Annotated in this window: 56 protein-coding genes, 2 tRNA genes and 1 pseudogene (1 of these 59 running past the window's edge); 28 read left to right on the top strand and 31 right to left on the bottom strand. The window is 61.0% G+C overall.

What is annotated here, in order from left to right:
• The 4 genes from QZ190_RS01555 to QZ190_RS01540 all read right to left on the bottom strand — a co-directional run.
• On the bottom strand, positions 1-782 hold the beginning of the coding sequence (locus QZ190_RS01555) for an IPTL-CTERM sorting domain-containing protein (protein WP_291912768.1). 1,336 nt of this gene lie to the left of the window's left edge; only the first 782 of its 2,118 coding nucleotides appear in the window; the start codon lies at positions 780-782; the stop codon falls past the left edge of the window.
• 154 nt (positions 783-936) lie between these two features.
• The gene (locus QZ190_RS01550) at positions 937-1,572 is read right to left on the bottom strand and encodes an exosortase H-associated membrane protein (RefSeq protein WP_291912766.1); all 636 of its coding nucleotides are present in this window, start codon (positions 1,570-1,572) and stop codon (positions 937-939) included.
• Positions 1,562-2,062 carry an exosortase H gene (gene xrtH / locus QZ190_RS01545; RefSeq protein ID WP_291912764.1) on the bottom strand — a complete coding sequence of 167 codons (501 nt, stop codon included), beginning with the start codon at positions 2,060-2,062 and terminating at the stop codon, positions 1,562-1,564. The genes QZ190_RS01550 and xrtH overlap by 11 nt, the downstream gene beginning before the upstream one ends.
• A gap of 107 nt (positions 2,063-2,169) precedes the next feature.
• The gene (locus QZ190_RS01540; RefSeq protein ID WP_291912762.1) at positions 2,170-2,802 is read right to left on the bottom strand and encodes an IPTL-CTERM sorting domain-containing protein; all 633 of its coding nucleotides are present in this window, start codon (positions 2,800-2,802) and stop codon (positions 2,170-2,172) included.
• 197 nt (positions 2,803-2,999) lie between these two features.
• On the opposite strand from QZ190_RS01540, the gene QZ190_RS01535 reads away from it, so the two are divergent.
• Positions 3,000-3,191 carry a hypothetical protein gene (locus tag QZ190_RS01535; RefSeq protein WP_291912761.1) on the top strand — a complete coding sequence of 64 codons (192 nt, stop codon included), beginning with the start codon at positions 3,000-3,002 and terminating at the stop codon, positions 3,189-3,191.
• Between the two features lie 249 nt (positions 3,192-3,440).
• Here QZ190_RS01535 and glmU read toward each other — a convergent pair whose 3' ends face one another.
• Positions 3,441-4,847, bottom strand: a complete 1,407-nt coding sequence (gene glmU / locus QZ190_RS01530; RefSeq protein ID WP_291912759.1) for a bifunctional UDP-N-acetylglucosamine diphosphorylase/glucosamine-1-phosphate N-acetyltransferase GlmU — start codon at positions 4,845-4,847, stop codon at positions 3,441-3,443.
• 110 nt (positions 4,848-4,957) lie between these two features.
• Here glmU and QZ190_RS01525 point away from each other — a divergent pair, with 110 nt between their 5' ends.
• The gene (locus tag QZ190_RS01525; RefSeq protein WP_291912757.1) at positions 4,958-5,467 is read left to right on the top strand and encodes a hypothetical protein; all 510 of its coding nucleotides are present in this window, start codon (positions 4,958-4,960) and stop codon (positions 5,465-5,467) included.
• Entirely contained in the window at positions 5,464-6,315 is an 852-nt protein-coding gene (locus QZ190_RS01520; RefSeq protein ID WP_291912755.1) for a DUF6279 family lipoprotein, read from the top strand. Before QZ190_RS01525 ends, QZ190_RS01520 begins: the two co-directional genes overlap by 4 nt.
• Positions 6,316-6,406: 91 nt before the next feature.
• On the opposite strand, the gene QZ190_RS01515 is transcribed toward QZ190_RS01520, so the two are convergent.
• The 3 genes from QZ190_RS01515 to mutM all read right to left on the bottom strand — a co-directional run bounded on the left by QZ190_RS01515 (position 6,407) and on the right by mutM (position 9,354).
• Positions 6,407-7,420: an MBL fold metallo-hydrolase gene (locus QZ190_RS01515; RefSeq protein ID WP_291912753.1), complete on the bottom strand. Its 1,014-nt coding sequence runs from the start codon at positions 7,418-7,420 to the stop codon at positions 6,407-6,409.
• Between the two features lie 93 nt (positions 7,421-7,513).
• Positions 7,514-8,554, bottom strand: a complete 1,041-nt coding sequence (gene mutY, locus QZ190_RS01510) for an A/G-specific adenine glycosylase (protein ID WP_291912750.1) — start codon at positions 8,552-8,554, stop codon at positions 7,514-7,516.
• Entirely contained in the window at positions 8,539-9,354 is an 816-nt protein-coding gene (gene mutM / locus QZ190_RS01505; RefSeq protein ID WP_291912747.1) for a bifunctional DNA-formamidopyrimidine glycosylase/DNA-(apurinic or apyrimidinic site) lyase, read from the bottom strand. The genes mutY and mutM overlap by 16 nt, the downstream gene beginning before the upstream one ends.
• A gap of 70 nt (positions 9,355-9,424) precedes the next feature.
• Between mutM and QZ190_RS01500 the strand changes: the two genes are divergently transcribed.
• The 7 genes from QZ190_RS01500 to pth all read left to right on the top strand — a co-directional run bounded on the left by QZ190_RS01500 (position 9,425) and on the right by pth (position 15,200).
• On the top strand, positions 9,425-11,170 hold the full coding sequence (locus tag QZ190_RS01500) for a tetratricopeptide repeat protein (RefSeq protein ID WP_291912745.1): 1,746 nt from the start codon (positions 9,425-9,427) through the stop codon (positions 11,168-11,170).
• A complete protein-coding gene (locus tag QZ190_RS01495) occupies positions 11,167-11,700 on the top strand; it encodes a lipoprotein insertase outer membrane protein LolB (protein ID WP_291912743.1) in 534 nt (177 codons plus the stop codon). Before QZ190_RS01500 ends, QZ190_RS01495 begins: the two co-directional genes overlap by 4 nt.
• Before the next feature lie 45 nt (positions 11,701-11,745).
• The gene (ispE, locus tag QZ190_RS01490) at positions 11,746-12,591 is read left to right on the top strand and encodes a 4-(cytidine 5'-diphospho)-2-C-methyl-D-erythritol kinase (RefSeq protein ID WP_291912742.1); all 846 of its coding nucleotides are present in this window, start codon (positions 11,746-11,748) and stop codon (positions 12,589-12,591) included.
• Positions 12,592-12,625: 34 nt separating this feature from the next.
• Positions 12,626-12,702 (top strand) — tRNA-Gln (locus tag QZ190_RS01485).
• A gap of 48 nt (positions 12,703-12,750) precedes the next feature.
• A complete protein-coding gene (locus QZ190_RS01480) occupies positions 12,751-13,722 on the top strand; it encodes a ribose-phosphate pyrophosphokinase (protein ID WP_291912739.1) in 972 nt (323 codons plus the stop codon).
• 98 nt (positions 13,723-13,820) lie between these two features.
• Positions 13,821-14,447 (top strand): 50S ribosomal protein L25/general stress protein Ctc, encoded by a 627-nt coding sequence (locus tag QZ190_RS01475; RefSeq protein WP_291912737.1) that lies wholly within the window; start codon positions 13,821-13,823, stop codon positions 14,445-14,447.
• Between the two features lie 117 nt (positions 14,448-14,564).
• Entirely contained in the window at positions 14,565-15,200 is a 636-nt protein-coding gene (pth, locus tag QZ190_RS01470; RefSeq protein ID WP_291912735.1) for an aminoacyl-tRNA hydrolase, read from the top strand.
• Between the two features lie 15 nt (positions 15,201-15,215).
• Here the strand turns inward: pth and QZ190_RS01465 are convergent, their stop codons facing one another.
• Positions 15,216-15,464, bottom strand: a complete 249-nt coding sequence (locus tag QZ190_RS01465; protein WP_019430476.1) for a YfhL family 4Fe-4S dicluster ferredoxin — start codon at positions 15,462-15,464, stop codon at positions 15,216-15,218.
• A 151-nt stretch (positions 15,465-15,615) separates the two neighbouring features.
• Here QZ190_RS01465 and QZ190_RS01460 point away from each other — a divergent pair, with 151 nt between their 5' ends.
• The 3 genes from QZ190_RS01460 (at position 15,616) to QZ190_RS01450 (ending at position 18,068) form a co-directional block, all read left to right on the top strand.
• Positions 15,616-16,470, top strand: coding sequence for a 3',5'-nucleoside bisphosphate phosphatase (locus tag QZ190_RS01460; RefSeq protein WP_291912730.1), 855 nt, complete (start codon positions 15,616-15,618; stop codon positions 16,468-16,470).
• Positions 16,467-17,366 carry a DMT family transporter gene (locus tag QZ190_RS01455; RefSeq protein ID WP_291912729.1) on the top strand — a complete coding sequence of 300 codons (900 nt, stop codon included), beginning with the start codon at positions 16,467-16,469 and terminating at the stop codon, positions 17,364-17,366. The genes QZ190_RS01460 and QZ190_RS01455 overlap by 4 nt, the downstream gene beginning before the upstream one ends.
• A 78-nt stretch (positions 17,367-17,444) precedes the next feature.
• Complete coding sequence (locus QZ190_RS01450; RefSeq protein WP_291912727.1) at positions 17,445-18,068, top strand: L-threonylcarbamoyladenylate synthase; 624 nt, start codon at positions 17,445-17,447, stop codon at positions 18,066-18,068.
• A gap of 140 nt (positions 18,069-18,208) precedes the next feature.
• Here the strand turns inward: QZ190_RS01450 and QZ190_RS01445 are convergent, their stop codons facing one another.
• The 3 genes from QZ190_RS01445 to QZ190_RS01435 all read right to left on the bottom strand — a co-directional run bounded on the left by QZ190_RS01445 (position 18,209) and on the right by QZ190_RS01435 (position 20,692).
• Positions 18,209-18,799 (bottom strand): DUF3501 family protein, encoded by a 591-nt coding sequence (locus QZ190_RS01445; RefSeq protein ID WP_090138583.1) that lies wholly within the window; start codon positions 18,797-18,799, stop codon positions 18,209-18,211.
• An 11-nt stretch (positions 18,800-18,810) separates the two neighbouring features.
• A complete protein-coding gene (locus QZ190_RS01440; protein ID WP_291912724.1) occupies positions 18,811-20,160 on the bottom strand; it encodes a heterodisulfide reductase-related iron-sulfur binding cluster in 1,350 nt (449 codons plus the stop codon).
• A 109-nt stretch (positions 20,161-20,269) separates the two neighbouring features.
• Complete coding sequence (locus QZ190_RS01435; protein WP_062408037.1) at positions 20,270-20,692, bottom strand: rubrerythrin family protein; 423 nt, start codon at positions 20,690-20,692, stop codon at positions 20,270-20,272.
• A gap of 332 nt (positions 20,693-21,024) precedes the next feature.
• On the opposite strand from QZ190_RS01435, the gene QZ190_RS01430 reads away from it, so the two are divergent.
• Complete coding sequence (locus QZ190_RS01430; protein WP_291912720.1) at positions 21,025-24,048, top strand: valine--tRNA ligase; 3,024 nt, start codon at positions 21,025-21,027, stop codon at positions 24,046-24,048.
• 25 nt (positions 24,049-24,073) lie between these two features.
• On the top strand, positions 24,074-24,952 hold the full coding sequence (galU, locus tag QZ190_RS01425; protein WP_090138589.1) for a UTP--glucose-1-phosphate uridylyltransferase GalU: 879 nt from the start codon (positions 24,074-24,076) through the stop codon (positions 24,950-24,952).
• A gap of 17 nt (positions 24,953-24,969) precedes the next feature.
• Here the strand turns inward: galU and QZ190_RS01420 are convergent, their stop codons facing one another.
• Genes QZ190_RS01420 through cysM form a run of 3 tightly spaced genes read right to left on the bottom strand, consistent with a single transcriptional unit; the run spans position 24,970 to position 26,668 of the window.
• Entirely contained in the window at positions 24,970-25,197 is a 228-nt protein-coding gene (locus tag QZ190_RS01420) for a sulfurtransferase TusA family protein (RefSeq protein ID WP_194945191.1), read from the bottom strand.
• The gene (locus QZ190_RS01415) at positions 25,197-25,754 is read right to left on the bottom strand and encodes an NUDIX domain-containing protein (protein ID WP_291912713.1); all 558 of its coding nucleotides are present in this window, start codon (positions 25,752-25,754) and stop codon (positions 25,197-25,199) included. The genes QZ190_RS01420 and QZ190_RS01415 overlap by 1 nt, the downstream gene beginning before the upstream one ends.
• 11 nt (positions 25,755-25,765) lie before the next feature.
• On the bottom strand, positions 25,766-26,668 hold the full coding sequence (gene cysM, locus QZ190_RS01410) for a cysteine synthase CysM (protein ID WP_291912711.1): 903 nt from the start codon (positions 26,666-26,668) through the stop codon (positions 25,766-25,768).
• A 230-nt stretch (positions 26,669-26,898) separates the two neighbouring features.
• On the opposite strand from cysM, the gene QZ190_RS01405 reads away from it, so the two are divergent.
• A tRNA-Leu gene (locus QZ190_RS01405) sits at positions 26,899-26,983 on the top strand.
• Positions 26,984-27,050: 67 nt separating this feature from the next.
• Here QZ190_RS01405 and QZ190_RS01400 read toward each other — a convergent pair.
• Both QZ190_RS01400 and QZ190_RS01395 read right to left on the bottom strand, forming a co-directional pair.
• On the bottom strand, positions 27,051-27,452 hold the full coding sequence (locus QZ190_RS01400) for a S4 domain-containing protein (RefSeq protein ID WP_291912708.1): 402 nt from the start codon (positions 27,450-27,452) through the stop codon (positions 27,051-27,053).
• On the bottom strand, positions 27,449-28,411 hold the full coding sequence (locus tag QZ190_RS01395) for an SDR family oxidoreductase (protein WP_291912707.1): 963 nt from the start codon (positions 28,409-28,411) through the stop codon (positions 27,449-27,451). The genes QZ190_RS01400 and QZ190_RS01395 overlap by 4 nt, the downstream gene beginning before the upstream one ends.
• Before the next feature lie 47 nt (positions 28,412-28,458).
• On the opposite strand from QZ190_RS01395, the gene QZ190_RS01390 reads away from it, so the two are divergent.
• Positions 28,459-29,499: a CDP-6-deoxy-delta-3,4-glucoseen reductase gene (locus QZ190_RS01390; RefSeq protein ID WP_291912705.1), complete on the top strand. Its 1,041-nt coding sequence runs from the start codon at positions 28,459-28,461 to the stop codon at positions 29,497-29,499.
• Positions 29,500-29,525: 26 nt separating this feature from the next.
• Complete coding sequence (locus tag QZ190_RS01385) at positions 29,526-30,500, top strand: tripartite tricarboxylate transporter substrate binding protein (protein WP_291912702.1); 975 nt, start codon at positions 29,526-29,528, stop codon at positions 30,498-30,500.
• Positions 30,501-30,564: 64 nt separating this feature from the next.
• On the opposite strand, the gene QZ190_RS01380 is transcribed toward QZ190_RS01385, so the two are convergent.
• The 7 genes from QZ190_RS01380 to QZ190_RS01350 all read right to left on the bottom strand — a co-directional run bounded on the left by QZ190_RS01380 (position 30,565) and on the right by QZ190_RS01350 (position 38,700).
• A complete protein-coding gene (locus QZ190_RS01380) occupies positions 30,565-31,281 on the bottom strand; it encodes an ABC transporter ATP-binding protein (RefSeq protein WP_291912699.1) in 717 nt (238 codons plus the stop codon).
• A gap of 1 nt (position 31,282) precedes the next feature.
• Positions 31,283-32,083 carry an ABC transporter ATP-binding protein gene (locus tag QZ190_RS01375; RefSeq protein ID WP_291912697.1) on the bottom strand — a complete coding sequence of 267 codons (801 nt, stop codon included), beginning with the start codon at positions 32,081-32,083 and terminating at the stop codon, positions 31,283-31,285.
• Complete coding sequence (locus QZ190_RS01370) at positions 32,080-33,156, bottom strand: ABC transporter ATP-binding protein (RefSeq protein WP_291912695.1); 1,077 nt, start codon at positions 33,154-33,156, stop codon at positions 32,080-32,082. The genes QZ190_RS01375 and QZ190_RS01370 overlap by 4 nt, the downstream gene beginning before the upstream one ends.
• Before the next feature lie 11 nt (positions 33,157-33,167).
• Positions 33,168-34,097: a branched-chain amino acid ABC transporter permease gene (locus tag QZ190_RS01365; protein WP_291912694.1), complete on the bottom strand. Its 930-nt coding sequence runs from the start codon at positions 34,095-34,097 to the stop codon at positions 33,168-33,170.
• A gap of 187 nt (positions 34,098-34,284) precedes the next feature.
• Complete coding sequence (locus tag QZ190_RS01360; RefSeq protein WP_291912693.1) at positions 34,285-35,592, bottom strand: replication-associated recombination protein A; 1,308 nt, start codon at positions 35,590-35,592, stop codon at positions 34,285-34,287.
• A 16-nt stretch (positions 35,593-35,608) separates the two neighbouring features.
• On the bottom strand, positions 35,609-36,217 hold the full coding sequence (lolA, locus tag QZ190_RS01355; RefSeq protein ID WP_291912822.1) for an outer membrane lipoprotein chaperone LolA: 609 nt from the start codon (positions 36,215-36,217) through the stop codon (positions 35,609-35,611).
• 83 nt (positions 36,218-36,300) lie between these two features.
• Positions 36,301-38,700 carry a DNA translocase FtsK gene (locus QZ190_RS01350; RefSeq protein ID WP_291912691.1) on the bottom strand — a complete coding sequence of 800 codons (2,400 nt, stop codon included), beginning with the start codon at positions 38,698-38,700 and terminating at the stop codon, positions 36,301-36,303.
• Between the two features lie 212 nt (positions 38,701-38,912).
• On the opposite strand from QZ190_RS01350, the gene trxB reads away from it, so the two are divergent.
• The 3 genes from trxB (at position 38,913) to rpmG (ending at position 40,684) form a co-directional block, all read left to right on the top strand.
• Positions 38,913-39,872: a thioredoxin-disulfide reductase gene (trxB, locus tag QZ190_RS01345; RefSeq protein WP_291912688.1), complete on the top strand. Its 960-nt coding sequence runs from the start codon at positions 38,913-38,915 to the stop codon at positions 39,870-39,872.
• A gap of 381 nt (positions 39,873-40,253) precedes the next feature.
• A complete protein-coding gene (gene rpmB, locus QZ190_RS01340) occupies positions 40,254-40,487 on the top strand; it encodes a 50S ribosomal protein L28 (protein WP_026039317.1) in 234 nt (77 codons plus the stop codon).
• Positions 40,488-40,513: 26 nt separating this feature from the next.
• Positions 40,514-40,684: a 50S ribosomal protein L33 gene (gene rpmG / locus QZ190_RS01335; protein WP_006298735.1), complete on the top strand. Its 171-nt coding sequence runs from the start codon at positions 40,514-40,516 to the stop codon at positions 40,682-40,684.
• Between the two features lie 213 nt (positions 40,685-40,897).
• Here the strand turns inward: rpmG and QZ190_RS01330 are convergent, their stop codons facing one another.
• Both QZ190_RS01330 and QZ190_RS01325 read right to left on the bottom strand, forming a co-directional pair.
• Complete coding sequence (locus QZ190_RS01330) at positions 40,898-42,109, bottom strand: acyl-CoA desaturase (RefSeq protein WP_291912659.1); 1,212 nt, start codon at positions 42,107-42,109, stop codon at positions 40,898-40,900.
• A gap of 112 nt (positions 42,110-42,221) precedes the next feature.
• Positions 42,222-43,520 (bottom strand): RsmB/NOP family class I SAM-dependent RNA methyltransferase, encoded by a 1,299-nt coding sequence (locus QZ190_RS01325; protein WP_291912657.1) that lies wholly within the window; start codon positions 43,518-43,520, stop codon positions 42,222-42,224.
• Positions 43,521-43,575: 55 nt separating this feature from the next.
• On the opposite strand from QZ190_RS01325, the gene QZ190_RS01320 reads away from it, so the two are divergent.
• The gene (locus QZ190_RS01320; protein WP_291912655.1) at positions 43,576-43,812 is read left to right on the top strand and encodes a DUF1653 domain-containing protein; all 237 of its coding nucleotides are present in this window, start codon (positions 43,576-43,578) and stop codon (positions 43,810-43,812) included.
• Here the strand turns inward: QZ190_RS01320 and purN are convergent.
• The gene (gene purN, locus QZ190_RS01315; protein WP_291912653.1) at positions 43,782-44,384 is read right to left on the bottom strand and encodes a phosphoribosylglycinamide formyltransferase; all 603 of its coding nucleotides are present in this window, start codon (positions 44,382-44,384) and stop codon (positions 43,782-43,784) included. The two genes, QZ190_RS01320 and purN, sit on opposite strands and share 31 nt — an antisense overlap.
• 153 nt (positions 44,385-44,537) lie before the next feature.
• Here purN and QZ190_RS01310 point away from each other — a divergent pair, with 153 nt between their 5' ends.
• Together QZ190_RS01310 and QZ190_RS01305 are read left to right on the top strand one after the other, a co-directional pair.
• On the top strand, positions 44,538-45,719 hold the full coding sequence (locus tag QZ190_RS01310) for an acyl-CoA dehydrogenase family protein (RefSeq protein WP_291912651.1): 1,182 nt from the start codon (positions 44,538-44,540) through the stop codon (positions 45,717-45,719).
• Positions 45,720-45,729: 10 nt separating this feature from the next.
• Positions 45,730-46,845 (top strand): acyl-CoA dehydrogenase family protein, encoded by a 1,116-nt coding sequence (locus tag QZ190_RS01305; protein WP_291912648.1) that lies wholly within the window; start codon positions 45,730-45,732, stop codon positions 46,843-46,845.
• Between the two features lie 200 nt (positions 46,846-47,045).
• Here the strand turns inward: QZ190_RS01305 and QZ190_RS01300 are convergent, their stop codons facing one another.
• From QZ190_RS01300 to QZ190_RS01285, 4 genes are all read right to left on the bottom strand, one after another.
• On the bottom strand, positions 47,046-47,339 hold the full coding sequence (locus tag QZ190_RS01300; protein WP_291912646.1) for a BrnA antitoxin family protein: 294 nt from the start codon (positions 47,337-47,339) through the stop codon (positions 47,046-47,048).
• Positions 47,305-47,595, bottom strand: coding sequence for a BrnT family toxin (locus tag QZ190_RS01295; protein ID WP_291912644.1), 291 nt, complete (start codon positions 47,593-47,595; stop codon positions 47,305-47,307). Before QZ190_RS01295 ends, QZ190_RS01300 begins: the two co-directional genes overlap by 35 nt.
• A 64-nt stretch (positions 47,596-47,659) precedes the next feature.
• On the bottom strand, positions 47,660-48,619 hold the full coding sequence (locus tag QZ190_RS01290) for a DNA ligase (protein ID WP_291912642.1): 960 nt from the start codon (positions 48,617-48,619) through the stop codon (positions 47,660-47,662).
• 133 nt (positions 48,620-48,752) lie between these two features.
• Positions 48,753-49,310: an HNH endonuclease gene (locus QZ190_RS01285; protein WP_291912640.1), complete on the bottom strand. Its 558-nt coding sequence runs from the start codon at positions 49,308-49,310 to the stop codon at positions 48,753-48,755.
• A 181-nt stretch (positions 49,311-49,491) separates the two neighbouring features.
• Here QZ190_RS01285 and QZ190_RS01280 point away from each other — a divergent pair, with 181 nt between their 5' ends.
• From QZ190_RS01280 to QZ190_RS01265, 4 genes and pseudogenes are all read left to right on the top strand, one after another.
• Complete coding sequence (locus QZ190_RS01280; RefSeq protein ID WP_090138725.1) at positions 49,492-50,529, top strand: bifunctional riboflavin kinase/FAD synthetase; 1,038 nt, start codon at positions 49,492-49,494, stop codon at positions 50,527-50,529.
• Between the two features lie 131 nt (positions 50,530-50,660).
• Positions 50,661-53,552, top strand: coding sequence for an isoleucine--tRNA ligase (gene ileS, locus QZ190_RS01275; RefSeq protein WP_291912635.1), 2,892 nt, complete (start codon positions 50,661-50,663; stop codon positions 53,550-53,552).
• 31 nt (positions 53,553-53,583) lie between these two features.
• Complete coding sequence (gene lspA / locus QZ190_RS01270; protein ID WP_090138239.1) at positions 53,584-54,099, top strand: signal peptidase II; 516 nt, start codon at positions 53,584-53,586, stop codon at positions 54,097-54,099.
• Positions 54,100-54,272: 173 nt separating this feature from the next.
• Positions 54,273-54,536: pseudogene (locus QZ190_RS01265) on the top strand (alanine--glyoxylate aminotransferase family protein); the annotation flags it as partial.

The following is a 54,536-nucleotide window of genomic DNA, read 5'->3' as shown; positions in this document are numbered from 1 at the left end:
ACATCTGGCCAGGAGCTCACAAAGATTCGCCCTTCGTGCTCCGTCAACTCGGAGGCCATCGAGTCAATCACACCGACCTCAGAAAATGAGATCGGGGCCGCTTCGGTGCCAGTCCAGCGCAAGACGCGCCCCGTTTTTTCGCCTGACTGTGCAGGAGAGCTGGCATAGCGGCCAACCCCCGCGTACAACACACCATTGACCACCAACATCTTGCGAATGTTGGCGTACTGTGCGAAGCGCTGATACGCCAGAAATTGCCCGTCACTCACCCGAAATGCAAATACATTCATGCCGCCTTGCAATGAAGGACCGGCCAGCAATGCCACGTTGCCAAGAATGCCCGCTGCACGTAAACCCAGCGTGCTGTTGAGCGCCGCTTGGTAAGCGTTGGGCACACTGCGCTCCACCAATGACCGAGTGGTCAAGTTGTAGGTGTAAATTCTGGGGGGTCTGAAGTCACCAATCTTGGCCGGAATTTGCGCTGCCCTGGCGGCCTGACTGCTGCCGAATTCACAGACATAAGAGGTGGTTTCGCGCGGGCTCAACTGCCCCAAATAAGCGCCCTGCACCAGGCAATGCGTGTTGGACATGGTGCCAAACCACAGCTGATCACCACTTTGCGCCAGTCCCCAGACATAGGACTGGTTGACCTTGGAGCGCGATGTGAGACAAGGTGGACCGGATGGGTAATTGATGCCGATGCCGTCGTAACACTCGTCGATGGGTGCTTTGGCCAGCAGGTCCCCCGTCGTGGTGGGCAATCCGATCTGAGCGTGCGCCATCGTTGTAGATGATGACACTGCAAGAACTAAACAGAGGTAGCGCAAGCACTGAAGAACTTTGCCATTGTTCATAAATATGCGATTTGAATTAATAGTGTTATTTTTAACACTATAACCAATTTAAATCGCCAAACAAAGGCGTATTTACCGAATTTTAGTCTGGACCTTTGGGCTTCTTATGACCCTCCGCCTCAGCCGCACCCGCCATCACCATTTCCATCCACAGCTTGTTGATGAAAGCCCGATCCAGCAGCAGCCACAACAAGATGGGCATGAGGGGGGTGATGATTAAAAATCCGAGCTGGTCAAAGTAGGCAATGATCTCCAGCACCCAGCGGTGCACCCCAGCTTGGCGCACCACTTCGGCACCACTGGTCAGCAAGGCCTCGCGCAGCCACCGGAAACACATGCTGAAAACCTGCGAGGGCACCAAAATCAAGGTGCCCAGCGCCATCTTGAGCCACATGCCCTTGGGGCGCGACGCGATCAGCAAAGCCCAAAACAGCACCAAGCCATAGCCAAAAGTGCGGTAGTTCACCTCGGGGCTCAGCTGCCCCACCACCAAGCGCCCGTTCTGGTTCACCGCCACGTTCAACGTGGTGAGCAAGGTCCCCACCGTTTCGTGGCGCTCATAACCTTCTACCCACAAAAAACCATAATCCATCAACTGCCCCGCCACCGAAATCACGGGTGCAGCCAAGTAGGGCGACAGGAAATACCAAGGGATGATCAGCGCCACCAGTGCCAACACACTGGTCACCATGAAGACGAACAGGCGGCTATACGGCAAGGCTGGCTCCTTGCTGTTTGGCCACGGCACGAATCCAGAGCAACCAGACCAGCAGCACATCCAGCATGATCAGCGCTTGCCACAAGTACAGGTGCGCGAAGTCAAAAACCTCTTTGTCCCATTTGCCCAGGTAATACAAGCTGATCACCCGCAAGATGTTGACTCCCTGCACCGCCACCAAACCAATCAAAACCCCGATGACCTTGAGCCTGAGCGGGGCAGGAAATGCCACCATGCCCGCCATCAAAATGATCACCGCCTCCACACCGTTGCAACCGGCTTCAATGGACACCCCAAAGCCCGTGGCTTGGCTCTGGATGATGCGGCCATGGCTGATCACGTCAGCGTCGAACACCGTCATCAGCGCAGCGCTGAACCAGGCCAGAAAACTGGTCCAAGGGTAGATCACAGCGGCTTGCACTGGGTTGAGCTTTTCGATGCCGAACAGCACGGCCAGCACGACCACAAAAAGGGCAATGAAACGCCACATGGGGGAGAACTTTCCTGTGTGGTTAGATGAGGATGGACAGTATCAGGCCTGCACGGTACAAAAAAACCCACCGAAGTGGGTTTTTTTGGATCAGGATCAGCAAAACATCATTTGCTGCGGCGCATTCTGCGGATACCGAACATTGCCATCAGGCTGGCCATAAAGATCATGGCCCATTCGCCGAGGGTGGGGATGGGTGCAGGTGAAACTGCTACTGGGGCGTCATCAAAGCAAACGGCAATACCTGTGCCGCCTAGACCACCTGTTTGAGTGACCGTGAGGTTCGTAACGCCACCGCTTGGAGCTGATAAGAAATTAACCCTTCCGTTACCTGGGCTGCCGGTTGCAATGAGGTTACCACCGCTTTCTGCCAGGCCACCCGGTGTGGTAGGCGGTGTGGAAACAAGGTCGATCTCAGAACTTGTGATGGGGTATGCAGTACCGTTGAGAGAAAACGACAATGTTTCACCGACGTTTTGACCAACACCCACGAAATAGAAACCCGTAGCACTTGCTGCGGGGCTAAACCCGAAAGAACAAGATCCGGAGTCGACAAGCGCGTAAGGAATCCCGCCAAAAGTTCCGGCGTTTGGTGTGCAGCCACTGGCAGAAGGTACGGTGACTGTAACAGAACCATAGGTTCCGGAACTGTTGACACATTGAATCGCAGCACCTGCTTGAGTTGAAATTACAAAAATAGCAACAATGCTTGAAATACTGCGAATTTGCTTAAAAAACATATGCAATCCTTTTTTGACGAATTACAATTATATTGTAAAAATCTTCAAAATCAAAAAATCAGTTTAAACGCAGGTCATCTCACGATGCCTCAAACATACCAATTCCGATACCCACCTGCAAAACTGCTGCAAGGTAAACAACTTCGCCAAATACCAGGTTTTTCTACCAACATAGCTGTAACACAAGCTGTAGTGATATGCACTGCGACATCAATCACGGTGCGGTGTTTGTTGGCCCAGTAGTAGTAGTTGGCGGTGATGCTGCCCACTCAGCAGCTCTCCCGATCGCCCACGGCGATGTCGCTCAAATACGCCAATTGGTTGGCTTTGGCGCTTTTGGCTTTCATGGCGTTTTTGGCCTTAAAAAAAGTGCAAAATTGACAACTTGACCGGTGTTGTTGATCTCTAAATTCACCAAGGCATCCAGCTTCTGGTGAACCGACTCAATGCGCAACGCTGCAAGCGCGGGGGTCTCCAGCTGACGCCGACCACCTTGTTGCGACACATGAAGCGCACGGGCTCACGCTGCGCGACATCAATGAAGTGCCCGAACTGGGTCTTGGCTTAAATGGCAGTGAGGGCTTGCATGGTTTGGATGCAGAACCAAAGAATGAAGCCTTCGATTTGTTCGCTAGGTTTTACGCTTTCGGCTTTTTCTCCGGCCGCTTCCAATTGGCAATGCTCACTTGCTTGCCCCGCGCCACGCTCAAGCTGCCTGGCTCGGTGCTCTTGGTGATGGTCGATCCGCCACCCACCGTGCCACCCGCCCCAATCGTGACCGGAGCCACCAGCACGCAGTTGCTGCCGATGTGCACATCGGCCTCGATCACGGTGCGGTGTTTGTTGGCGCCGTCGTAGTTGGCTGTGATGCTGCCCGCGCCGTAGTTCACCCGCTCACCGACCGTGGCGTCGCCGAGGTAAGCCAAGTGGTTGGCTTTGGCGCCTTTGGCCATCGTGGAGTTTTTCACTTCCACAAAGTTGCCGATGTGTACCTCGGCAGCCAATTGTGCGCCGGGGCGCAGGCGGGCGAAGGGGCCGATGAGTGCGCCCTCGCCCACACTCACGCCGAGTTTTTCGCCGTCGATGTGAGTGAAGGGGTGGATGACCGCGCCCGCCGCGATGGTGCAGTTGGCGATGACGCAGTTCGCACCGATCTTCACGCCTTCGCCCAAGGACACACGGCCTTCAAAGATGCAGTTCACGTCGATCTCGACGTCTTGTGCGCAGTCGAGTTGGCCGCGCAAGTCAAAGCGGGCAGGATCTTTCAGGCGCACACCTTGCTCCATCAAGCGGTGGGCTTGGCGCAGTTGGTGTGCCCGCTCCAGCTCGGCCAGTTGCACCGGGCTGTTCACGCCGGCCACCTGCACCGGGTCGTTGATTTTGTGCGCCACCACCGGCACACCATCGGCCACGGCGAGCTTGACCACATCGGTCAGGTAGTACTCGCCTTGCACATTGTGGTTGTCAATGCGGCCCAGCCAGCCTTTGAGCTGCCGGGCGGGTACGGCCATGATGCCGCTGTAGACCTCGTGGATCTGGCGCTGCGCCTCGGTGGCGTCTTTGTGTTCGACGATGGCTTGCACCACATGGCCCTGTCGCACGATGCGGCCGTAGCCCGTCGGGTCGGCCATGTCGAGGGTCAGCAGCGCCAGCTGGTTGCCACCACATTGCGCGATCAGCGCTTGCAGGGTGTCCGCTTGGGTCAAGGGCACGTCGCCAGACAAGACCACCACGACGCCATCGTCGGCCAGCACAGGCACGGCTTGCTGCACAGCGTGGCCGGTGCCCAGCTGGGGCTCCTGGCGCACGCACTGCACCGCCAACGCCTGGCCTGGGGCCAGCAGCACGGGCTCCACCTGGTCGGCACCGTGCCCGGTGATGACCACGGCCGAGCGGGCATTCAGCTGCGCAGCCGTGTTCAGCACATGCTGCACCAGCGGCACACCCGCCAGGCGCTGCAACACCTTGGGCAAACGGCTTTTCATGCGGGTGCCTTTGCCGGCGGCCATGATGACAACGTCGATGGGGAAATGGGGGGTGGTCATGGGGTGCACACTTTCTGGTTTGGCCACAGGTTGGGGGCGGTCTTCGCGCGTGGTTAAATTATCGCTGCCCCACATCGGGCCTATGATTCGCCAAAAAGGGCATTTCCTCCATGTGTCAATTTCGATTTGGGCTTTTGTGTGCCGCCTTGGCTGGCAGTTTGTTCCTATCAGGCTGTGGCGGCTCTGATGCGGCGCGGCCTGCGGGCATGGCCAGCCAGTGCGCGCTGCCTCTCAAATATGCCGATGGGTTGAGCGGCGGCTACAGCATCAGTTCTGTGGCCCAGGCGGTCCCCAGACAGTTCAGCGCCTGCGCGATGGAGCAACCCCTCGCGGCCAGCGTGAGCCTGTGCATTGACCACCGTCAAATGGGTGAATTGAGCGCCCAACTGGTCTTGCCCAACCAAAGCGGCTTGGACCTGGACCTTCAGACTGCCAGCCAGGGTGGCAGCTGTCTGATCAGCGGTCGCTTGTTCACCGTGGCGCTGCCGGCCAGCCGTTTGCAGGGTTTCAGTGGGCTCAGGGGGGATTGGTCCGTGCGGGTGCGCGACAACAACATGGTCGCCAGCACCCCTACGGGTTTCCTGGTCGGATGGTCCATGCAAGCCGAAGGCCTGCAATGATCCGCCCCCTCCTTGCCATAGCGGCCTTGTTGCTTTTGCAGGCTTGCAGCGCCATCAAGCTCGGTTACCAGCAGTTGCCCACCCTGTCTTATTGGTGGCTCGACAGCACGGTCTCGTTCAGCGGCAACCAGACACCTGCGGCCAAGGAGGCGATTGACAAACTCTACCAATGGCACCGCCGCGAAGAGCTGCCCGGCTATGCCGCGCTGCTGCAACGCACCGCCGATCTGAGCGCAGGCTCCGTGCAGCCGGAGCAGCTGTGCCGTGTGGTCGATGAGGTGCAAGCCCGGCTCGACACCCTGATGCGCCAGGCCGTGGCGCAGGCCGCCCCCGTGGCCATGGCGCTGGGGCCGCGCCAACTCAGCCACATGGCACGCCACTGGGAAGAACAAAACGAAGAGTGGGAAAAAGAGTGGCTGCAAGGCGACGCCGATGCCCGCATGGCGCGTCGCTTGGACAAGGCCCTTGGTCGCTACAACTCGTTTTATGGCGAGTTGAGTGCGTCACAAACCGCCCTGATCAAGACGCAATTGGCGCAGTCCCCCTGGACGGCCGAATGGGGCCGGCGCGACCGCCAGCGCCGCCAGCAGGATTTGCTGTCGACACTGCAGCGCATCTCACAAAGCAACATGACGCAGGCGCAGGCCGAAGCGCAGTTGTGGGGCGTGTGGAAACGCTGGTTGCAGCCGCCCGATGCGGGGCAGCGCGCCGTGGTGCAAAGCCTGTCGCAACGCGCTTGCGAGAACTTGGCACAACTGCACAACACCGCCACGCCCGAGCAACGCGCGCGGGTGGCGCGGCGTTTGCGCGCCTACGAGCGGGACTTGCTGGACCTGAACCGGCCCTGAACACCGCCACTCAAAGCCCAATTGACCGGGCAGCGCCCACAAAAAACCCGCCGTGACAAGGCGGGTTTTTTGATGGATGCAGCAGCAGCGCTCAGCTTTGCAGCGCCTTCCACATTTCCATGTCGCGCTCAGCCGTCCAGATGCGCGGGTTCTTAATGCCGCTGGCTTCGTCATAAGCGCGGGTCACGTCAAAGGGCAGGCAGTGCTCGTAAATGAACACATGGCCAAACACCGGGTCCATGCTCTTGCGGGTGTGGGCCATGGCAGCTTTCAGGTCCATCTTGGCAGCCACGGCTTCCTTGCCAGCCTGGAACAAGGTTGTCACCCAGCGCTGGGTGTAGTCCAGGGCCTTGTTCACGTTGGCGTTGCCTTTCATGGCTTCGCCGCGACCAGGCACGATGAACTCGGCATTCAGGGCGCGCAGGGCTTCGAGCGTGGCGGGCCACTCTTCGAGCTGCGCGTCGCCCGTGTACACACCGGCTTCATACTCGACCAAGTCTCCGCTGAACAGCACTTTTTCTTCTTCCACCCAGGCGATGGTGTCGCCACGGGTGTGGCCCGGGCCCGGATGCCAGATTTGCACCACCACGCCGCCCAGGTTGATACTGAGCTTGCCGGGCACTTCGCCTTTTGTGGGGTTACCGCCGCCGACCACCATGGTCGGCCAAGTGAGGCCCGGGATGCTATCGGCACCACGGAACAGACGCGGAAAGCGCTCCATCTCGCTTTTCATGTCTTGCGCACCACGCTCCTTGATCAGGTCCAGCGTGCCTTCGCTGGCGATGATCTCGGTCGCGCCTTCGGCGGCGTAGGCGTAAGCGCCCAGCACGCGCACGGCGTGGTAATGGGTCAGCAGCACATATTTGATGGGCAGGTCGCTGACGGTGCGGATTTTTTTGATCAGGTCTTGCGCCATGGCCGGGGTGGCGGTGGCGTCGCTGACCATGATGAAACGGTCACCAATGATCACGCCCGAGTTGGGGTCGCCCTCGGCGGTGTAGGCCCAGCAGTGCTCGCTGAGTTGCTCGAAAGTGATCTTCTTTTCGGTCAGGTCGGCCTGGCTGGCGAAGGCTTTGACAGGGGCCTGGGTGGCTGCTTTGGACATGGAAATTTCTCCGGTCAGTGAAGGGTTGGATTTTACCTAAACGAAATGCGTTACGGATTGTTGAATTGCACCAGGCACTCGTTGGACTCGATTTCAGGCCGCGAGCAAGGCCCGGATGGGTGCGGGCAAGCCCAAATCCGGCCAAGCCTGGGCATCGACCCACTGCCCTTCGCAAGCCGGGAATGAAGGTGCAGACCCGAGCATGCGCACCGGGTGCAAATGCAGGTCGCGGTGCGTGAGCACATGCTTCCAGGGCGCAATGTAGTGAGGCTGCACGCCTTGAGACCAGGCGGCCAGCAAATCGGCTTCCGTGTCAAAAACGGGCAGGCTGAACAAGCCCGCCCAGATGCCCGTGTCCGGCCGTTTTTGCAGCCAAACCTGGCCTTTCGCATTGACCGCCCACAGCAACCACAGCGTGGCGCTGCTGCGTTTGAGCTTGCGGGTTTTGACGGGGTAGGCCAGCGGCTCGCCCTGCGCTTGAGCCTGGCACACGCTGCTGACCGGGCAGGCCTCACACTGCGCTTTGCGCGGCAAACACACGGTGGCCCCCAAATCCATCAGGGCCTGGGTGTAACGCGGCATGTCGGCCGCTTGCACGGGCAACAGGTCTTGCGCCAGCGCCCACAGGGCTTTTTCGTTTTTGGCTACTGCCAAGTCCGCGCCGTAGCCCAGCACACGGGTCAACACGCGCTTGACGTTGCCGTCCAAAATGGCGGCGCGCTCGCCAAAGCAAAACGCCGCGATGGCCGCAGCGGTCGATCGGCCAATACCGGGCAGGGTTTGCAGGTCTTCGGCACGGCGCGGAAAGGCACCGCCAAAACGCGCCATCACTTCTTGGGCGCATTTGTGCAGGTTGCGGGCGCGGCTGTAATAACCCAGGCCGCTCCACAGCGCCAGCACATCGTCTTGCTGTGCGGCGGCCAAAGCCGCCACGTCCGGAAAACGCCCCAAAAATCGGGGAAAGTAGTCCAGCACCGTACTCACCTGCGTTTGCTGCAGCATGATTTCGGACAACCAAACGCGGTACGGGTCCTGGGTGTTTTGCCAAGGCAGGCTTTGGCGGCCGTGCAGGCGCTGCCAGTCCACCATGCGGTGGGCAAACCCATCGGGCAAATTCATCACGGCTTCTGGCATGTGGGGCAGTAAAAAGTGGTTCGCTGGCCTTGCAGCATGGATTGGATGGGTGTGGCGCACACACGGCACGGCTCGCCAGCGCGGCCGTACACCGCCGCTTCGAGTTGAAAGTATCCGGTACGGCCTTCGGCATTCACAAAATCCTTGAGCGAGCTACCGCCCTGCTCTACCGCCCGGGTCAGCACCTGCACGATGGCCGCATGCAGCCGGGCCACACGGGGTTTGGACAGACGCGAGGCTTTGGTGGTGGGGCGTATGCCCGCCATGAACAAGGCTTCGGACGCATAGATATTGCCAACGCCCACGACCTCGTCGCCCGCCAGCAAAACCTGCTTGATGGCCGACTGACGTTTTTTGAGGGCCAGGGCAAAAGCTGCCACATCGAACTGGGCACTCAAGGGCTCCACACCCAAACGCCCCAGCAGCTTTTGCGCCTGTGGCGAATCTTCGCTCGGCGCCCAAACCACCGCCCCAAAGCGGCGCGGGTCGTGCAGGCGCAGCACGCCCCGGTCGGTCACCAGGTCCATGTGGTCGTGCGGACCGGCTTCGGGTTGTGTGGGCGCAAAGTTCAGGCTGCCCGACATGCCCAAATGCACCAACAGCAGGCCTTGGTCCAAGTCCAGCAGCAGGTATTTGCCGCGCCGCCGCACGCCCCAGATTTGCCGCCCCACCAGGCTGGCAGCGGGCACGCCCAGCGGCCAGCGCAGGGGCTTGCCCAGGTGCAGCGCCAGAATATGGGCCGAGGCAATGCGGTCGGCAAAACTGCGGCGGGTGACTTCAACTTCGGGGAGTTCGGGCATAGGCTCTGGGGCAAAAAGGGGCTTGGGCCGCACACCTCATGCGAGCGGGTGGCTGGATTATGATGAAGCCATGAAATTCTGGTTTCGACTCGCCCTCATCTCCTCTTGCGTCTGGAGCGCTTGGGCGCAACCGGCCACGCCAGCCCAAGCCACCCCACCTGCCACCACCGACAAAGCCACGGTGCCGCAATCGGCGCTCGATGCAGCGCTGTTTTACCAAGTGCTGTTGGGCGAATTGAACGTGCGCAGCGGCTCCCCGGGCAGTGGTTTTTCCATCCTCCTGGACGCGGCACGCAGAACCCGGGATCCGGCTCTTTTCCAGCGCGCCGTTGATCTGGCTTTGCAATCGCGCTCGGGCGAATCGGCCTTGCAAGCGGCACAGGCCTGGAAGAGCGCCATTCCCGGGGCCACAGAAGCCAACCGCTACATCTTGCAAATCTTGTTGGCCCTGAACCGGGTGGACGAGGCTGGCCAAGCCCTGAGCGTCTCGATCCGGGAGCTGCCCGAGGCCGAACAAAATGCAGCCATCGCATCGGTACCCCGCGTGTTTGCCCGGGTGCAAGACAAGAAAACTGCCGCCGATACGGTTGAAAAAGCCTTGGCGGCGGCCCTGAAACAAAGCAGCACCGCCGCCGCTGCCTGGACCACCGTGGGGCGCATGCGGCGCGAAGCCGGGCAATTGGCGCTGGCCGTTGAAGCCACACGCCAGGGCCGTGCAGCCGATTCATCGGCCCCCGGCCCCCTGATACTGGCGCTGAGCCTGGTCAGTGCGGCCCCGGCCGAGATGACGCCCTTGTTGAGCCAAGCCATGCAAGGCGAGGTGCAGCCCGAATTGCGACTGGGCTATGCCCGGCACCTGATCGGCCTGCCTCAACAGGATGAGGCCTTGCGCCAACTCGTCCGCCTGAACGCGGAGCACCCCGCCTTCGCCGATGGCTGGCTGGTGCATGGCCTGTTGTTGCAGGAAACCGGCCAGCTGACCCAGGCCGAGCAAAAACTGCGCAAACATGTGGAACTGGCCCAAGCCAGCCGTGACAAGGAAGCACAAACCGGACTGGCTGAAGCCTTGATGGCGCTGGCCCAGATGGCACAGCGCCAAGGCCAACTGCCTCAGGCTGAGCAATGGCTGGCCCAGGTGCCACCGGATGCCGACCCCATCAAGCTGGCCAGCCGCCGCGCCGGCCTGCTCTCGCAGCAAGGCCGTATGGAAGAAGCCCGCCAGGTGCTGACGCAAATCAAAACCACCAACGCCGAGCAGGCCACGCGCAAAACCCTGGCGCAATCCATGTGGATGCGCGATAACAAACGATGGGAAGAAGCTCACACCCTGCTCAAGCAAGCTTTGAATGCACAGCCGCAAAACACCGACTTGATGTCGGAGATGGCCATGGTCAGCGAAAAGCTCAAACGCTTTGACGAGATGGAAAGCGTGCTGCGCGAGCTGATGAAGCTCAAACCCGAAGACCCCCATGCCTTCAATGCACTGGGTTATTCCCTGGCCGATCGCAACCTGCGACTGGATGAAGCCCGGCAGCTGATCACGCAAGCCCTGAAGCTCGCCCCGGACGATGCCTACATTCAAGACAGCTTGGGCTGGGTGGCGTTTCGCCAAGGCCAACATGCCGAAGCCCTGAAAATTTTGCAGGCCGCCTACAAAGCCCGCCCCGACGCCGAAATTGCAGCCCATCTGGGTGAGGTGCTGTGGGTCATGGGCCAGCGCCAGCAAGCCGGTGCCGTCTGGCGCGAAGGTTTGCTGCTCAAGGCCGACAACGACACCTTGGTCGAAACCTTGAAACGCTTCCAATTCAAGCCATGAAGCCCAGCCCACACACCAAAAAGCCCGCCAAAGAGCCCACTCTAGAAGGCAGGCGACGGGTTTTGGCGCTGGCCTTGTCCAGCGCTTTGCTGGCTGCAGGCTGCGCCACCCCCCGAATGACCCCTTTGGACGCCAACGCTTATTGGTCAGGGCGAATGGCCATACAGGTGCTCAAGGACCCGCCTGAATCGCTGAGTGCCGGATTCGAGCTGCAAGGCTCGGCCCAGGCTGGCGAGATGGTCTTGCTCAGCCCCATCGGCACCACCTTGGCCCGCCTGGAATGGACACCCCAAGGCGCACGCCTGGCGCAAGGCCAGCAGCAGGTCGACAGCCCGAGCCTGCAAAGGCTGGGCGCTCGCCTGACTGGCACTGAACTGCCGATTGCGGCTTTGTTCGAATGGCTGGCGGGCCGCCAGGCCGATGCGCCCGGCTGGCAAGTCGATTTGTCAGCCCACGCTCAGGGCCGCATCAGTGCAGAGCGGCGCGAACCCAGTCCCGGTGCGTTGCTGCGCATCGCACTGGACCGCTGAACTGGCGTTTTTGGGCCAGTGCCAGCCTCTGGCGATAATCCAGCCATGAAATCGCTGCACGATGTGCCCGCCCCGGCCAAACTGAATTTGTTTTTGCACATCACGGGCCGTCGCCCCGATGGGTACCACGAACTGCAATCGGTCTTCATGCTGATCGACTGGTGCGACACACTGCATTTTGAAAAGCGCCCCGGTGGTGCCATCAGCCGGGAAGACCTCACGCTCGCCCTGCCCGCCCAGGACCTGATCACCCGCGCAGCGCATCTGCTTCAAAGCCACACAGGCTGCACCGATGGCGTGCACATTGCGGTTGAAAAACAAATCCCCGCGCAAGCGGGCATGGGCGGTGGCTCTTCTGACGCCGCCACCTGCCTGCTGGCACTCAACCGCTTGTGGGGCCTGAACCTGGGTCTGCCCACCCTGGAAAAGCTGGGACTTCAATTGGGGGCGGATGTGCCATTTTTCCTGCGTGGGCCCAATGCTTGGGTCGAGGGCGTCGGGGAGAAAATCACCCCCATCGAACTGCCCGCCGCCCAGTTTTGGGTGCTCAAGCCACCTCAAGGCATCGAAACATCTCAAATTTTTGCGCACCCCGACCTCAAACGCGACACAAACACTGCTACAATATCGGTCTTCGCTGCAGAGACATATGACTTTGGTCACAATGATCTGCAACCCGTTGCACAGGCACTGTGTCCCGGTGTTGAGCAAGCCGTTCAGGCCCTCAACCAAGCCGGTCTCAGTGCCAGAATGACGGGTTCCGGCAGTGCCGTGTTTGCCCATTGCATGGACAGCACCACGAAAGTCTCGGTCCCTGACCTCTTTCTGGCCCGGCTTTGCAGCAATTTGGAAGCTCACCCTTTGCAAGGTTGGGCCTCCAGCGATAGTTGATCGGTCGATCGCTGTTTCAGCGGTCAACCCGTGTAGGGGAGTCGCCAAGTTGGTTAAGGCACCGGATTTTGATTCCGGCATTCGAAGGTTCGAGTCCTTCTTCCCCTGCCAAATACGTTCACTCGTACAGGCCCATTTTTTCTGATCGCTGGAATGCTCATGCAGCCTGCTCCAAACACCCCCGACTTCATGCTGTTCACCGGCAACGCCAACCCCGTTTTGGCGGCCGAAATTGCCAAAAACCTGGGCACACAACTTGGCGCTGTCGATGTGGGCCGATTCTCCGACGGTGAAGTCACCGTAGAACTCAAGCAAAACGTGCGTGCCCGCGAAGTGTTCGTGGTGCAATCGACTTGCGCGCCCACCAATGAAAACCTGATGGAACTGTTGATCATGGTCGACGCGCTCAAGCGCGCCTCGGCCGAACGCATCAGCGCCGTCATTCCTTATTTTGGCTACGCCCGCCAGGACCGCCGCCCGCGCTCCACCCGTGTGCCCATCTCGGCCAAAGTGGTCGCCAACATGCTTCAGGCCGTGGGTGTGGATCGCGTGCTGACCATGGACTTGCACGCCGACCAGATCCAGGGTTTCTTCGACATCCCGGTCGACAACATCTATGCATCCCCTGTTTTGTTGGGTGACCTGCGCCAGCAAAATTACGATGACCTGATTGTCGTGTCGCCCGATGTGGGCGGCGTGGTGCGCGCCCGCGCCTTGGCCAAACAGCTCGGTTGCGACCTGGCCATCATCGACAAGCGCCGCCCCAAAGCCAACGTGAGCGAAGTGATGCACGTCATCGGCGAGATCGATGGCCGCAATTGCGTGATCATGGACGACATGATCGACACCGCAGGCACCTTGGTCAAAGCCGCCGAAGTGCTCAAAGAGCGCGGTGCGAAAAAAGTCTACGCCTATTGCACGCACCCGATTTTTTCGGGTCCGGCCATTGACCGCATTGCCAAGGGCGAAGCCCTGGACGAAGTGGTCGTTACCAACACCATCCCGCTGTCCGCGCAAGCAGCAGCATGTACCAAGATTCGCCAACTTTCCGTGGCTCCGCTGATCGCCGAAACGATCCACCGGATTGCCAAGGGTGAGTCGGTGATGAGCCTGTTCTCCGATCAAACCTGATCGGAAAGAGGCCAACGTGGCCAGCCGTCCTTGTGGACTGGCTGGCTTTTTTGAGTCAGGGCCGCACTGGTCGCGGTGGGCCCTAGAAGGAGAAATCTATGAAATTCGTCGCTTTTGAGCGCGCCAAGCAGGGCACGGGTGCGAGCCGCCGTCTCCGCAATTCCGGTCGTACACCTGGCATCGTTTACGGTTCCACATCGGCCCCCCAACTGATCGAGCTGGACCACAACGCTTTGTGGCACGCCCTGAAAAAGGAAGCTTTCCACGCTTCGATCCTGGACATGGAATTCAATGGTCAGTCCAGCAAAGTTTTGCTGCGTGACTACCAGATGCACCCCTACAAGCAGTTGGTGCAACACATCGACTTCCAGCGCGTTGACGCCAACACCACTTTGCACATGAAGGTGCCTTTGCACTACAGCGGTGAAGAAGAGTCCGAAGCGGTCAAGACCGACAAGTGCACGATCACCCACGTGGCGACCGAAATCGAAGTCGCTTGCTTGCCCGCCAATCTGCCCGAATTCATCGCGGTGGACCTGAAGGGCCTGACCATGGGCAAATCCCTGCACTTGAACGACATCACCTTGCCCGCTGGCTGCAAAGCCATCACCCACGGCAAGAAAAACCCGGTCCTCGTGTCCGTGGTGCCACCCGTCGTTGAAGTCGTCGCTGCCCCTGTGGCCGCGGCCCCAGCCGACGGCAAAAAAGGCAAAGGCAAGAAGTAATCTTCTGGCTTGGGGCTTCGGCCCAGCCCCTTCAAGGCCCGCGCAAGCGGGCCTTTTGCTTTGGAGAGATCCTGCCCAAGCTCGCTGGGCCACCTGCAACAAGGATAATCACGCCCCATGATCAAACTGCTAGTCGGCCTGGGCAACCCGGGCAACGAATACGAAGACACCCGCCACAACGCCGGGTTCTGGTGGATCGATGCCGTGGCCCGCGAACTCAAGGTGTCGCTGGTACCCGAGCGCAGCTACCACGGCCTGGTGGCCCGCACCACCGTCAACGGTCAAAACGTGTGGCTGCTCGAACCCCAGACCTTCATGAACCTGTCGGGCAAGTCGGTCAGCGCACTGGCCCGGTTCTTCAAAATCCAGCCGCAAGAAATCTTGGTCGCGCACGACGAACTTGACATCGTGCCGGGCGAAGCCAAGCTCAAATTAGGTGGTAGCCATGCGGGTCACAACGGTCTGCGCGACATCCATGCCCAACTGGGCACGGCCGATTATTGGCGGCTGCGCATTGGCGTGGGCCACCCGGGGGACAAGGCCGAAGTGGTCAGCTGGGTTTTGAAGAAGCCGATGCTCGAGCACCGCAAAGCCATCGACGACAGCCTGATGCGCGCTGTGAACGCCTTGCCCTTGCTCCTGGCGGGCGACATGGAAAAAGCCATGGTGCGCATTCACACCAGCAAGCCGCCGCGCCCCAAACCGCCCCGGCCGGTCAAAGCGCCTGCGCCAGACGCACCCACCGCCGAATGAGGCGGGCCGCCCGGCTCACTGCCCCTGCAGCCTGCGGTATTTGGCCCAGAGCGACTCCTGGTTTTCGACGTGCTGGGGGTTGACGGGAATGCAAGCCACGGGGCAGACCTGAACGCACTGAGGCTCGTCAAAATGGCCCACGCACTCGGTGCACTTGGACGGATCGATTTCGTAAATTTCTTCGCCCAGATAAATCGCCTGGTTCGGGCACTCGGGTTCACACACATCGCAGTTGATGCATTCGTCGGTGATCATCAGTGCCATGGCTGGGGCTCCGCAAAAGTCTGCATCGTGGTCATGCCCGAATTATCGGCCACAGGCATCAGCCCGAAGGACTGCAGGGCTGTTGCCCTTTGCTGGGCTGGGGCAAGACAAGACCCTACAAGCTGCTGTGGCCCAGCGGCATGCGCCTAAAATGGACCGCATGATGAACGCCGACCTGCACTGCCACTCCGTCATCTCCGACGGCACCCTCACCCCCGAAGCCCTGGCCGAACGCGCCAAAGCCAACGGCGTGGAACTGTGGGCGCTGACCGACCACGACGAGGTGGGTGGGCAAGACCGTGCCCTGGCCGCAGCCCGTGCGCAGGGCCTGCCCTACCTGACAGGCACCGAGATTTCAGTCACCTTCGCCCACCAGACGGTGCACATCGTGGGCCTGGGCTTTGACCCGCACAACAGCGCCCTGGTGGCCGGCTTGCGCCGCACCCGGGGCGGGCGCAGCGAACGCGCCCAAGAGATGTCAGACGGCCTGGCCAAAGTCGGCATCAAAAACGCCTACGAAGGCGCCCTGCACTACGTGGGCAACCCCGAGCTGATCTCGCGCACCCACTTTGCCCGGCACCTGGTCGAAACGGGTGTCTGCAGCGACACCTCGGAGGTGTTTCGCAAATACCTGACCGAAGGCAAACCCGGCTACGTGCCGCACCGCTGGGCGCGGCTGCAAGAAGCGGTGCAGTGGATCACCGAGGCCGGTGGCATCGCCGTCATTGCCCACCCGGCCCGCTATGGCTTCACGCCCAACGAAGAGTACGCACTGTTCAGCGAATTCAAGGCCCATGGCGGGCGTGGGGTAGAAGTCATCACCGGCAGCCACTCCTCGCAAGAAGCGGTGCGCTACGCAGAAACCGCCCTCGAATTCGACCTGGTGGCTTCGCGCGGCAGTGACTTTCACAGTCCCGAAGAAAGCCGCATCGACCTGGGCACCCTGCCCCTCTTGCCGGGTCAGCTGACCCCCGTCTGGGACCTGCTCGCCGACCGCATCCAGTGAACCCGACGCACCGACACGCCAGCCTTCAGGGCATCGGCTTTGCGGTCTTGGCCACCGCCTGTTTCGCCACCTTGGACACCACCACCCGGCATGTGAGTGCCGGCTTGTCGGTGCTGGTGGCGCTGTGGTTCCGCTACGTCATTCAGGCGCTGATCACCACCATCGTGGTTTGGCCAGGCCGTGGCCGCCGAGTGTTGAGCACCCGCAACCCCCGCTTTCAGCTGGCGCGAGGCCTGCTCTTGTTGGCCTGCGGCGTCCTGGCCTTCACGAGCCTCAAGTACATGCCCGTGGGCGAATTCACCGCCATCTCCCTTTTGAGCCCGCTGGTGATCACCTTGCTGTCGGCCTGGATGCTCAAGGAGAGCATCCGCCCCCTGCGCTGGCTGCTGGTGCTGGGCGGTTTCGTGGGCACCTTGGTCATCATTCGCCCGGGCAGCCATGAATTTGACTGGACCTTGGCCTTGCCCCTGCTGCTGGTGCTGGCCAATGCCGGGTTCCAGATTCTGACCAGCCACATGTCCAAGACCGAGGACCCGATCACCACGCACTTTTACACAGGCTGGATCGTGACGGTGCTGGCTTCCCTCATGCTGCCTTTCGTGTGGCAAATGCCCACCGATGGGGTGGTTTGGCTGCAGCTGTTGCTGATGGGCCTGATGGGTACGGTAGGGCACTTTTTCCTGATCCTGGCCTATGGCCGCGCCCCGGCCGCCACGCTCACTCCTTATATGTACGCACAAATTGGCTTCGGTGTGCTGGGCGGCTGGATCGTCTTCAACCACCTGCCTGACCAATGGACCTTTGTGGGCATGGGCTTGATTGCGCTGTGCGGTGCTTTGGGGGCCTGGCTCACGGTGCGTGAAAACCGCATCAGCATCCAGCCCCCGGAAACCTGAGGACAGCCTCATTTCAAAGTGGGCTGCGCCCTCAAGTAAAGACATTGATTCATCACCGGCAATCGACTGCCCGCACCCATGGCCCAGTTTTTCACTGTTCACCCCGACAACCCGCAAGCTCGCCTGCTCAAGCAAGCCGTGCAGCTGCTCAACCAAGGCAGCGTGCTGGCCGTGCCCACCGATTCCAGTTACGCCCTGGTCTGCCACCTGGACGACAAAAACGCCGCAGACCAGTTGCGCCGCATCCGTGCTGTGGACGACAAGCACCACTTGACGCTGCTGTGCCGCGACCTGAGCGAGCTGGCCAACTACGCCAAAGTAGACAACCGGCAGTTTCGCGCCATCAAGCAGGCCACGCCCGGGCCCTTTACCTTCATTTTGGAAGCCACCAAGGAAGTGCCGCGCCGCTTGAGCCACCCGCAGCGCAAAACCATTGGTCTGCGCGTGCCCGAGCACAAAGTGTTGCAAGAACTGCTGGCCCTGCATGGCGCCCCGCTGCTGGCGGCCACCCTCATCATGCCGGGCGAAGACCTGCCGCTGAACGACCCCGAAGAGATCCGTGAACGGCTGGAACACCAAGTGGGTGCGGTCATCGATGCCGGGGCGTGCTCGCTCGAACCCACCACCGTGATCGACATGGGTGGCGATGAACCCACCGTGATTCGCCACGGTCAAGGCGACCCGGCGCTGCTGGGCCTCTAAGCCACGACCTTCTGCCCAGAACCGGGCCCAGCGCTCTTGAACGCAGACAAGTCAGATGCGACCGTCATGCCACCCAAGAGAAAACCCCTGCAACAGCCCAAGGGCCGCAGCAGGGGTATGGCATGAAAATCGCTGACGGATTACTTCAGATCACCCGCCAGACTGGCCAGCGTGTCGGGCGCGATGTCGATGTGTGAGGGGTAATGCGTGTGGTCGCACCCCAACTTGACCCCAGCGCCAGCCTTCACGGCCGCACACATGGCGGGCTTGAGTTCAAAGCGCACAAAGTGCACCGCTGAGGTTTTTTCATCGGTCTCGCGGTCCAGGTCTTCGTCGGCAATGGCATAAACACGGCCATGGCCTTCGACTTCAACAAACATGCGATCTTCCACGCCGATCAGCTTGGCCAGTTCGCGTCTGCGCTCGTTGATGTCGACGTACTCGATCATCATGGTCGCCTTCCAGTTGCTGCCGTCCGGCACCAGCGGGGCATAGGCCTCGATCTCTTGCAGGATGCCCTCTTCTTCGAAGACTTTTTCGATGCGCAGCATCTCCTGGATCTGGTAGCGGATGGTGGTCTCGCTCTCGAACTGCATGTTGATGTGCTCACCCAGGCGGACGCTGCGCAGCTTGCGGTGGGCGATCACTTCTGGCTTGTGCACCTTGCGCCACTTGGTGTAGGCCTCCAAAGACATCAGGGTCTCGGGCGTGATTTTTCCGGTCAGTTGCATGGCAGTGTTCCTTATTTGAGACCGTAGGCTTTGCGCACCAAGGTCAAGGGGTGGTTCAGTTCAGGGGCGCCCAGGCCATTGACCTCAAAGCCTTGGGCAATGTGGTGGCCGCCCAGCGGGCAGTCGGAGCTGATGAAGTCGGGCTTGGAGCCGTCCTTCATGGTGGCCATGGCCTTGAACACGGGTTTGCCGATTTTCATCGCCATCTCGTGTGAGCCTTTTTTGACGCCGTAAGTGCCGGCATGACCCGAGCAGCGCTCGATGGTGTTGATCTCGGTGTCCGGGATCATCTTGAGCATTTCTTCGGTCTTCTTACCGATATTTTGCACACGGCCGTGGCAAGGAATCTGGTAGCTCACGTTGCCCAGCTTTTGCGGGAACTCGGTCTTGAGCAAGCCATCGCGTTTGCGGGCCATGAAGTACTCAAACGGGTCCCACATCGCGTCTTTGACCAACTGGGTGTCAGTGCAGTCCGGGAACATGAGCGGGATTTCCTGCTTGAACATCAAGGCACAGCTGGGCACGGCCGCCATGATGGCGTAACCGTCTTTGGCGTATTTGGCCAGGACCGGGATGTTGGCCTCTTTGGAGTCCTTGACCGAATCCAGATCGCCCAGCTCCAGCTTGGGCATGCCGCAGCACTTTTCTTTCTCGACCAGCACATACGGGATGTCGTTGTGGTCGAGGATTTTCAGGAGGTCATGGCCAATGCCGGGCTCGTTGTAGTTGATGTAGCAGGTGGAATAAATCGCCACCTTGCCCGGTGTTTTCTCGCCGTCCACCACTTTGGAAGCTTGGGCATCCGGGGCGCTGGAGCGGAACTTTTTAGTGGCCAACGAGGGCAGCCAGGCGTTTTTGTCCACGCCCGCCACGCTTTCCATGACGCTGCGCGCCGCTTCGGTTTTGTTGATGGCGTTGATGGCCTGCACCACGATCGGGATGCCTGCAAAAGAGCCGTGGGTGTCGGTGGAGGCCAAAAACTTTTCGGCTGCGCCCACTTCGCCTTTTTTGAACTTGATGGCCTTGGCCCGCAGCATGGTGTGCGGGAAGTCCAGGTTCCACTCGTGGGGAGGGGTGTAGGGGCACTTGGTCATGTAGCACAGGTCGCACATGAAGCACTGGTCCACCACTTTCCAGTAGTCCTTCTTGTCCACACCGTCGACTTCCATGGTGCTGCTTTCATCCACCAGGTCGAACAAGGTGGGGAAAGAGTTGCACAGGCTCACACAGCGGCGGCAGCCATGGCAGATGTCGAAAATGCGCTCGAGCTCATCAAAGCACTTTTCTTCGTTGTAGAAGTCGGGGCTCTCCCAGCCCAGCGCGTGACGGGTGGGGGCTTCGAGGTTGCCTTCTTTGGCCATGTTGTGCTCCTTTGAGATTTTTATCGGGTTTTTCTGAAGACTCTGCAGCCAGAGCCCTGAGAAAAACCCGCTGCGCCTTGCGGTGCAGCGGGCTCGCGGACCAGGGGAATCAATCCACCAGTTCGTTCAAGGCTTTCTGGTAACGGTTGGCGTGTGAACGCTCAGCCTTGGCCAGGGTCTCGAACCAGTCGGCGATTTCGTCAAAACCCTCTTCGCGGGCGGTCTTGGCCATGCCAGGGTACATGTCGGTGTACTCGTGGGTTTCGCCAGCCACAGCCGAAGCCAGGTTGTCACGTGTCGAGCCAATGGGCATGCCAGTTGCTGGGTCGCCGGATTGCTCCAGGAATTCCAGGTGACCGTGGGCATGACCTGTTTCACCTTCAGCGGTGGAACGGAACAGGGCTGCCACGTCGTTCTGACCTTCAACGTCAGCTTTGTTCGCGAAGTACAAATAGCGACGGTTGGCCTGGGATTCGCCAGCGAAGGCGTCCTTCAGGCATTGTTCCGTGCGCGAGCCTTTGAGTGCTGCCATGGATATCTCCTTGTGGGTTTTGAGTCGATTGCCCTGGCAGGATCGCCAGAGACGGCGTAGATTAACCCTGTACCGTTCAGTCTGCCCAATAGATTGATGCAATGGCATTGATTGCCCGATGCTATTGAGCAGCCGCATTGATAAATATCAACTAATTAGCCGCCCCCCCTTCTCATTTGCAGGACTGCAAGCTGGCGGTAAACCCGAGCAGCGGGCTCTACAAGCCCAAGAGCAGGCCAGAAGGGCTGGGTAAAATCATTGTTTTGGGGCCTGACAGGGTCCCGCACGGCATCTGCTGAGCTGCCGTTTTCTTTTTTGAAAAGACCCTCCCCATGAGCAACGCACCCGCCACTGTGGCCCATCAGCCCGGCCTTGAGAGCCTGTCCAAATCGTTTGAACCCGCCGCGCTGGAAGCCCATTGGGGACCCGAGTGGGAGAAACGCGGTTACGGTGTCGCCGGTTTCCGGGGCACCCAAGCGCCCAAGGAAGGCGCTCCAGCGTTTGCCATCCAATTGCCACCGCCCAACGTGACCGGCACATTGCACATGGGCCACGCCTTCAACCAGACCATCATGGACTCGTTGACGCGCTACCACCGCATGCTGGGTCACAACACGGCCTGGATTCCGGGCACGGACCATGCGGGCATCGCCACCCAGATCGTGGTGGAGCGCCAGCTGCAGGCCAAAGGCATCAGCCGCCACGACATGGGCCCCACACCCGCAGAAGCGCGCAAGAACTTTGTGAGCAAGGTGTGGGAGTGGAAAGAAGAATCGGGCAGCACCATCACCAGCCAGATGCGCCGAATGGGCGACAGCGTGGACTGGAGCCGCGAATACTTCACGATGGACCCCAAGCTGTCCAAAACCGTGACCGAAACCTTTGTGCAGTTGTACGAGCAAGGCCTGATCTACCGTGGCAAACGTCTGGTGAACTGGGACCCGGTGCTGATGAGCGCCGTGTCTGACCTCGAAGTTGAGAGCGAGGAAGAAGAAGGCTCGATGTGGCACATCCGCTATGACTTGGCCGACGGCTCAGGCAGCTTGACGGTCGCCACCACCCGCCCGGAAACCCTGCTGGGCGACGTGGCGGTGATGGTGCACCCAGAAGACCAGCGTTACAAACACCTCATTGGCCAACAAGTCAACCTGCCCCTGTGTGGCCGCACCATCCCCGTGATTGCCGACGACTATGTGGACAAGGACTTTGGCACGGGCGTGGTCAAGGTCACACCCGCCCACGACACCAACGACTACCAAGTCGGCCAGCGCCACAAGCTGGAGATGATCTGCGTGCTGAACCTGGACGCGACGATCAACGCGAACGCGCCTGAAAAATACCGGGGCCTGGACCGCTTCGTGGCCCGCAAGGCCGTGGTGGCCGACCTCGAAGCCGCAGGCGCTTTGGTCGAAGTGAAGAAACACAAACTCATGGTGCCGCGCTGCGCCCGCACCGGCCAAGTGATCGAGCCCATGCTGACTGACCAGTGGTTCGTGGCCATGAACCAAGTGGGCCAAGGCGATGCCACAGGCAAGAGCATTGCCCAAAAAGCCATCGACGCGGTGCAGTCCGGCGCCGTGAGCTTTGTGCCCGAAAACTGGGTCAACACCTACAACCAGTGGATGAACAACATCCAGGACTGGTGCATCTCGCGCCAGCTGTGGTGGGGCCACCAGATTCCCGCTTGGTACGACGAAGACGGCAAGGTATACGTGGCCCGCAACGAGGCCGAAGCGCAAGCCAAAGCGCCGGGCAAGACGCTCAAGCGTGACGAAGACGTGCTGGACACTTGGTACTCGAGCGCCTTGGTGCCCTTCTCAACAATGGGCTGGCCCAACGCCGCAGCTGGCGAGCGTGCCGGGACCGGGCGCAGCGACTTTGCGAGCGAAGCGAGTATGAGCAAGACCGGTTCCGGCACGCTCGCCAGCGGAACCAACGCCACAACTCATAGCAACACCAACAACAGCCAAAGCGATTACGACCTCTATCTCCCCAGCAGCGTGCTGGTGACCGGCTACGACATCATCTTCTTCTGGGTCGCCCGGATGATCATGATGACCACGCACTTCACCGGCAAAGTGCCCTTCAAACACGTCTACATCCACGGCCTGGTGCTCGATGCCCAAGGCAAGAAGATGAGCAAGTCCGAGGGCAATGTGCTCGACCCGGTTGACCTGATCGACGGCATCACGCTCGAACCCCTGCTGGAAAAACGCACCCAAGGCCTGCGCAAGCCCGAGACCGCCCCCAAGGTCCGCAAGCAAACCGAAAAAGAATTCCCAGACGGCATCCCTGCCTACGGTGCCGACGCCCTGCGCTTCACATTCGCGGCGCTCGCGTCACTGGGCCGCAGCATCAACTTTGACTCCAAGCGCTGCGAGGGTTACCGTAACTTCTGCAACAAGCTGTGGAACGCCACCCGCTTTGTGCTGATGAACTGCGAAGGCCAGGACTGCGGCCTGAAAGAGCACACCAAAGCCGAGTGCGAAGTGGGCGGCCCGGCCCACGGCTACTTGGCCTTCAGCCAGGCCGACCGCTGGATCAGCTCGCAGCTGCAGCGCGTCGAAGCCGATGTGGCCAAAGGCTTTGCCGAGTACCGCCTGGACAACGTGGCCAACACGATTTATGACTTTGTCTGGAACGAGTTCTGCGACTGGTACCTCGAAATCGCCAAGGTGCAAATCAACACCGGTAACGACGCGCAACAACGCGCCACCCGCCGCACCCTGATCCGCACACTCGAAACCATCATGCGCTTGGCGCACCCCATCATCCCCTTCATCACCGAAGAACTCTGGCAAAAAGTGTCGGTGGTGGCGGGCCGCCCGGGCGAGTCGGTCAGCATTGCGGCCTACCCCGTGAGCCAGCCTGAGCGCATCGACGAAGCAGCCGAAGCCCATGTGGCCAAGCTCAAAACCCTGGTCGACGCCTGCCGCAACCTGCGGGGCGAAATGAACGTCTCCCCCTCGACCCGCATGCCCCTGTATGTGCTGGGTGACACCACTTTCATGCAAAGCGTAGCCCCCGTGCTGCAGTCGCTGGCCAAGCTGAGCGAAGTGAAGGTGTTTGACACCGAAGCCGAATGGATAGCCGCCGCACAATCGGCCCCTGTGGCCGTAGTGGGCGAAGCGCGACTGTGCCTTTTCATCGAAGTGGATGCGGCCGCTGAAAAAATCCGTCTGAGCAAGGAAGTTGCCCGCCTCGAAGGCGAAATAACCAAGGCCAACGCCAAGCTTGGCAACGAAGCCTTTGTGGCCAAAGCCCCGCAAGCCGTGCTCGACGAGACCAGAAAGCGCGTGGCCGATTTCGGTGCCACGCTCGATAAAATTCGCCAGCAACTGCAACGCCTGGGCTGATCGCCTGCACACCAAGGACACCCCCATGAGCCACAACGTCATCCGCAAAGCCGTGTTCCCTGTTGCAGGTCTGGGCACGCGCTTTTTGCCTGCCACCAAAGCCGCGCCCAAAGAGATGCTGCCGGTGGTCGACAAGCCGCTGATCCAGTACGCGGTGGAAGAAGCCTATGCGGCGGGGGTGCGCCACATGATCTTTGTCACGGGCCGCAGCAAGCGGGCCATCGAAGACCATTTTGACACCGCTTACGAACTCGAAAGCGAACTCGAAGCCGCGCACAAGGACGAATTGCTGGCCTTGGTGCGCTCGGTGCAACCCGACGACATGGTGTGCGCCTACGTGCGCCAAAACCGCATGCTCGGCCTGGGCCACGCAGTGCTGTGCGCCGAGCCTTTGGTGGGCAACGAGCCGTTTGCGGTGCTGCTGGCCGATGACCTGATGGTCAACTCGGGCACCTCTGTGTTGTCCCAAATGGTTGAGGCCTATACCAAGCAAGGCCGATCGGTTTTGGCGGTGCAGGAAGTGCCACTCGACCAGGTCAGGCGCTACGGCATCGTCGCTGGCGAGCCTGCAGGCAAACAGCTCATCCGTGTCGAGCAAATTGTGGAAAAACCCAGCCCGGACAAAGCGCCTTCGCGCATGGGGGTGGCCGGCCGCTACATCCTCACGCCAGGCATTTTTGACGAGATCCGCAACCAGCCCACCGGCGTGGGCGGCGAAATCCAGCTCACCGATGCCATCGCCCGCCTGATGCAGCGCGAAGCGGTGTACGCATTTCAGTACCAAGGCAAGCGCTACGACTGCGGCAGCAAGGAAGGCTTTCTGGAAGCCACGGTGGAGCTGGCTTTGCAGCACCCTCAAGTGGGCGCATCGTTCCGCGACTACCTCAAGGGCTTGAGCCTGTAAGGCTCAGCGGACCCTTCTCAGCGGCGTTTGAGTGCAAACACAAACGCCGTTTCCGTCTTTTCCTGCATCAACAAATCGTTGCCGGTCTGCCTGGCAAAGGCCTCAAAGTCGCGCCAAGCGCCGGGGTCGGTCGCCGTCACTTTGAGCACCTGACCGCTGCTCATCTCGTTCAAAGCCTTTTTGGCTTTCAAAATAGGCAAGGGACAGTTCAGGCCGCTGGTGTCAATTTCTTTGTCGATCTGCATCATGTGTCCTGATTCGCTTCCTGGCTTTGCGCGGCACGCTCTTCCCACGTCATGAATTTCGGCTCGATGCCGATGGTGCGCAGCCAGTCGCCCAAGGCGTAACCGGTGCCTGCTGGCCAGCAGATCAAATCCTCGAAGTCGAACATCTTGTACTCGGCCAACTCGGGCGACAAACGCACCTCACCCTCGGCCACCGCGTGGTAGGCAATGATCACCTGGTTCATGCGCTGAAAGTCATAAACGCCAATCAACTTGAGCGCTGAGACCTTCAGGTTGGTTTCTTCGGCAATCTCACGTGTGATGCCTTCTTCGGGCGTTTCGCCCGCTTCCATGAAGCCGGTGATCAGCGCAAAACGTCGCCCAGGCCATGCGGCATTGCGGGCCAGCAAAATCTGATCGCCCACTTGCACAATGCCCGCCAGCACGGGCGTCGGGTTATTCCAGTGGGTGAAGTCACAAGCAGTGCAACGCAAGCGCATCGTTTCGCCCCCGTCTTCCATTTGCGAAAGCCAGGCCAGAGGACTGGCACACATGGGGCAAAAGCGGTATTCAGCCATGAAGCCTCCGGTCAGGCGGGAAACACGCCCGTGGACAAATAGCGGTCACCGCGATCGCAGACGATGAACACGATGGTGGCGTTTTGCGCCGTCTTGGCTACTTGCTGCGCCACCCAGCAAGCACCCGCTGCGGAGATGCCCGCAAAAATGCCTTCGGTCCGCGCCATCTGGCGGCAGCTTTCCTCGGCATCGTTTTGGCTCACGTAAATCAGCTCGTCCACATGGCTGGGGTCATAAATTTTGGGCAGGTATTCCTGGGGCCACTTGCGGATGCCCGGAATGCGCGAGCCCTCGCTGGGCTGGGCACCGATGATGCGAATCGCCGGGTTCTTTTCTTTCAGAAACCGCGACACGCCCGTGATCGTGCCGGTGGTGCCCATGGCGCTGACAAAGTGGGTCACTTTGCCGCCCGTCTGCTCCCAGATCTCGGGGCCGGTGGTTTCGTAATGGATGCGCGGGTTGTCGGCGTTGGCAAACTGATCCAGGATGCGGCCCTTGCCTTGCGCGGCCATGTTGTCGGCCAAATCACGGGCGTATTCCATGCCGCCGCTCTTGGGCGTGAGGATCAACTCAGCACCAAACGCCTTCATGGTCTGGGCGCGTTCAATTGAAAGGTCCTCCGGCATGATCAAGACCATGCGGTAGCCCTTGATGGCCGCCGCCATGGCCAACGCAATGCCGGTGTTGCCGGATGTCGCCTCGATCAGGGTGTCGCCCGGCTTGATCTCGCCGCGCTCTTCGGCCCGACGGATCATCGACAAGGCGGGCCGATCCTTCACGGAGCCCGCCGGGTTGTTGCCCTCGAGCTTGCCCAAAATCACATTGCCACGCGCAGCGCAATCCGCTGCCCCCAAGCGCTGCAAAGCCACCACAGGTGTTTTGCCGATCGCATCTTCGATGGTTGGATAAATCATGGCCGTACTTTGCCATAAGTTGAACGCCCTTGATGGCGGTGAGCCAGGCCCCAACCACCGTATAAACCCGCCTGCCCGCTGCTGGGCCTGGCTGCCCTGCGGTACCAGCGGCGTTTGCGTGCCACAGGCATGAGGGTCAATGGCTGCGCCACAGTTCACACCGACATCTTTTAACCGACAGCCCAAAATGGCGTCAAAAATGTGCCATAATTTGCGTCTTCACAAATACCGCCCGGGTGGTGAAATTGGTAGACTCAGGGGACTCAAAATCCCCCGCCGCAAGGCGTGCCGGTTCGAGTCCGGCCCCGGGCACCAGAGTAAAGCCGCAAGTTCCAGCAACTTGCGGCTTTTTTCTTGGGCGCTTCGCTGGCTGAGCCCACCCTCAATCGATCCCCGCACTCCAACGGTCATTCCAGTTGCGCTCAATCTGCCGGCGGTCGCGTTTGGTGGGGCGGCCTTGCTCAATGCTCAGCGCGGGTTCGCGGGCCAGGCGGTGCTGCTCGGCGGCTTTTTGGCGGGCCGCGATGCTTTCAGGGGTTTCTGTGTAGAGCAGCTGCGCCACGGGGGCCGGGCCCCGCACGCCGCTCAAACCTTGCACCACCACCGTGCGCTCCACAGCGCCTTGGCGCAGACACACGGTGTCGCCGGGTTTGACCTCTTTGGACGGCTTGGCGTCCTGGCCGTTGACCTGCACACGGTTCTTGCCGATCTCTTCGCTGGCCAGGCTGCGGGTTTTGTAAAAACGGGCCGCCCACAGCCATTTGTCGATGCGCAAAGAAGTCATCGCGCCCCCGAAAACAAAGCGCCTTGCGGGCTCAGGCCGTCGCGCACATGCGGGTAATGCAAGCGAACCTTCAATTCTTTTTTCATGCGCGTGTTGTCCAGCCGCCGGGACTCGCTCATGAAGCTGAGCAGCATCAGAGGCAAGGCGGTGTTGGCATCGTGGCGTGAAATGCGAAGTGGCTTGGCCAAGCCATAAAGGCCAGCGGCCAGGTCAAAGTAGTCGCCCATCTTCAGATCGGTGTCGTCGGTGACGTTCACCACGCGCTGCGGCTTGCCGCGCCACAAAGCGGCGGCACAGGCTCGGGCCAGATCGTTGGCATGGATGTGGTTGGTGTACACATCCTCCTTGGCCACCAGCACGGGCGTGCCCCTGAGCAAGCGCTCGCGAGGCGTGCCGCCTTCGCGGTCGGGGGCGTAAATGCCGGGGATGCGCAGCACACTCACCCGCACGCCACTGCGCCCCAAAAACCGCATCAAATTTTCCGCATCGACCCGCCGCTGAGCGCGGGGGGTGTGCGGATTCACGGTCCGGGTTTCATCGACCCGCTGACCGGCGCAGTCGCCATAAACACCCGTGGTGGAGCCATAAACCAAGGCTTGCGGCAGCGTGCGCAGGCGCAAGGCGCGCACCAAGGCCAAGCTGCGCGGATCACGGTCCGAGGCGCCTTGGCGGTCGGTGGGCGGCGGCGCCAGATGGATCACCCGGTGCGCAATGCCCGCCAAGCGCTTCAAACTGGCCGCATCGTCCAGGTCGCCTTGCAAAGGGGTGATGCCGCAGGCCCGCAGCAAACGCACGCGCTCGGGCGATGAAGTCAGCGCCATCAAGCGCACACGCTGGTTTTGCGGCGCACCCAGCTGGCCCGCAGCGCGCAAGCCCACATCGCCACAGCCCACGATCAAAATGCGTTGGCGACGGAAGCGGGCAGGCCGTGCGCCCAAGGGGGTTTGGTTTGAAGGCAAAATCAGGGGTTCCGGGTCGAATACAACCCCTCAAGGATACCCAAAAGATGAGCTTTCAAATTTCCGTGCAGCCCAGCGGCCGCAGCTTCACTGCAGACGACAACGAAACCCTGCTGACCGCAGGCATCCGCCAGGGCATCGGCCTGCCCTATGGCTGCAAGGACGGCGCTTGCGGTTCGTGCAAGTGCAAAAAAATCTCGGGCACCGTGGTGCATGGCCCGCACCAAACCAAAGCCCTGAGTGACGAGGAAGAAGCACAGGGTCTGATCCTGACTTGCTGCGCCACCGCCCAAAGTGATGTGGTGCTTGAATCGAAACAAGTGACCGCAGAAGGCGGTTTGCCTGTCAAGAAAATGCCCGTGCGCGTGGTCAGTTTGGCAAAAAAGTCACACGACGTGATCGAACTCAAGCTGCAACTGCCCGCCAACGACGTGATGAAGTTCCACGCAGGCCAGTACATCGAATTTTTGTTGCGAGACGGCTCGCGCCGCAGCTACAGCATGGCCAACGCCCCGCACACCCTGGAGGTGGCCCCGCCCACCGTGGAGCTGCACATCCGCCACATGCCGGGCGGCAAGTTCACCGACCCGGTGTTCACCACCATGAAAGAAAAAGACATCCTGCGTGCCGAAGGCCCGTACGGCAGCTTTTACCTGCGTGAAGACAGCAACAAGCCCATGGTGCTGCTGGCCTCGGGCACGGGCTTTGCACCCATCAAGGCGCTGATCGAGCACATGCAGCACCGCGGCATCACCCGCCCGGCCACGCTGTACTGGGGCGGCCGCCGTCCGGCCGACCTGTACATGGCCGACTGGATCGAAGCGCGCCTGGCCGAGATGCCCAACCTGCGCTATGTGCCCGTGATCTCGAACGCTGAAGCCGAAGACCAATGGACCGGCCGCACCGGCTTTGTGCACCAGGCCGTGCTGCAGGACTTTCCCGATCTGTCGGGCCACCAGGTCTATGCCTGCGGCGCACCCATCGTGGTGGACTCGGCCAAGCGCGACTATGTGGCGCAGGGCCATTTGCCCGAAGAAGAGTTTTACGCCGATTCGTTCACCTCCGAGGCTGACAAAGCCAAGGCTTGAAGTTGACCTGTTTCACGGAGCACCCCATGTCCATCACCCGCCGCCAATTTGCAGCCGCCTCCTTCGCACTCAGCTCACCGGCTTGGGCCCCTGCTTGGGCGCAAGGCAAACCCATCCGCATCATCGTGCCTTACGCAGCCGGTGGCCCCATCGACGTCACGGCCAGGGCACTGGCCGAGCGCGTCAAGGACAGCCTGGGCACTGTGTTCATTGAAAACCGCCCCGGCGCTGGCGGCAACCTGGGCGCTGACCTGGTGGCCAAGGCCGCGCCCGATGGCCTGACGATCGGCATCGCGGCCACAGCCACACACGCCATCAACCCCTGGCTGTTTGCCAAGATGCCTTATGACGCCAGCCGCGACTTTGCGCCCATCACGCAAATGCTGCGGGTGCCCAACGTGCTGGTGATGAACGCCGAGACCGCGCAGCGCCTGAAAATCAACAGCCTGGCCGATTTGGTGGCGTATGCCAAAGCCAATCCGGCCAAATTGAACTTTGGCTCGGGCGGCAACGGCAGCGCCGGCCATCTGGCGGGTGAAATGTTCAAGCGGGCTGCAGGCATTTTTGCGGTGCACATTCCCTACAACGGCGGCAACCCTGCGCAGCTGGCTTTGTTGTCGGGGCAAGTCGACTTCAACTTCGACAACCTGGCCACGGCAGCGGCCAACATCAAAGCGGGCCGACTCAAGGCCCTGGCCGTGACCACCGCTCGGCGCAGCAACGCACTGCCAGACATCCCGAGCATGAGCGAAACCTTGAAAGATTTCTCGATCGACACCTGGTGGGGTCTGGTGGCGCCTGCCGCCACACCGCGTGATGTGGTGGATCGGCTGAACAAGGCTTTTGTGGCGGCGCTGCAAGCACCCGAAACCAAAACACGTTTCGCACAACTGCTGGCCGAGCCGGTGGGCAACACGCCCGAACAGTTTGGCGCTTTCATGAAGCAGGAGCTGACACGTTACGAAAGCGTGGTCAAAGCCAGTGGGGCGCGGGTAGATTGAGAGCGCTCTGACCCAGAATGCAAAAAGCCCGGCGAGCCGGGCTTTTTGTTGAGCAGCTGGGGTCTTACTCGCCCAAATAGGCGGCACGCACCTTGGGGTCTTCGAGCATCTCCTTGCCCACGCCGGTCATGGTGATAAGACCTGAGTCCATGACATAACCACGGTCGGCAATGGCCAGCGCACGGCTGGCGTTTTGCTCCACCAGCAGCACCGTGACGCCTTGGGCGTACACATCGCGCACCACCTCGAAGATCTTGTCGACCATGATGGGTGACAAGCCCATGGAGGGTTCATCCAGCAGCAAGACCTTGGGGCGACTCATCAGGGCACGACCCATGGCCAGCATTTGCTGCTCGCCACCTGACATGGTGCCCGCCAACTGGTCTTTGCGTTCACGCAGGCGCGGGAAGATGGTGAACATCTTCTCGATGTCGTCTGCAATGCCCGAATTGTCCGAGCGGATGTAAGCGCCCATTTGCAGGTTCTCGGTGATGGTCATGCGGGTGAACACGCCACGGCCTTCGGGCACCATGGCCAAGCCTTGCTTGACCAGGTCCCAGGGACCCTGGCCCTGGATGCTTTTGCCCAAGTACTCGATGTCTCCCACTTGCAAAGGCAAGGTGCCCGTGATCGCTTTCATGGTGGTGGTTTTGCCCGCACCGTTGGAGCCGATCAGCGAGACCAGTTCGCCCTCGCGCACCTCCAGGCTCACGCCCTTGACCGCCTGAATACCGCCATAGCCGACTTGCAGGTCTTTGACTTTCAAAAGAACATTGGCCATCTCAGTGCCCTCCCGTGCCCAGATAGGCTTCAATCACTTTTTCATTCTTCTGCACATCGGCAGGCGTGCCTTCGGCGATTTGCTTGCCGTAGTCGAGCACCGTGACACGGTCACACAAGCCCATCACCAGCTTCACATCGTGCTCGATCAGCAAAATGGTGCGGTTGTCCTTGCGGATCTGGTCGATCAACTCGCGCAGCTGCACCTTCTCGGTCGCGTTCATGCCGGCCGCGGGTTCGTCCAACGCAATCAATTGCGGGTCGGTCGCCAAAGCGCGGGCGATTTCCAGGCGACGTTGGTCGCCATACGACAGCGTGCGGGCCTTGAAGTCGGCGTATTTGCCAATGCCCACATAGTCGAGCAACTCTTGAGCACGCTGCGCGATGGCGGCCTCTTCGGCCTTGAAGCCGGGCGTGCGGAAAATCGCGCCCAGCAAGCCCGAGTGGGTGCGCACATGGCGGCCCACCATCACGTTTTCGAGCGCCGTCATTTCGGCGAACAAACGGATGTTCTGGAAGGTGCGGGCAATGCCGGCCTTGGCCACTTCGTGCACGGCTGTGGGCTGGTAGGGCTTGCCCGCCAGCTCGAATGAGCCGCTGTCGGGCGTGTACAGGCCCGTGATCACGTTGAAGAAGGTGGTCTTGCCCGCGCCGTTGGGGCCGATCAGGCCATAGACCTGACCGCGCTGGATGGTGATGCCCACGTCGGTCAGGGCCTGCAGGCCACCGAAACGCTTGGAAATGCCCGAGACCTTGAGGACGGTGTCTTTGTTCGCTGTTGGATTCATGGTCTGCTCCTTCATTTCGTCGTGAGCGATTTGCCATGCTCAGGCGAAGGCCACAGCCCGCGAGGCCGCATCAACATGATCACGATCATGGCCAAAGCCACGAGCAACTGGCGCAAGATGGACGCGTCCAGGCGGCCCCCGGTCATCTCCTGCAAGGGGCCGGCCACATAGCGCAGCACTTCGGGCAAGGCCGACAGCAAAATGGCCCCCAAAATCACGCCTGGCAAATAGCCCAGACCGCCCAAAACCACCATGGCCACGATCATCACCGACTCCATCAGACTGAAGGACTCGGGCGAGATGAAGCCCTGAAAGCCTGCAAACATGGCCCCCGAGACACCACCAAAGGTGGCGCCCATGCCAAAGGCCAGCAGCTTGAGGTTGCGGGTGTTCAGACCCATGGCCTTGGCGGCGATTTCGTCTTCACGGATCGCCATCCAGGCGCGGCCAATGCGGGACACCTCCAGCCGATGCGAGATCAAAATCGTCACCAGCACCAGACTCAGGAACAGGTAGTAGTACAGCGAGACCGAGGCGATCTCAAAGTCGCCGATCATCAGCTTTTGACCCAGGTTCACGCCAAAGATCGAGATCGGATCGATCTGCGACAGACCTTTGGGGCCGTTGGTGATGTTGACCGGGTGGTCCAGGTTGTTCATGAACACACGGATGATTTCACCAAAGCCCAAGGTCACGATGGCCAGGTAGTCGCCACGCAACTTGAGCGTGGGCGCGCCCAGCAGCATGCCGAACACTCCCGCCAAGGCGGCCGCCACAGGCACGATGAGCCAAATGGGCATGTGCATGCCCGTGGGATAGGCTGCAGCGATCCACGCAAAGGTGTTGGTCAGATGCGGTGACGACAGCAGGCCGTACATGTAGGCCCCCACCGCGAAGAAAGCCACGTAGCCGAGGTCAAGCAGACCCGCGTAGCCCACCACAATGTTCAGGCCTACGGCCAGCAGGATGTAGAGCAGCGCCATGTCGGCAATGCGCACCCAGGCGTTGCCGAACATTTGCAAAATCAATGGCAAAGCGATGAGCGTTGCACCGATCAGGATGTATTGGAGTGTCTTGTTGTTTTTCATGTTCACCTCCATCAAGCGCGGTCGGCCACCCGTTCACCCATGAGGCCCGAAGGACGCAGGGTCAACACGATGATCAAGACGATGAACGCAAAAATGTCGGTGTAATGGCTGCCCAGCACACCCCCTGTCAGGTAACCGATGTAGCCTGAGCCAATGGCCTCAATCAGACCCAGCAAAATGCCACCAATGACGGCGCCAGCCAGGTTGCCAATGCCACCAAACACGGCTGCCGTGAAGGCCTTAAGGCCCGGCAAGAAACCCATCGCGTGCTGCGCTGTGCCGTAGTTGGAGGCGTACATCACGCCTGCAATGGCGGCCAGCACGGCACCAATCACGAAGGTGGCTGAAATCACCATGTCGGGCTTGACACCCATCAAGGCGGCCACACGCGGATTCTCGGATGTGGCCCGCATGGCGCGGCCCAGGCGGGTGTAGTTGACCAGCCACATCAAAACAGCCAAAGAGACGGCCGTGACGCCCAAAATCATGATTTGGGTGGGCGTGATCACCACACCCCCCATATTGATGGGGGTGCTGGACAGCAAGGTGGGATAAGCCTTGTAGTTGGGCTTCCAGATGATCATGGCCAGGGTCTGCAGCAAAATGCTCATGCCAATCGCTGTGATCAGGGGGGCCAGTTTGGGGCTGTTGCGCAAAGGGCGGTAAGCGATCTTTTCAATCGAAAAGTTCAGGACCACGGCCACCACACAGGCGATCAAAGTGGCCAGAATCAGGATGACCCATCCGGGTGCACCGGGCATGGCACCCTGCATCATGCCGATGGCAGACCAGCTCGTCAGAGCGCCCACCATCAGCACTTCTCCGTGCGCAAAGTTGATCAGGTTGATGATGCCGTACACCATGGTGTAGCCCAAGGCCACCAGGGCGTACATGCTGCCCATGACCAGGCCGTTGATGACCTGCTGCAGAAAGACGTCCATTGATTTCTCCGTGTTTTGACCTGCGCTTAGCGGGTCTTAGCTTCGGTTGTTGTTTTAGGATCAAGAATCACCTTTTGGGTGAGCCCTGACAACTAGCAAAAACCCCGCCAGATTCATGCTTCACCGGGCGGGGTGGCGGGATTGTAGTGAAATAAAGGATCGCGCCAGTATTCATTGCCGTCGGGACTTACCCTGTGGCCGAATTTTTCTTTCGCAGTTCTTCCAGTTTGTCGGCAATTTTGATCTCTAAACCCCGGCGAACCGGTTTGTAAAAACCGGGTTCGGGCATGCCCTCTGGCAAATAACGCTCGCCTGCAGCAAAGCCGTCTTCCTCGTCGTGGGCATAGCGGTAGCCCTTGCCATAGTCCAGCTGTTTCATGAGCTGGGTGGGCGCATTGCGCAAATGCATGGGCACTGGGCGGGTTCCGTCTTTTTTGACCCAGGCCTTGGCTTGGTTGAAAGCCTTGTAGGCAGCATTCGATTTGGGGGCCACGGCCAAATAAATCACGCACTGCGCCAGCGTCAACTCGCCCTCGGGGCTGCCCAGACGCTCGTACACCTCGGCCGCGTCCAGCGCCATGCGCAGCGCTCGCGGGTCGGCCAGGCCAATGTCTTCGCTGGCCATGCGGATCAGGCGCCTGGCCATGTAGCGCGGGTCAGCTCCTCCGTCGAGCATGCGCACAAACCAATACAGGGCGGCATCCGGGTCCGAGCCACGCACCGATTTGTGCAAGGCGCTGATGGTGTCGTAGAACTGCTCGCCGCCTTTGTCGTAGCGGCGCATGCGCTCGCCCAGCACGCGCATCAGCCACGCGTCGGTCACCGGATCGATGCTTTCCTGCCGGGCCGCCATGGCCAGTGTTTCCAGCGTGTTGAGCAAACGCCGGGCATCGCCATCGGCATAGGCCAGCAAGCGGGCCAACGCCTCGGGCTCGATGGCGGGAATGGCTTGAATGGCCTGTGCCCGCAGCACGATGCTTTGCAGGTCTTCCTCGGTCAAGGGCTGCAGCACATACACCGCCGCCCGCGACAGCAAGGCCGAATTGACCTCAAAAGAAGGGTTCTCGGTGGTGGCCCCGATGAAGGTGAACAGGCCGCTTTCCACATGGGGCAAAAACGCGTCTTGCTGGCTTTTGTTGAAGCGGTGCACCTCGTCCACGAACATGATGGTGCGCTGGGGGTGCAAGCCGGTGCGGGCCGCTTCGGCTTTTTCCACCGCTTCGCGGATGTCCTTGACGCCGCCCAGCACCGCACTGATGCTCAAGAATTGCGCGTCAAACGCGTCGGCCATCAAACGGGCGATGGTGGTTTTGCCTACGCCCGGCGGCCCCCACAAAATGCAGCTGTGCGGCTGGCCCGACTCGAAAGCCAGTCGCAGTGCCATGCCCTCGCCCAACAAATGCTGCTGGCCAATCACCTCACCCAACTGGCGCGGGCGCAAGCGCTCGGCCAAAGGGGCGTGAGAGGCGTGGGGCGAGAGACTGGCGGCTTTCATCTGCACCCGGGCAGCATCAGGGGCGAATCACGTCCGCGCCCGCTGGGGCCTTGAACACAAAGGTGCTGGCGGACAAGGCCGGGTTCAGCTCAAAGCCCGTGAATGTCAGCAAGGAGCGCTGGCCCAGGCTGTCCTGCACGTCGAGCACGGCCAGCTCGGGCCCGGAGGCCGATGCACGCAAGCCCACCATCACGGTGCGAATTTGCCCATCGGGTGACTGGGGCGTGGCGCGCACCCACTGCAGACCGCCCTGGTCGGGCTCGGGGCTGAACTTGAAGTCGGCTTTGAGGGCCTGCAAATCCGAAGCGGCCGTCAGCAAGGCGGCCGGGGTCGAGCCCAGCACCTGCGACTGCGCGCGGGCCGTGACCTGGTTCAAGTCCACATCGTGCAGCCACAAGGTCTGGCCATCGGCCACCAGGGTTTGCACAAAGGGCTTGCGGTAGTCGAAGCGAAACTTGCCTGGCCGCTGAAACTCGAAGCGGCCACTGGATGTTTTGGCGCGCGGGGTCTGGCCCGGGCGACTGGGCGAGGTGACCACCTGGGTGAAGTCGGCGCGGCCGCTGCGGGCCTGCTTCATGAACTGGGCCAGCAAGTCCACGCTGTCGGCCTGCGCGGGCAGGGCCATGAAACCCAAAGCCCCTGCCCACAAAGCCCATGCACCGATGCCCAACACAGCGCGACGTTGCCCAAGAAAGTTTGTCATTCGGTTCACTCTGCCCGTGCGGGCACCAAAATTTCACGCTGACCGCTGCCGCTCATGGCGCTGACCAGGCCTGCTTTTTCCATGTCTTCCACCAAGCGGGCAGCGCGGTTGTAGCCAATCTTGAGGTGGCGTTGCACCAGCGAGATGCTGGCCTTGCGGTTCTTCAAGACGACCTCCACGGCCTGGTCGTACATCGGGTCTTTCTCGCCGTTATCGCCCTCGCCCAGCATGCCGCCATCGTCGTCTGTGGTGCCGCCTTCGAGCACGCCTTCGATGTAGTCGGGCTCGCCCTGGCTCTTGAGGTAATTCACCACCCGGTGCACTTCCTCGTCGCTCACAAAAGCGCCGTGCACCCGAATCGGAAAGCCCGTGCCCGAAGGCATGTACAGCATGTCGCCCATGCCCAGCAAGGCTTCGGCGCCCATCTGGTCAAGGATGGTGCGGCTGTCGATCTTGCTCGACACCTGAAACGCAATGCGGGTCGGGATGTTGGCCTTGATGAGGCCGGTGATCACGTCCACGCTGGGGCGTTGCGTGGCCAAAATCAAATGGATGCCTGCCGCGCGGGCCTTCTGGGCCAAACGCGCAATCAGCTCTTCGATCTTTTTGCCCACCACCATCATCAAATCAGCCAACTCGTCGATCACGACCACGATGTGCGGCAGGCGCTTGAGCGGCTCCGGATCATCGGGTGTGAGGCTGAAGGGGTTGTAGATGAACTCTTCGCGTGCCGTGGCTTCGTCGATTTTCTGGTTGTACCCGGCCAGGTTGCGCACGCCCATCTTGCTCATGAGCTTGTAGCGCTTTTCCATCTCGGCCACACACCAGTTCAGGCCGTTTGCGGCTTGGCGCATGTCGGTCACCACCGGGGCCAGCAGGTGCGGAATGCCTTCATAAACCGACATCTCCAGCATCTTGGGGTCGATCATCAAAAGGCGCACATCGCGCGCTTCGGCTTTGTACAGCAGCGACAAGATCATGGCGTTGATACCCACCGACTTGCCCGAGCCAGTCGTGCCGGCCACCAGCACATGCGGCATCTTGGCCAGATCGGCCACCACCGGGTTGCCGATGATGTCCTTGCCCAAGCCCATGGTCAGCATGGACTTGGCCTCGTGGTAGACCTGCGAGCCCAGAATTTCGCTGAGCTTGATCGACTGGCGCTTGGCGTTGGGCAATTCCAGCGCCATGAAATTCTTGCCCGGAATCGTCTCGATCACCCGGATGGACACCAGGCTGAGCGAACGCGCCAGGTCTTTGGCCAGGTTCACCACCTGCGAGCCCTTGACACCCGTGTCCGGCTCGATCTCGTAGCGCGTGATCACCGGACCAGGGGCCGCCGCCACCACGCGCACCTTGACACCAAAGTCAGAGAGCTTTTTCTCGATCAGGCGGCTGGTCATCTCCAGCGTCTCGGGCGATACGGTTTCCTGCCGAATGGACAGGCTGTCGAGCAAATCCACCTGCGGCAGCTTGCTGTCAGGCAGCTCGTTGAACAGGGGCTTCTGGCGCTCCTTGACCACACGGTCACTGCGCGGCACCTCCATCACGGGCGGCTCAATCACACGGGGCTGCGCTTTGGCAACCGGCACCGGCACGGCGGGCAAATCGAGCTGGCCATCGGGCGAGACGTGGACGGGTGGGTCCAGGTCCCACTCCGGCTCGATGGCCTGAGGCGAGAGGGCCTGCTGACGTTCACGCAAAGCCTGTTGGCCCAAAGCGAGGTCTTCCTCGATTTCGCGCTTTTCGTGTCGCGACCGGATCAAGGCGTCGAGCCGACCCCCGATTTTTTCGGCCAACTGTCCCCAGGAAAAGCGAAACACCATGGCCACGCCCACCAAGGCCAGCACGATGCCCAACAGGGCCGATCCGTTGAAGCCCAAGCCGCGCACAGCGACGGCCCCCACCAGGTAACCCAGCACCCCGCCGCTGTGCCCGGGCAAGGCCGATTCAAGACGGTAAAGGCGCGTCCACTCCAGGCCGCAACTGGCCAAGAGCAAGACCGCCAGCCCCCCCCAGAACACCCACAAGCTGCGCTGCCAGAGGGGCTTGTCCAAGGTGTCTTGCGGGCCAGCGCCGCGCAACCAACGGGCCAAAGCCACCAACCACACCCGAAGGCCCGCGGCCACACACCACCAGGCCGAAAAGCCCATCAGGAAATAAGCCAAATCCGAGACCCAGGCGCCCCAGCGACCCGCCCCATTGCGCACAGCCTCACCGCCACCCGAAGTGGACCATGCCGGATCTTGCGGGTGGTAGCTCCACAGGGCCACCGTCACAAACAAGAGCAGCCCCGCCCCCAGCAGCAAGAGGATTTCCTGGGCAAAACGTGACCACAGCGTCTGAGGCGCAGCGGAAGCCACGCCAGCGCCATCTCGGGTCAAGGTGTTCAGTGAGTAAGTCATAAATGAAGTGTCAAGCTTACCCGATCAAGGCCGGATCAGGCACAGCGCCATGCACCCACATGCCGGGTTCTCAGCCCCGCAACCCAGGAAGCCGACAGCCCGGGGTGCCCAGCAGCAAAGCCTTGATGCCCGTTGTGTTTGGGGGTTTCTTACAATGCATGTCTCTGGAATTTTTTCCACGCCCTTTGTCTTGATGACCGGATAGCCTTTTTATGTCGACCCCCACACAACACGCCCAAGTCCTGATCCTCGGCTCTGGCCCCGCCGGTTACACCGCCGCCGTTTACGCCGCCCGCGCCAACCTCAAACCCCTGTTGATCACCGGCATGGCGCAAGGCGGCCAGCTCATGACCACCACCGAGGTGGACAACTGGCCCGCTGACGTGCACGGCGTGCAAGGCCCGGACCTGATGCAACGTTTCCAGGAACACGCCGAGCGCTTCAACACCCAGATCGTGTTTGACCACATCCACACCGTCAAGCTGGAGCAGCGCCCCTTCACCCTGATCGGCGACAGCGGCACCTACACCTGCGACAGCCTGATCATCGCCACGGGTGCATCGGCCAAATACCTAGGCCTGCCGTCCGAAACCGCTTTCATGGGCCGCGGCGTGAGCGGCTGCGCCACCTGCGACGGCTTTTTCTACCGCGACCAAGTTTGCTGCGTGGTGGGCGGCGGCAACACTGCCGTCGAAGAAGCCCTTTACCTGTCCAACATCGCCAGCAAGGTCTATTTGGTCCACCGCCGCGACAAGTTCAAGGCCGAGCCCATCTTGGTGGACAAACTGATGGACAAAGTCGCTGCAGGCAAGATCGAACTCAAAACCTTCCAGACCCTGGAAGAAGTGCTGGGCGACGCCTCCGGCGTGACCGGCATTCGCCTGAAAAGCACCAAAGACGGCAGCCTGCACGACGTCGAACTCAAGGGCTGCTTCATCGCCATTGGCCATGCCCCCAACACCGACATCTTCCAGGGCCAATTGACGCTGGAAAACGGCTACATCGTGACCCAAAGCGGCTTGAAGGGCTTTGCCACCCAGACATCGGTGCCCGGCGTGTTTGCCGCCGGCGATGTGCAAGACCACGTTTACCGCCAAGCCATCACCAGCGCCGGCACGGGCTGCATGGCCGCGCTCGATGCGCAGCGTTTTCTGGAACAGCACAACGGTTGAAGACGAAACGCCAGAGTCGACGTTCAAGTTGCAGGCACTGCGACAACGAACCTCGACAAAGGCGTTGCGGGTGGCTGCCGGGGTGATGTGGCAAAGCGAAGCGCCTCTGAACCCCGGCAGGCACCCGTAACGCCTCCCCCACCAAGGCCAAAATTACCCAGCCTTGGTCACAAAAGACCAACCCAAGGGTTCAAGCCCGCGCTTTCTGGCTATAATTCAAGGCTTTGCTGGAACTGCCCGGGTTTTCATTCGGGATCACGGAGCCAGCGATCTGGGATACCGCCACCCATCTTGGCGAGGTGAGGCTGGAGCGCCAGGCCCCGTGCAAATCTGCACGAGACCCATCGGCACCAGCTGTTTAAAAAGTATCGGAGTGTCCACATGGCACGCGTTTGCGACGTAACGGGCAAAGGCCCAATGACCGGGAACAACGTTTCCCACGCCAACAACAAAACCAAGCGCCGGTTCCTGCCGAACCTGCAATACCGTCGTTTCTGGGTTGAAACAGAAAACCGTTGGGTGCGCCTGCGCGTCTCCAGCGCTGCTCTGCGCCTGATCGACAAAAACGGCATCGATGCCGTGCTCGCAGACCTGCGTGCACGCGGTCAAGCCTAAACCCAGAACATTAGGAGTCATCTACCATGGCAACCAAAGGCGGACGCGAAAAAATCAAGCTGGAATCCACAGCTGGCACTGGTCACTTCTACACGACCAGCAAAAACAAGAAAACCATGCCCGAGAAAATGTCGATCATGAAGTTCGACCCCAAAGCTCGCAAGCACGTTGAATACAAGGAAATCAAGCTGAAGTGATTCGGCCTGAGCCTTGCAACAAAAAACCCGCCTCTGGCGGGTTTTTTTACGTCCCAACACTGAGCATGTTGCGAGCCAAGCGGTTTCTCCAAGGATGCACCCGAACCTTCACGGGATCATCACTTGGCCAACCTATTTGTCCAACATCAGCAAACCGAATGCCGCAAAGCAAACAGGGCCCGAAGGCCCTGTTTGGATGTTCTCGGATACAGATCAGGCCGTTTGACGAACCGCACGCAACTTGACCGAGAAGTCACGCAGTGCAGAGATGCCACTTTCTTCGGCCCGACGGCACCAAGCCTGGAGGTCGGCGGCCAATTGCTCGCGGGAATGCGAGGTGTTCAGCCAAATCTGGCTCAGCTCTTCGCGCATTTGCACCATCTTGTCGAGCACGGGACTCGCAGCGCGGGCTTGCTGGAGATGGGCCTGAGCCGCAGCGGGCACCTTGGCGGCATCGCGGTGCAACCAACGCTGGGCCGCCTGCATCACACTGGCGTCCAGCTTGAGCTTGCCGGCTTCTTGTTGCATCACGGTGCGCACATTGCGGGCATAGCCCGCCATCACTTCGTAACGGTTGGCAATCAGGGCTTCCAGGGTCTTTTCGTCGGCCACAGGGCGGATGTCGCCGTAAGCCAGACGAGGCGGTGTCTTTTTGACGGTGGCCATGCCCAAGGTTTCGAGCACGCGGATGTACAACCAGCCGATGTCGAACTCGTAAGGCTTGACCGACAGCTTGGCCGAGGTGGGGTAAGTGTGGTGGTTGTTGTGCAACTCTTCGCCACCGATCAGGATGCCCCAAGGCGAGATGTTGGTGCTGGCGTCGTGCGCCTCAAAGTTGCGGTAACCCCAGTAGTGGGCCGCACCGTTGATGATGCCGGCCGCCGTGATCGGGATCCAGGCCATTTGCACAGCCCAGACCGTCAGGCCCAAAAAGCCAAACAGGGCCACATCGATGATCAGCATCAGGGCCACGCCTTGCCAGGAAAAGCGGGTGTACAGGTTGCGCTCGATCCAGTCGTCGGGTGTGCCGTGGCCAAACCGCTTGATAGTGTCCAGGTTCTTCGATTCCTTGCGGTACAGCTCAGCGCCCGTGAACAACACGGTTTTGATGCCGTGCACATGGGGGCTGTGCGGGTCTTCAGCTTGCTCGCACTTGGCGTGGTGCTTGCGGTGGATGGCCGCCCACTCCTTGGTCACCTGGCCCGTGGTCAGCCACAGCCAGAAACGGAAAAAGTGCGAGGGAATAGCGTGCAGGTCCAAGGCGCGGTGCGCCTGGTGACGGTGCAGGAAAATGGTGACGCTGGCGATGGTGATGTGGGTCAGGGCCAAGGTGATCAACACCATTTGCCACCAAGCCAAGTCGAACAGGCCGTTGCCCATCCAGTGAACCACTGCATCCAAAAAAGCCCAATCAGGCAACAACATGAGTCTGTCTTTCTACTGGCGCCTGAAACCAGGCAATACGACGATTTTAAGTTTGCTGCCCCAAAAAGGACAGCGATTTCGACCGACTTCGGCCGATAGGGGCTTCAAAGTATTACTTTTTAACCCAAGCTGCGGCAAAAAACCCATCCGTGGCATGGCGATGGGGCCACAGCCTCAGGAATGTGCCGGCTGGCGGGGCATCGGGGTGGACATCGCCCGATGGGGCAAGTGAGCACAGGCTGGCTGCGTGGGGCACTTTGAGCCTGTCGAGCTCTTGCGCCACGTTCAAGGGGACAAAATCCGGGTTGGCGGCGCTGAAGGCTTGCGCGATCAGCTCGTTTTCCTCGGGCAACACGCTGCAGGTGGCATACACCAAACGGCCGCCCGACTTGACCATGCGCGAGGCGCTTTGCAGGATGGCTTGCTGCTTTTCGGTCAACTCTTGCACAGCTTGGGGCTTTTGTCGCCATTTCAAGTCAGGGTTGCGGCGCAAGGTGCCCAAGCCCGAGCACGGCGCATCGACCAATACGCGGTCGATCTTGCCCGACAGGCGTTTCACGCGCTCGTCGCGCTCGTGCGCAATGGCCGCCGGGTGCACATTCGACAAGCCGCTGCGGGCCATGCGGGGTTTGAGGGCATCGAGGCGGTGGCCCGACACGTCAAACGCGTACAAACGGCCCGTGCTGCGCATGGCCGCGCCCAGCGCCAGCGTTTTGCCGCCCGCACCTGCGCAAAAGTCCACCACCATCTCGCCCCGGTGAGCGTCCACCAGCAAGGCCAGCAGCTGCGAGCCTTCGTCTTGCACCTCGATCGCACCCCGGATGAAGGCGTCGGTCTTTTGCAAGGCGGGTTTGCCTTGCAAGCGCAAACCCCAAGGCGAATAGGGTGTGGGCTCGGAGGCGATGCCCGCTTGCGCGAGCTCTTTTTGGATGTCGCTGCGCTTGGCGTTGAGCATGTTCACGCGCAGGTCCAAGGTGCCGGGCTGCTGCAAATGCTCGGCCAAGTCCCAGAAATCCTCGCCCAATTGGGCTTGCAGGGCTTGCGCCATCCAATCGGGCAGGTTGTGGCGGTGCGGGGCCATCAGGGCGTCGCCCGGAATGGCGTCGCAGGTCGCGAGCCATTTTTTTTCGGTGTCGTTCAGGGCCGAGGCCAAAAAATCGCGCGGGCCAAAAAAGCCCAAAATCGCCAGCTTGCGCTCTTTGGCACCCGAGCCGGAGCGGGCCAGTTGTTCAAAGAGCAGCTTTTTGCGCAGCACCGCAAAAGCGGTTTCGGCCAGGGTGGCGCGTTCACGGGGGCCCAAAGAGCGGTGTTCGCGGAAATAGCGCGACACGACAGCGTCGGCAGGATGTTCAAATTGGAGGACCAGCCTGACCAAATCGGCGCAGGCGTCTAAAAGGGCTTTTGGATGCATAGGGCTGCATTGTCCCATCCCCGTCCCTTTGTCAGACACACATCACAGGAAAGACATGTCAGAACCACTGCCACCGATGATCGAAACGCCCAAAGGCCTGTACCGCCATTACAAAGGTGGCCAATACCGCGTGCTGGGCACCGTGCGCCACAGCGAAGACCTGCAACACATGACGCTGTACCAGGCGCTTTATGGCGAGCAAGGCCTGTGGGTGCGGCCTGCCGCCATGTTTGCCGAAGTGGCCGAATTCAATGGAAAAGTTCAACCACGCTTTGAACGCATTGGAGATTGAGCCAAAAACTCAGCGACCGCCTGCGGGTAGATCAAGTGCTCTTGGCTGAGCACACGTGCCGCCAAGGTGTCGGCCGTGTCATCGGCCAAAACTGGCACCACCGCCTGCGCCAGGATGGCGCCATGGTCGAGCTCGGCCGTGACCTGGTGCACCGTGGCCCCGGCAAAGCGGCATCCGGCATCGATCGCCCGCTGGTGCGTGTTCAGCCCCGGGAAAGCGGGCAACAAAGACGGATGGATGTTGAGCAAGCGCCCGGCATAGTGCGCCACAAACCCGGGGGTCAGGATGCGCATGAAGCCCGCCAACACCACCAGCGCGGGGGCGTGCCGGTCGATTTCGGCCATCAAAGCGGCATCAAAGTCTTGGCGGCTGGCAAAGGCCTTGTGGTCCAGCACGGCGGTGGCAATGCCGTGGTCTTGGGCAAAGGCCAGGCCTTGGGCATCGGCCCGGTTGCTCAGCACGGCGGCCACCCGGGCGTTCAGGCGTTGGCTCCAGCGGCCCTGCTCTGCCGCACGCACGATGGCGGCCATGTTGGAGCCCGAGCCCGAAATCAGAATGACGATGTTTCTCATGAAGGGCCGGATTATCCCTGCTCACTGAAAGTCTCTTGGCTTTTGTCGCCCCAAGGACAAGCCGAATCGACCTGCGCATGATAAAAAGCACGGTCGTTTGATTTTGCTTGAACTGCACTCAAAAACACCCACCCCCAACGGAGAGATTCCCCCATGGATTTGGCATTCACCCCCGAAGAGCTCGCGTTCCGCGACGAGATCCGCACCTGGGTCAAGGCAAACTTGCCCGCTGACATTTCACAAAAAGTGCACAACGCCATGCGTCTGACCCGCGAGGACATGCAGCGCTGGGCCAAGATTTTGGGCAAAAAAGGCTGGCTGGGCCATGGCTGGCCCACGCAGTTTGGCGGCCCGGGCTGGACCGCCGTGCAAAAGCATTTGTTTGAAGAAGAATGCGCCCTGGCCGGTGCCCCCCGCGTCGTGCCTTTTGGCCCCGTGATGGTGGCCCCGGTGATCATGGCTTTTGGCAACGCCGAGCAGCAACAGCGCTTTTTGCCCGGCATCGCCAGCGGCGAAGTCTGGTGGAGCCAGGGCTACAGCGAGCCGGGCTCCGGCTCTGACCTGGCGTCGCTGAAGACCCGCGCCGAGCGCGTGGGCGACAAATACATCGTCAACGGCCAGAAAACCTGGACCACGCTGGGCCAATACGGCGAGTGGATTTTTTGCCTGGTGCGCACCAGCACCGAAGGCAAACCCCAAACCGGCATCTCCTTCCTCTTGATCGACATGAAATCGCCCGGCATCACCGTGCGCCCCATCAAACTGCTGGACGGCGAGTGCGAAGTCAACGAAGTCTGGTTTGACAACGTCGAAGTGCCCGCAGAGAACCTGGTGGGCGAGGAAAACAAGGGCTGGAACTACGCCAAGCACCTGCTGGCCCACGAGCGTACCAACATCGCCGACGTGAACCGCGCCAAGCGCGAGCTCGAGCGCCTCAAGCGCATCGCCAAAGCCGAAGGCGTGTACGACGACATGCGCTTCCGCGACGAAATCGCCAAGCTCGAAGTCGACATCGTGGCACTCGAAATGCTGGTGCTGCGCGTCCTGTCCGCCGAAAAGTCGGGCAAGAACTCGCTCGACATTGCCGGTCTCCTGAAGATCAAGGGCAGCGAAATTCAGCAGCGCTACACCGAGCTGATGATGCAGGCCGCAGGCCCCTTCGCCCTGCCCTTCATCTTCGAAGCCATGGACGCGGGTTGGCAAGGCAACTTCCCCGGCGGTGTGGTGGCCAACGCGCCACTGGCCGCCAACTACTTCAACATGCGCAAGACCACCATTTACGGCGGCAGCAACGAAGTGCAACGCAACATCGTCGCCCAGACAGTTCTGGGTTAAGGAGACACACATGGATTTCGATTTTTCTGACGACCAAGAACAACTGCGCGACGCGGTGCGCAAATGGGTGGACAAGGGCTATGACTTTGACCGCCGCCGCACCATCGTCGCAGCCGGGGGCTTTGACCGTGCCGCTTACGGCGAAATGGCCGAACTGGGCCTGACGGGCCTGTACGTGAGCGAAGAGCACGGCGGCATGGGCATGGGCCCGACCGAAGCCATGGTCACCATGGAAGAACTCGGGCGCGGCATCGTGCTCGAACCCCTCACCCAAACCCTGATCTGCAGCGCCACGCTGCAAACCCACGCCCCTGCAGCCCTGCAAGCCGCTTGGTTGACGCGCATGGCGGCAGGCGAAGCCATCGTCGTGCTGGCGCAGCAGGAGCGCGGGGCACGTTACCAGCTGAACCGTTGCGCCGCCCAGGCCAGCGAGTCTGGCGGCGCTTGGACCGTGACCGGCACCAAGAGCGTGGTGGCCATTGGCGACCAAGCCGACGCTTTTGTGGTGCCCGCCACCGTCAACGGTCAAATCGCCCTGTTTTTGGTCGAGCGCAGCGCCAGCGGCGTGAGCACTCAGGCGTACGGCACACAAGACGGCTCACGCGCCGCCGAAGTGGTGTTGAACAAGGCCGCTGCCCAACTGATCACTCTGAACGGCCTGGCCGCTTTGGAAGAGGCGGTGGACATCGGCATCGCGTGCACTTGCGCCGAAGCCGTGGGCGTGATGGACAAGACTTTGGCCATCACCGTGGATTACATGAACACGCGCAAGCAGTTCGGTGTGAACATCGCCAGCTTCCAGGCCCTGCGCCACCGCGTGGCCGACATGAAGATGCAGCTGGAGTTGGGCCGCTCGATGAGCTACTACGCCAGCCTCAAGCTGCATGCGCCCGCCGACGAGCGCCGCCGCGCCTTGGCCCGCGCCAAGTACCAGCTGGGCGTGTCCATGCGCTTCATCGGCCAGCAAGCGGTGCAGCTGCACGGCGGCATTGCCGTCACGGACGAGTACATCGTGAGCCACTACTTCAAGAAATTGACGCAGCTGGACATGACATTCGGCGACACCTTGCACCAATTGGGCGAAGTGTCAGCCCGCATGCAGGAGACGGCGGGCGTGTTCGCTTGAAGAGAACCAGTAACCCGAGCAAGGCGGGAGGGCGGCGCGGGTCGGGCGATGCGGCAAAGCGAAGCGCCTCTGAGCCCGAAACGCGCCGTCCTTTCGCCTTGCAGCTCATCACCAAAATCGTCTGAATGAGCCACCCAACGAGAAGGCCCCAAAAGGGGCCTTTTTTGTTGCTCAAAACTTCCTGTGGGTTTGTCTCTGAACTACACCGGGGAGTGGGCTCGCACCCAGTCACGCATGGCGTCATTCATTCGGGTCTGCCAGCCCTTGCCGGTGGAGCGGAAAGCTTCCAGCACATCGGCATCCAATCGGATGGTGATGCGTTCTTTGACGACCTCAGCGCGAGGTCGCCCGCGTGGCTTGAGCATCGTCTGTGCGGCCTGGTTTCCGAACAGCTCGGGCAAGACATCTGACGCAGGGCGGGCGCGGGCAAAGTCTGCATCCGTCCATTCCGGGTTGTCGTCATCTGTCAGTTCTGGGTTTGGGCGTTTTGGCATATCTCTTGACCTCTCTCGAATTGGCCTTGCGCAGACTGATGACATGCACCTTGCCTTCGCGCGGCGTGAATACAACGGCGTGCAACCGCCCCCCGATGAACCCCAGCACCTGAAATCGCCGCTCTCCGTAGGCTTTGCGGGTGTCTTCCTCCATCAGCGCATGGGCCCAGTCAAGCTGCTCGACAAGCTCAAACGGCAAACCACGGCTTGCCATATTGGCGGCATTCTTGGCTGGATCGAATCCAATCTTCACCATTTTATTGTATGCACATTAAATAAAGATTGCAAGTTTTTAGATGTTTTGAATACTCTTTACATGCTCACTCCACCTCCCGCACCCGCAGAAAAGACGCAAAACGCGGCAAACCCGAGGGCGTGCGCTCACGGTAACGGTATGTGACCCAGGCCCCCACGGGCGGCGGGTTGCGGCGCTGTGCATCGCTCAATCCAGACCCCAAGGCAAAGCGCTGACCCGAAGGCATTTGCACCAGCAAAGCCCCGGTCATGCCCAGCAAACGCCCCTTGCCGGGTTGGTGCCCCACCACCAAGCCCTCTTCGTCCAACTCAGGTTTCAACTTAAACACTGCATCCGTGCGGCCCGGCTGCCACAGGGCATCGGCCCGGTGCAGCATCAGCCCCTCGCCGCCTTGCCGCACTGTGTCCTGCAACAAGGCCTGCAAAGCGCGGGCGTCGATCACCTCGCGCTGCGCAACAGGCATCAGCCAAGGCTGCTGCGCTTTCGCCAATGTGGATTGCACAAAAGCCACACGCTGCGCAAACGGGGCGTCATGGCCGGGCGCGTCAAACACCAGGTACTTCACCGCCCGCCAGGCATCGTCGTCGGGCTCGGTCTGGCGCACCACACCAGAGAGCCGGTCAAACGCCCCACGCGCCATCCACAACTCGCCGTCGAGCGCGACCCGGGGCAGCGCCGACAAAAACCAAGCCGGGGCCGCAATCACCCGACCGCTGCGAAAACGCAAGACCTGCCCATCCCAAACAGCCCGCACACCGTCGAATTTTTCACTGACTGAAAACCCTTGTGGCGAGCGCCCCGGGGGCCAGGGCATGGCCAGCTGAACGCCACTCGCTGCCCCTGACGGAACCGCCCCCAAGGCCTGGGCCCAAACGCTGGGCATCAGCCAAGGCGACAAGAGCAGCGCAGACAAGCTGGCGCGTCGACCCAGGTCCGAAGTGGGTGCCTGAGGCTGGCGCGAGGCGCGGCCCTTGAGTGGGGCCGGGTCGCGGCCCGGTAAAAAGGCCAGAGATGGATGGGGCATGATCGGTCTCCCTGAGCACCCCTAGGCCCAGAGCTGCCTAAAAAAGCAATCTGGGGTGGGGTCTTTTGTTTTCAGGAAGTGATGATGCGACGCTTTGCGCATCCGCGCAAGCCGCGTCGCCTGGCCGTCTCGCTCAGGCCATCAAACGCGAACTCTTGGGCACATGTGCCATCAAAAACGCCATCTGGTCGCTCAGGATGCGGCGGTTGCGCAAGATGAAGTCTTCCCACAGGCTGGGCACATAGGGCGCGTACAGCAGAGGCATCTTGGCTTGCTCCGGCGTGCGGCTGCTTTTGCGATGGTTGCAGGATCGGCAAGCCGTGACCACGTTCATCCAGTGGTCGGGGCCGTTTTGGCACAACGGCACGATGTGTTCACGGGTCAGCACCGACTCGTGAAAATACCCACCGCAATACGCGCAGACATTGCGATCGCGCACGAACAACTTGGGGTTGGTCAAACCAGAGCGCATGTCAAAGGGGTTGATGCGGGGCACGCCCTGGGTGCCGATGATGCTGTTGACGGTGATGATGGATTGCTGGCCCGTGAGCGCGTTGTGCCCCCCGTGAAACACGGCCACTTGCTGGCCCGCCTCCCAGCGCACCTCGTCGGCCGCGTAATGGGTGACAGCTTGCTCCAGTGTGATCCACGATTGCGGCAAGCCTTGGGCCGAGAGTTTCAAAACCTTCACAGACGCCTCCATCCAACAGTTTAAAAAACCACTGACACGAAAAGTTCCGTCTCGATCCTGCTGGACGCGGCTGATGCCAAGGCCAAAAGGATCGGGCTCGGTCACAATATACCCTCTTACATTGACAAATCCGTGAAAGCTGGCGCTTGGCCCAGCGCACAGGCAGGACATGAGCAGCGACATGAAGGTTTTCCGAGGCTTCCACCACCCCGACTTGGCCCCCGCTTGCGCCCTGACCATTGGCAACTTCGACGGCGTGCACCGCGGTCACCAAGCCATGCTGGCCCTCTTGCGCAGCGAAGCCGCGCACCGGGGCGTGCCCAGCTGCGTCATGACCTTCGAGCCCCACCCGCGCGACTACTTTGCCAAGGCCCTGAACAAGCCCGATCTGGCCCCGGCCCGCATCGCCACGCTGCGCGACAAACTGCAAGAACTCGAGCGCTGCGGCGTCGACCAAGTGGTGGTGGTGCCCTTTGACGCCCGCCTGGCCAGCCAGTCGCCCGAAGACTTCATCCAGCAGGTACTGGTGCAGGGCCTGGGCGTGCGCTATGTGCTGGTGGGCGACGATTTCCGCTTTGGCGCGAAACGCGCTGGCGACTACGCCATGCTCGACGCGGCCGGGCAAAACTTGGGCTTTGACGTGGCCCGCATGAACAGCTACGAGGTGCGCGGCCTGCGCGTGTCCAGCTCGGCCGTGCGCGATGCGCTGGCCAAAGGCGACCTGCCAGCGGTGCAGGCCCTGCTGGGCCGCCCTTACAGCATCAGCGGCCATGTGGTGCATGGGCGCAAGCTCGGGCGCGAGTTGGCCGCCACCGCAGAAGGCGCGGGCGACGGCTTTCGCACGCTGAATTTGCGCTTTTCGCATTGGAAGCCCGCCGCCAGTGGCATCTTTGTGGTTCAGGTGCATGGCCTGACCGATCAAGCCCTGAAGGGCGTGGCCAACTTAGGCATCCGCCCCTCACTCGACCCTAATGACGTGAACGGCGGGCGTGTGCTGCTGGAGACCCATGCCTTCGACTGGCCCGCCCAGCTGGGGGCCGAGGGGGGCTACGGTAAAATCATCCGCGTGGACTTGCTGCATAAATTACACGACGAACTGAAATACGACGGTCTGGACGCCCTGACACGGGGCATCGCCAAAGACTGTGACGATGCACAAGCGTGGTTTGCTTCGCGCCATGGTGAAACCAGCCGCCAGACCACCCGCGACCGAATTTGACGCTCCGGCCCTCGTTTGCCGCCTTCGACAGGCTCAGGGCAAACGACCTCCACGGCCCACCCCCTCTTGATCTCTCCGAACGGCACGCCGCTCGGGCTGAGCTTGTCGAAGCCCTCTCGACCCGACGCACCATGACCGACAAAACCCAGAACCCCGACACCCGCATCAACATGATGGACACCCCCTTCCCGATGCGCGGCGATTTGCCCAAGCGCGAGCCGGGCTGGGTGAGCGAGTGGAACGATGGCGGTTTGTACAAAAAACTGCGTGCCGCCCGGCAAGGCGCCCCGCTGTTTGTGCTGCACGACGGCCCGCCTTACGCCAACGGCAAACTGCACATCGGCCACGCGCTCAACAAAGTGCTCAAAGACATGATCGTCAAGTCCAAGCAACTCGCGGGGTTTGATGCGCAATACATCCCCGGCTGGGACTGCCACGGCCTGCCGATCGAAAACGCGATTGAAAAACTGCACGGCCGCAACCTGAGCCGTGACGACATGCAGGCCAAGAGCCGCGCCTTTGCCACCGAGCAAATTGGCCAGCAGCGCGAAGACTTCAAGCGCCTGGGCGTGCTGGGCGACTGGGAACGCCCTTACCGCACCATGGACCCGGCCAACGAAGCCGGTGAAATCCGCGCCTTCAAGCGCGTGATCGAGCGCGGCTTTGTCTACCGTGGCCTGAAACCCGTTTATTGGTGCTTTGATTGCGGCTCGTCCTTGGCCGAGTTCGAGATCGAATACGCCGACAAAAAGAGTGACACGCTGGACGTGGCTTTTGAAGCCGACAACAACGCCGCTCTGGCTGCTGCCTTTGGCTTGACCCAGCTGCCCGGTGAAAACAGCAAGAAGGCCTTTGCCGTCATCTGGACAACCACCGCCTGGACCATCCCTGCCAACCAGGCCCTGAACGCCCACCCCGAGCTGGAATACGCCCTGGTGGACACGCCCCGCGGCGTGCTGATGCTGGCCGCCAGCCTGGTCGAGAAGTGTTTGGAACGCTACAAACTGCAAGGCACCGTGGTCGCCACCGCCGTGGGCGAAAAACTGCGTGGCCTCGTCTTCCGCCACCCGCTGCACGACACCGTGACCGCCGAAGAAGGCGGTCCCTACAGCTACCGCCGCAAGTCCCCTCTGTACCTGGCCGAGTACGTGACCGCCACCGACGGCACGGGCATCGTGCACTCGTCGCCCGCCTATGGTGTGGACGACTTCAACTCCTGCGTGGCCAACGGCCTGGCCTACGACGACATCCTCAACCCGGTGCAAGGCAACGGTGTGTATGCGCAAGAGCTCCCCTTCTTTGGCGGCCAACACATCTGGAAAGCCTGCGCCCGCGTGATCGAGGTGCTGGGCCAGAGCGACCGCCTGATGGCCACCGTGGAAATCACCCACAGCTACCCGCACTGCTGGCGTCACAAGACGCCCGTCATCTACCGCGCGGCCGCCCAGTGGTTTGTGCGCATGGACGAAGGCGAGGGCGTGTTCACGAAGGACAAAGCGCCCAAGACCCTGCGCCAGCTGGCACTGGACGCGATCGAACAAACCCAGTTCTACCCCGAAAACGGCAAATCCCGCCTGCGCGACATGATCGCCAACCGCCCGGACTGGTGCATCTCGCGCCAGCGCTCATGGGGCGTGCCCGTGCCCTTCTTCTTGCACAAGGACAGTGGCGAGTTGCACCCGCGCACCATGGAAATCCTCGATCAAGCCGCTGACATCGTCGAAAAAGGCGGCATCGAAGCCTGGAGCCGCGTGACGGTGGAAGAGATTTTGGGCTCAGCCGACGCCCCCAGCTACACCAAGAGCACCGACATTCTGGAAGTCTGGTTTGACTCCGGCTCCACCTTCCAGCATGTGCTGCGCACCAGCCACAAAGACGCTTATGGCGTGGCGCCTTTCCATGCCGCGGGTCCTGAGGCCGATCTGTACCTGGAAGGCCACGACCAGCACCGCGGCTGGTTCCACAGCTCGCTGCTGCTGGGCTGCGCCTTGTACGACCGCGCCCCTTACCGAGGCCTGTTGACCCACGGCTTTGCCACCGACGGCCAAGGCCGCAAGATGAGCAAATCGCTGGGCAACACCGTCGAGCCACAAACCATCAACTCCAAGATGGGCGCGGAAATCGTGCGCCTGTGGGTGGCCAGCACCGACTACTCGGGCGACCTGAACATCGACGACAAAATCCTGGCCCGCGTGGTCGATGCCTACCGCCGCATCCGCAACACCTTGCGTTTTTTGCTGGCCAACGTGAGCGACTTCGACCCGGCGCTTGATGCCGTGCCCGACGACCAGCTGCTGGAAATCGACCGCTTTGCGCTGGCCCGCGCTGCCCAGTTGCAGGCCGACATCCGCGCCCACTTCGACATGTACGAATTCCACCCCGTGGTCTCCAAGCTGCAGATCTACTGCTCGGAAGACCTGGGCGCGTTCTATCTGGACGTCCTGAAAGACCGCCTGTACACCACAGCACCCAAGAGCCTGGCCCGCCGCAGCGCACAAACGGCGCTCTACCGCATCACCCACGGCATGCTGCGCTGGATGGCACCTTTCCTGTCGTTCACGGCCGAAGAAGCCTGGAAGACTTTCGGTACATCGGAGTCCATCTTCCTGGAAACCTTCAGCGACTTCGGCGCGGCCGATGCACCTCAACATATCGCTCTGCTCGCCAAGTGGGCCCGCATCCGCGAAATCCGCGACCTGGTGAACAAGGACATCGAAAACCTGCGCACCGCAGGCCAGGTGGGCGCGTCGCTGCAAGCCGAGATCACCCTCGCTGCGCCTGCTGCAGACCACGCCTTGCTGGCGAGTTTGGACGCGGACATCAAGTTCGTGTTCATCACCTCCAAAGTGACTTTGCAGGCAGGCGAAGCATTGGCGGTGCAGGTCACTGCCAGCCAGGCCACCAAGTGCGAGCGCTGCTGGCACTACGCTGACGACGTGGGCCACGACGCGGATCACCCCACGATTTGCGGGCGCTGCGTGAGCAACCTCTACGGCGCTGGCGAAACCCGCAGCGTGGCCTGACCTTCACGCACCAACCACACGAGGCAAACCCATGGCCAGCAGCAAAAAAATCGGCAAAAGCTACGCCAGCAAAAGCCCGGGCATGGCGCTCTGGCTGGGCATCGCCCTCTTGGTGCTGCTGCTCGACCAGTTCACCAAGGTGCTGGTGCTGGGCGCTTTCCAGCTCGGAGACAGCACGCCCATCACCTCGTTTTTCAACCTGGTGCGGGTGCACAACCACGGCGCAGCGTTCTCGTTTCTGGCGGGTGCGGGCGGCTGGCAGCGCTGGTTTTTCACCGGCATCGGCGTGGCGGCGGCCCTCTTCATGGTCTGGATGCTGCGGGCCCACCCCGGCCAAAAACTCTTTGGCCTGGCCATCTCGCTCATTTTGGGCGGGGCGATTGGCAACGTCATTGACCGCCTGCTGCACGGCTATGTGGTCGACTTTCTGGACTTCTACTGGGGCACCTGGCACTTCCCGGCCTTCAACGTGGCCGATGCCGGTATCAGCGTGGGCGCTGCGCTGTTGATCCTGGACGAAATCTTGCGGGTGCGGCGCGGGCGTTAAGTTACATCGCAATCACTTGAAGCCCACCGAGTTGGCCATTGGACGGTGCGGATGGCCGATTTCCTGGCGCGAAGCGACTGATGAGGCCATTCGCACCGCCCAATGGCCAAAACCCACAATGGCCAGATCTCATGTAAGCTGGACAACCTGATTTTTTCACCACGGAGATCCCCATGCCCGGATTGCTGCCCCACATTGACCCCGATGGTCTGCTCGAATTTTCGGTGGTCTACACCGACCGCGCCTTGAACCACATGTCCAAGCGCTTTGGCGGGGTGATGACCGACATCTCGCGCATGCTCAAAACAGTCTATGGAGCGCACTCGGTCGCACTGGTCCCCGGCAGCGGCACCTTTGGCATGGAGTCTGTCGCCCGCCAGTTCGCCACCAACCAGCATGTCATGGTGATCCGCAACGGCTGGTTCAGCTTCCGCTGG

It is taken from the genome of Limnohabitans sp. (assembly GCF_017848645.1).
Classification (GTDB): Bacteria; Pseudomonadota; Gammaproteobacteria; order Burkholderiales; family Burkholderiaceae_C; genus Limnohabitans_A.
The sequence above is the reverse complement of the archived record's forward strand: the minus strand, read 5'-3'. Positions and strand labels throughout refer to the sequence as shown.

What these genes read in the sequence shown, in the direction of transcription:
- QZ190_RS01305 (WP_291912648.1), top strand. Translation starts at nt 45,730, where the DNA reads ATGGATTTCGATTTTTCTGACGACCAAGAACAACTGCGCGACGCGGTG.
- QZ190_RS01300 (WP_291912646.1), bottom strand. Translation starts at nt 47,339, where the DNA reads ATGCCAAAACGCCCAAACCCAGAACTGACAGATGACGACAACCCGGAA.
- QZ190_RS01400 (WP_291912708.1), bottom strand. Translation starts at nt 27,452, where the DNA reads ATGACTTCTTTGCGCATCGACAAATGGCTGTGGGCGGCCCGTTTTTAC.
- QZ190_RS01415 (WP_291912713.1), bottom strand. Translation starts at nt 25,754, where the DNA reads ATGGCTGAATACCGCTTTTGCCCCATGTGTGCCAGTCCTCTGGCCTGG.
- QZ190_RS01535 (WP_291912761.1), top strand. Translation starts at nt 3,000, where the DNA reads ATGCACTGCGACATCAATCACGGTGCGGTGTTTGTTGGCCCAGTAGTA.
- glmU (WP_291912759.1), bottom strand. Translation starts at nt 4,847, where the DNA reads ATGACCACCCCCCATTTCCCCATCGACGTTGTCATCATGGCCGCCGGC.
- QZ190_RS01450 (WP_291912727.1), top strand. Translation starts at nt 17,445, where the DNA reads ATGGCCCAGTTTTTCACTGTTCACCCCGACAACCCGCAAGCTCGCCTG.
- QZ190_RS01435 (WP_062408037.1), bottom strand. Translation starts at nt 20,692, where the DNA reads ATGGCAGCACTCAAAGGCTCGCGCACGGAACAATGCCTGAAGGACGCC.
- galU (WP_090138589.1), top strand. Translation starts at nt 24,074, where the DNA reads ATGAGCCACAACGTCATCCGCAAAGCCGTGTTCCCTGTTGCAGGTCTG.
- lolA (WP_291912822.1), bottom strand. Translation starts at nt 36,217, where the DNA reads ATGGCCCTGCCCGCGCAGGCCGACAGCGTGGACTTGCTGGCCCAGTTC.
- QZ190_RS01365 (WP_291912694.1), bottom strand. Translation starts at nt 34,097, where the DNA reads ATGGACGTCTTTCTGCAGCAGGTCATCAACGGCCTGGTCATGGGCAGC.
- QZ190_RS01350 (WP_291912691.1), bottom strand. Translation starts at nt 38,700, where the DNA reads ATGACTTACTCACTGAACACCTTGACCCGAGATGGCGCTGGCGTGGCT.
- QZ190_RS01295 (WP_291912644.1), bottom strand. Translation starts at nt 47,595, where the DNA reads ATGGTGAAGATTGGATTCGATCCAGCCAAGAATGCCGCCAATATGGCA.
- QZ190_RS01465 (WP_019430476.1), bottom strand. Translation starts at nt 15,464, where the DNA reads ATGGCACTGATGATCACCGACGAATGCATCAACTGCGATGTGTGTGAA.
- QZ190_RS01385 (WP_291912702.1), top strand. Translation starts at nt 29,526, where the DNA reads ATGTCCATCACCCGCCGCCAATTTGCAGCCGCCTCCTTCGCACTCAGC.
- QZ190_RS01500 (WP_291912745.1), top strand. Translation starts at nt 9,425, where the DNA reads ATGAAATTCTGGTTTCGACTCGCCCTCATCTCCTCTTGCGTCTGGAGC.
- QZ190_RS01460 (WP_291912730.1), top strand. Translation starts at nt 15,616, where the DNA reads ATGGACCGCATGATGAACGCCGACCTGCACTGCCACTCCGTCATCTCC.
- QZ190_RS01440 (WP_291912724.1), bottom strand. Translation starts at nt 20,160, where the DNA reads ATGGCCAAAGAAGGCAACCTCGAAGCCCCCACCCGTCACGCGCTGGGC.
- lspA (WP_090138239.1), top strand. Translation starts at nt 53,584, where the DNA reads ATGGCCAGCAGCAAAAAAATCGGCAAAAGCTACGCCAGCAAAAGCCCG.
- cysM (WP_291912711.1), bottom strand. Translation starts at nt 26,668, where the DNA reads ATGATTTATCCAACCATCGAAGATGCGATCGGCAAAACACCTGTGGTG.
- QZ190_RS01320 (WP_291912655.1), top strand. Translation starts at nt 43,576, where the DNA reads ATGTCAGAACCACTGCCACCGATGATCGAAACGCCCAAAGGCCTGTAC.
- QZ190_RS01540 (WP_291912762.1), bottom strand. Translation starts at nt 2,802, where the DNA reads ATGTTTTTTAAGCAAATTCGCAGTATTTCAAGCATTGTTGCTATTTTT.
- QZ190_RS01480 (WP_291912739.1), top strand. Translation starts at nt 12,751, where the DNA reads ATGCAGCCTGCTCCAAACACCCCCGACTTCATGCTGTTCACCGGCAAC.
- QZ190_RS01290 (WP_291912642.1), bottom strand. Translation starts at nt 48,619, where the DNA reads ATGCCCCATCCATCTCTGGCCTTTTTACCGGGCCGCGACCCGGCCCCA.
- QZ190_RS01495 (WP_291912743.1), top strand. Translation starts at nt 11,167, where the DNA reads ATGAAGCCCAGCCCACACACCAAAAAGCCCGCCAAAGAGCCCACTCTA.
- QZ190_RS01360 (WP_291912693.1), bottom strand. Translation starts at nt 35,592, where the DNA reads ATGAAAGCCGCCAGTCTCTCGCCCCACGCCTCTCACGCCCCTTTGGCC.
- rpmB (WP_026039317.1), top strand. Translation starts at nt 40,254, where the DNA reads ATGGCACGCGTTTGCGACGTAACGGGCAAAGGCCCAATGACCGGGAAC.
- pth (WP_291912735.1), top strand. Translation starts at nt 14,565, where the DNA reads ATGATCAAACTGCTAGTCGGCCTGGGCAACCCGGGCAACGAATACGAA.
- mutM (WP_291912747.1), bottom strand. Translation starts at nt 9,354, where the DNA reads ATGCCCGAACTCCCCGAAGTTGAAGTCACCCGCCGCAGTTTTGCCGAC.
- mutY (WP_291912750.1), bottom strand. Translation starts at nt 8,554, where the DNA reads ATGCCAGAAGCCGTGATGAATTTGCCCGATGGGTTTGCCCACCGCATG.
- QZ190_RS01515 (WP_291912753.1), bottom strand. Translation starts at nt 7,420, where the DNA reads ATGTCCAAAGCAGCCACCCAGGCCCCTGTCAAAGCCTTCGCCAGCCAG.
- QZ190_RS01280 (WP_090138725.1), top strand. Translation starts at nt 49,492, where the DNA reads ATGAAGGTTTTCCGAGGCTTCCACCACCCCGACTTGGCCCCCGCTTGC.
- QZ190_RS01330 (WP_291912659.1), bottom strand. Translation starts at nt 42,109, where the DNA reads ATGTTGTTGCCTGATTGGGCTTTTTTGGATGCAGTGGTTCACTGGATG.
- xrtH (WP_291912764.1), bottom strand. Translation starts at nt 2,062, where the DNA reads ATGTGGCGTTTCATTGCCCTTTTTGTGGTCGTGCTGGCCGTGCTGTTC.
- QZ190_RS01445 (WP_090138583.1), bottom strand. Translation starts at nt 18,799, where the DNA reads ATGCAACTGACCGGAAAAATCACGCCCGAGACCCTGATGTCTTTGGAG.
- rpmG (WP_006298735.1), top strand. Translation starts at nt 40,514, where the DNA reads ATGGCAACCAAAGGCGGACGCGAAAAAATCAAGCTGGAATCCACAGCT.
- QZ190_RS01375 (WP_291912697.1), bottom strand. Translation starts at nt 32,083, where the DNA reads ATGAAGGAGCAGACCATGAATCCAACAGCGAACAAAGACACCGTCCTC.
- QZ190_RS01390 (WP_291912705.1), top strand. Translation starts at nt 28,459, where the DNA reads ATGAGCTTTCAAATTTCCGTGCAGCCCAGCGGCCGCAGCTTCACTGCA.
- QZ190_RS01420 (WP_194945191.1), bottom strand. Translation starts at nt 25,197, where the DNA reads ATGCAGATCGACAAAGAAATTGACACCAGCGGCCTGAACTGTCCCTTG.
- QZ190_RS01380 (WP_291912699.1), bottom strand. Translation starts at nt 31,281, where the DNA reads ATGGCCAATGTTCTTTTGAAAGTCAAAGACCTGCAAGTCGGCTATGGC.
- QZ190_RS01325 (WP_291912657.1), bottom strand. Translation starts at nt 43,520, where the DNA reads ATGCATCCAAAAGCCCTTTTAGACGCCTGCGCCGATTTGGTCAGGCTG.
- QZ190_RS01310 (WP_291912651.1), top strand. Translation starts at nt 44,538, where the DNA reads ATGGATTTGGCATTCACCCCCGAAGAGCTCGCGTTCCGCGACGAGATC.
- QZ190_RS01525 (WP_291912757.1), top strand. Translation starts at nt 4,958, where the DNA reads ATGTGTCAATTTCGATTTGGGCTTTTGTGTGCCGCCTTGGCTGGCAGT.
- trxB (WP_291912688.1), top strand. Translation starts at nt 38,913, where the DNA reads ATGTCGACCCCCACACAACACGCCCAAGTCCTGATCCTCGGCTCTGGC.
- QZ190_RS01520 (WP_291912755.1), top strand. Translation starts at nt 5,464, where the DNA reads ATGATCCGCCCCCTCCTTGCCATAGCGGCCTTGTTGCTTTTGCAGGCT.
- ileS (WP_291912635.1), top strand. Translation starts at nt 50,661, where the DNA reads ATGACCGACAAAACCCAGAACCCCGACACCCGCATCAACATGATGGAC.
- QZ190_RS01475 (WP_291912737.1), top strand. Translation starts at nt 13,821, where the DNA reads ATGAAATTCGTCGCTTTTGAGCGCGCCAAGCAGGGCACGGGTGCGAGC.
- ispE (WP_291912742.1), top strand. Translation starts at nt 11,746, where the DNA reads ATGAAATCGCTGCACGATGTGCCCGCCCCGGCCAAACTGAATTTGTTT.
- QZ190_RS01430 (WP_291912720.1), top strand. Translation starts at nt 21,025, where the DNA reads ATGAGCAACGCACCCGCCACTGTGGCCCATCAGCCCGGCCTTGAGAGC.
- QZ190_RS01370 (WP_291912695.1), bottom strand. Translation starts at nt 33,156, where the DNA reads ATGAAAAACAACAAGACACTCCAATACATCCTGATCGGTGCAACGCTC.
- purN (WP_291912653.1), bottom strand. Translation starts at nt 44,384, where the DNA reads ATGAGAAACATCGTCATTCTGATTTCGGGCTCGGGCTCCAACATGGCC.